This is a genomic window from Duganella sp. HH101 (assembly GCF_001758795.1).
GTDB classification, from domain to species: Bacteria; Pseudomonadota; Gammaproteobacteria; order Burkholderiales; family Burkholderiaceae_D; genus Rugamonas; species Rugamonas rivuli.
In genome coordinates, this window is record NZ_LRON01000005.1 from 1 (window position 1) to 55939 (window position 55939).

Sequence of the window (55939 nt, forward strand, 5' to 3'; positions counted from 1 at the left end):
TGACCGACATCATGCAGCAGATCGCCTCGGCCAGCGAACAGCAGATCGCCGGCATCGAGCTTGAACACGCTGACCACCTGCGCCTGGCTGGCCGCCTGGTCCTGCAGCGCTTCGGCGGCGTTCTGCTGGGTGACGGTGTCCATCTGGCTGATCGCTTGGTTGATCTGCTCGATGCCGGCGATCTGCTGTTCGCTGGCCGAGGCGATCTGCTGCATGATGTCGGTCACGCGCTTCACGCTGTCGACGATCTCGTTCATGGTGCTGCCGGCCTGCGCCACCAGCCTGCTGCCGGCGTCGACCTTGTCGACCGAGTCGCCGATCAGTTCCTTGATTTCCCTGGCCGCCGCCGCCGAGCGCTGCGCCAGGTTGCGCACCTCGGTGGCCACCACCGCGAAGCCGCGCCCCTGTTCGCCCGCGCGCGCCGCTTCCACCGCCGCGTTCAAGGCCAGGATGTTGGTCTGGAACGCGATGCCGTCGATCACGCCGATGATGTCGGCGATATTCTTCGACGCCGCGCTGATCGCGTTCATGGTGTCGACCACCTGCGCCACCACGGCGCCGCCCTTGGTCGCCACCGCGGACGCGGACGCGGCCAGCTCGTTGGCGTGGCGCGCGCTGTCGGCGTTCTGCTTGACGGTGCCGGTCAGTTCCTCCATCGACGACGCGGTTTCCTCCAGCGAGCTGGCCTGCTGCTCGGTGCGCGACGACAGGTCCTGGTTGCCGCGCGCGATCTCGGTGCTGGCGCTGGCGATGGTGGTGGTGCCGCGCCGCACCTCGCCGACGATGTTGACCAGGCTCTGGTTCATGTCGCCCAGCGCCTGCAGCATCTGGCCGGTCTCGTCGCGCGAGTTGGCCTCGAAGCGGGTGCTGAGATCGCCGGCGGCGACGGTGCGGGCGATGCGCACGGCGCGCGCCAGCGGCCGCACGATGCTGCGGCTGAGCACCCACGCCAGCGTGGCGGCCAGCGCGATGGTCAGCAGGCCGCCGAACACCAGCGTGTTGGCGGTCAGCGCCTGCAGCGAATCGGCGTCGGCGGCGCGCTGCACCAGCAGCACTTCCTCGGCGTCGCTGATTTGCTTGAGCAGCGCGCGCATCGCATCCATGCCCTGGCGCCCGCGCCCCTCGCGCTCGAGCGCCAGCACCGGGTCGATGCTGGCGCCGTCGTTGGCCTTGCGCCGCAGATCGAGCACCGGCTGCACCGCCTGGGTGAACCATGCCTGCTGGGCTTGCACGAGTTTTTGCAGCCGTTCCTGCTGGGCGGGATTGTCGGCGGTCAGCTGGCGCGCCTGGTCGACGTGGGCGCGGAACGCTTCCTGGCCGGCCTTGAGCGGCGCCAGCGCAGCGTCGTCGCCGGTCAGCGCGAAGCCGCGTTCGCCGGTCTCCATATTGAGCAGGCTTTCCAGGATGTTCTGGGCTTGCGCCATCACCGCGTGGGTGTGGTTGTTCCAGCCGTTGGCCTGGGCCAGGCGCGAGAAATTGGTGTAGGCCGCGCCCAGCAGCACGGCCAGGATCAGCACGACCGCGCCGAATCCCAGATACAGTTTGCGGCTGATGCCGAAGTCTGAAAATCGCATATTGTAACCCTCCCGAATTGCATGGTGAAAGGCCGTGACCAGGAACCGGCAGTCGATTACTCTAGCACCTTTCGGGAGGCGGCCGCACAGCGGCCAGCGCTTTATTTGCGCACGAAGGCGGTCAACTCCCAGCTGTCGCGGTTGAAGATGCGGCCGTTCCAGTCGGTGTCCCGGTAGTCGAGCTTGACGAAGTTGTTCACCGCCGGCGCGAACCACAGCGTCTCGGTCAGCTGGCCGCTGCCGCCGGGGCTGTTGGGCTCCTCGCCGTTGTACAGCGCCTGCACCTCGACCTTCAGCGCCTCGAACTCGCCGGCCGCCACCGTGATCTTTTCCCAGTTCAGCACCTTGCCCTTGATGCGGTAGCGCCAGTGCTTGCCGGACTTGGGATTGTCGGCGGTGGCGTCGGTGGTCCATTCCTTGCCGGGCTCCAGCGGGAAGGCGTAGCGCGCGAACGACGGCGCGAAATGCATGGCGCCGCGGTCGATGGGATTCATCTCGGCGCTGAACAGCTGCCTGGTCAGCAGCGCGCCGCTGGCCGCGCGCTTGATGTCGACATGCACGCCGGTGGCGTCGACGCCGGTCACTTCCATGCGGTTGAGGTTGCCCTTGGCGCCTTTCCACACATCGGTGTATTGATAGGTCCACGAATCGCCGACGGCGGGCGCGGGCGCCGCCACCGGACTGTGGCCGTCCGCCAGCGCGCACGGCGCCGCCAATATCAATCCGAGTACCGCCAGGTAGTGCCGTGCAGCCATGTCGCCTCCGTGTGCGTTGAATATTATAATTATGCTATCACGACACAAGGGGCGCGCGGCCGGAATCCGCCGCCCTGTGGCGGCGGCAAGACAGCGGCGGGCGGTCAGCGCATGCCGGCGTCCAGCGTGGCCAGGATGCCGGCCAGGACATCGGTGTCGGCCGCCGTCAACGGCTGCAGCGGCGCGCGCGGCACGCCGGCGTCGAAGCCGCGCAGGCGCAGTCCGGCCTTGATGGTGGTCGGCAAGCCGCACTTGACGATGAACTGCAGCAGCGGCAACTGGCGGTAGAACAGCGCGCGCGCCGTCGCCAGGTCGCCGGCCGCCACCGCCTCGTACAGCGCCAGCGGCAGCTGCGCCTGCAGGTTGGGCGCGGCGGTGCACCAGCCGCTGGCGCCGGCCGCCAGCGCCGCCAGCGCCAGCGGATTGCTGCCGTTGAAGAAAGGCACGCTGCCCTCGGTCAATTGCGCCAGGCGGTGCATGCGCTGGATGTCGCCGGTGCTTTCCTTCACCATCGTCACCGCCGGCACCTCGCGGCATATGCGGGCGATCAGTTCCGGCGCCAGGTCGATGCCGCTGGTGGCGGGATTGTTGTACAACATGATGGGGATATCGACGGCGTCGCCGATGGTGGCGTAGTGCCTGACGATTTCATCCGGCGTCAGCTTCCAGTACGACACCGGCAGCACCATCAGCGCGTCGGCGCCGGCTTGGCTGGCGTAGCGTGCGCGCCGGACCGCGCCGCGCGTGGTCAGGTCGGAAATGCTGACCACGGTGGGCAGGCGCCGGTTCACCGCCTGCAGCGAGGCGTGCGCCACCGCGTCCCATTCCTTGTCGTCGAGGTAGGCGCTTTCGCCGGTGCTGCCCAGCGGCGCGATGCCGTGCACGCCTTGTCCGACCAGGTCGTCGATCAGGCGCGCCAGCGTCGGCAGGTCGACGCGGTCGTCCCGGGTGAACGGCGTGACGGGATAGGCGATGACGCCTTTGAATGCAGTGGTCATGGAGAGCTCCTGTAAGGGTTAGGTCAGACAGTCTTGATGGGTGCGCAATGCGCGGCGGGCGTAGTAGGCGAACGTCACCTGGTCGCGCCTGGCGCTGGAAATCCAGTCGTGCGCCTCGGCCGCCAGCCGGGGCGGCAGCGGCTGGATGGCGCCGGCGGCCATGGCCAGCAGCTGCAGCCGCGCGGCGCGCTCGATCAGGATGGCCAGCATGCAGGCTTCCTCGATGGTCGCGCCGACCACCAGCTGGCCGTGGTGGGCCAGCAGGATGGCGCGCTTGGCGCCCAGCGCGCCGGCGATGATTTCACCTTCCTCGTTGCCGACCGGGACGCCCGGCCAGTGCGCCAGGAAGGCGCAGTCGTCGAACAGCGGGCAGGTGTCCATGTGCGAGATCTGCAGCGGCGTTTCCAGCATCGACAGCGCGGCCACATGCAGCGGGTGGGTGTGGATGATGCAGTTCACGTCCGGGCGCTGGCGGTAGATCCAGGTGTGGAAGCGGTTGGCCGGATTGGGGATGCCCTGGCCGTTCACCACCTGCAGGTCCTGGTCGACTTCGATCAGGCTGGCGGCGCTGATCTCGTCGAAGCCATAGCCCAGCTGCTGGGTGTAAAAGCGGCCCGGCTGGCCGGTGCGGCAAGTGATCTGTCCGGCCAGGCCGGAATCGTGGCCGCCGTCGTACAGGATGCGGCAAGTCAGCGCCAGTTTCTGGCGTTCGCTCCATGCGCCGGGCTGGACCTCGCGCTCCAGCCGCTGCTGCGCCAGCGTAATCAAATCCGCCTTGGACATTTCCAGGGTATTCATCGTGTGGCCTCCTTGGTGAGTAAATGACACTAAGTGAATTATAGGACACAAAGTGTCATGCGGTACAATTATTTTTATCCATGAACCGAGCGCCTATGACTATTCGCCTGAAACTACTGAGAAAACAAAAAGGATGGACGCTGGAGTTCCTGGCGGAGCAGACCGGGCTGACCAAGAGTTATCTGTCGAAGATAGAGCGCGGCATCAGCGTGCCGTCGATCGCGGTGGCCTTGAAGCTGGCCAAGGCCCTGCAGGTGAGCGTGGAAGAGCTGGTGTCCGACCGCCGCAACCAGGAGTTGGTCAGCATCACCCGTGCCGCCGAACGGGCGCCGATGGATGGCGGCGGGCGGGCGGTGGAAAGCATCGCGGCCAATCTGGCGCCGAAGCAGATGTTGCCCTTCATGCTGCGGCCGCCGCTGGATTTCGTGGCGTCGGCGTTCAAGGAGCACGAAGGGGAGGAACTGCTGTTCGTCCACCAGGGCCGGATTGAAATCGAATTCCCCGATCAGCTGGTGCAGCTGGAGGCCGGCGATTCGCTCTACTTCAACGCCGTCCTCCCGCACCGCATCCGCAGCCTGGACGGCAGCGAGGCGCAGGTGCTGGTTGTGGTCAGCGATCGCGACAGCGCAGCCTGATCGCCGATTGGCCGCTGGGGTCAGTCTGCAAAGGCACACTGCCACGGCGGACGGTGCTAGCATGAGGTCATGGCTGCACTCAAGCTCAGAGACCTATGAACCTCACACGGATTTTCTCCAGTATGACGCTGTTCGGCGCGCTGTCGTCGGCGCATGGCGATGACGCGGTGGCCAGGCTGCGCGCGCTGAACGACGCCGAGTTGCGCGGCGTCTCGACGCCGATCCCGGCGCCGGCGATGCGCCCGCCGCCACGCCCGCTGCATCGCGGCCTGTTCCCTTTGCACGGCCTGTTCGGCGGCCTGGGCGGCGCCGACGCCAAATCCGCCGAGATGGGCACGGCGCTGTTTCCGCTACTGGGCGTATTGAACGCCGACGTGACGGCGCGCGACGTGGTGTACGGGCCGAACGGCAGCGCGCCGCGCATGAACGCGGACGGCTCGGTCAACCTGGCGCTGCCGGCGTCGATAGGCGAGCTCGATTTGCAGAATATCCGCACCGGCGTCAACGACAGCGCCAACTTCGGCTCGGTGCAGATCCGCGGCATCGACCTGAGCCGCACCGTCATCACCGTCGCGCCGATCCGGTAGCCGCGCCGCAGGCCTTAAAGATACTGTGAAAAAGCCAGCACGGTAGCGCTGGCTTTTTGTGAGTCTGTATTACTTTGTAGTTCGAGATTTGGAAACCGTACCCGCAAGCACGCCGGCAAATTCCCCACGAGTCTGATGGGTTAGTTTTACCCGCTCTTTGAATGCTTCCCGGGTTTGGGTCAAATACTGATCCATGCGAGCCACGTTTACCGAATACACACGGCCAGTCTTACTCTCAACTACTTTCTTGACTCTAACTTTATTGTCCTTCATTAGTCGTCCTCCTGCTCAATTTGCAACAAGTCACTGTCCGGTTCAACCGTAGGCATTTGTTTGCTGAGCGCCTTCACGACGTGCATTTTTATAGTATTCGTCTTCCCACTTCCAACCTGGTTCTCGATTTTGTATTGCGGGAGCAATGTATTTTTTACGCCAAGCTTTGGCCACGTCCAGTGCATGTTTGTCGATGGATGCAAGCCGCACATTTTCACTAATGTCGGCATGGACCTCAGGTTGGACTCGCGATCTCGCGAAGTCACAAACCTGAGCAATAGTAAGTTCGGTCACGCCACCGTTGATCGGGGTGGCGTTTAACGCAGAGCCGTTTATCATTTTTAATTTGCAAATATCGGTAAGACTCGTTACTCACTTACTTCCCCGCTGTATTGATGTTCACATCAGGATGACGTCGTACTGTTCCTGGTGATACGCGGTTTCCACCTGCAGCGAGATTTTCTTGCCGATGAAATCGCCCAGCATCGCCAGGTGCTGCGATTCCTCTTCGAGGAACATGTCCACCACCTCCTGCGAGGCGAGGATGCGGAACTCGCGCGGGTTGAACTGCTTGGCTTCGCGCAGCAGTTCGCGCAGGATTTCGTAGCAGATGGTGCGCGAGGTCTTGACCTGGCCCTTGCCGGCGCAGGCCGGGCAAGGTTCGCACAAAATGTGCGCCAGCGATTCGCGGGTGCGCTTGCGCGTCATCTCCACCAGCCCCAGCGCCGAGAAGCCCGACACCGACACCTTGGTGCGGTCGCGCGACAGCGTCTTCTTCAACTCCTGCAGCACGGCGTTGCGGTGCTCGGTGTTTTCCATGTCGATGAAGTCGAGGATGATGATGCCGCCCAGGTTGCGCAGCCGCAGCTGGCGGGCGATGGCGTGCGCCGCCTCCAGGTTGGTCTTGAAGATGGTGTCGGCGAAGTTGCGACCGCCGACGAAACCGCCGGTGTTGACGTCGATGGTGGTCATCGCCTCGGTCTGGTCGACGATCAGGTAGCCGCCGGATTTCAAGTCGACGCGGCGGCCCAGCGCGCGCAGGATTTCCTCTTCCACGCCGTACAGGTCGAACAACGGCCGCTCGCCCGTGTAGTGCTGCAGGCGCGGCAGCACGCCCGGCGTGTAGGCCAGGCCGAATTCCTGCAGGTTCACATAGTTCTCGCGCGAGTCGACCTGGATGGTGGCGGTGTCGTCGTGCACGAAGTCGCGCAGCACGCGCTGGGCCAGGCTCAAGTCCTGGTGCAGCAGCGTGGTGGCCGGCTTGGTCTTGGCGCCGTGCAGGATCGCGCCCCAGGTCTTGCGCAGGTATTCGACGTCGGCGGCGATGTCGGAATCGGAAGCCTCTTCCGCTTGCGTGCGCACGATGTAGCCGCCTTTTTCCTCGGCCGGCAGCAGGCTTTGCAGCCGCACGCGCAGCGCTTCGCGTTCCGATTCCTTTTCGATCTTTTGCGAGATGCCGATGTGGGTGTCCTGCGGCAGGTAGACCAGCATGCGGCCGGCGATCGAGATCTGCGTCGACAGGCGCGCACCCTTGGTGCCGATCGGATCCTTGATCACCTGTACCGTCAGCACCTGGCCGTCGAACAGGATTTTTTCAATGGGCGTCGGCGCCGCGTTCTGGCCGCCGTCGTGCGGACGGGCTTCCCAGATGTCGGCCACGTGCAGGAAGGCCGCGCGTTCGAGGCCGATGTCGATGAAAGCGGACTGCATGCCCGGCAGCACCCGCACCACCTTGCCCGAATAGACGTTGCCGGCCAGGCCGCGCGTGAGCGTGCGTTCGATGTGCAGCTCCTGCACGGCGCCCTGCAGGATGAGGGCGACCCGGGTTTCTTGCGGGGTGATGTTGATCAGGATGTCTTCGTTCATTTGTCTCAGGGGCCGCTGGTTTTTGAAAACTGCGGCTTCTGTAATCGCTGTGGCTGAACGACGATCATACACGCCGCTCAGGGCAGCGGCAAACCCGCCTGCCGCAGCAGCTGTGCGGTCTCGTACAGCGGCAGGCCCATGATGCCCGAATGGCTGCCGGTGATGTGTTCGATAAACTGCGCGGCCGGACCCTGGATGCCGTAACCGCCGGCCTTGTCATAGGGTTCCGAGGTGGCGCAGTAGGCGGCGATGGCGGCCGGCGACAGCACGCCGAAGCGCACGTCCGACACCTGCGTGACCTGGCCGGCGAAATCGGCCGAGTGCACGGCGATCGCGGTCAGCACCTGGTGTGTGCGGCCGGACAGCTGCTGCAGCATGGCGATGGCTTCGTTGGGCGTGGCCGGCTTGCCGAGGATGGCGCCGTCGATGGTGACGGTGGTGTCGGCCGCCAGCACGGCGCGCGGCGCCATGCGGCGCTTGACCACCAGGTCGGCCGCGAACGCGGCTTTCTCACGCGCCACGCGGGACACATAGTCCAGCGGCGCTTCGCCCGGCAGCACCTCTTCGGTGACGTCGGGGCCGCGCGGGCCGTCGCTGCGCAGCAGCAGCAGTTCGAAATCGATGCCCACCTGGCGCAGCAGTTCGCGCCGGCGCGGGCTTTTTGAAGCGAGGTAAATCTTTTTGTCGACCGGTTTCATGTGATGTTGTTTTAAACGCGGTGATACGGGTGGTTCTGGGTAATCGACCAGGCACGGTACAGCTGTTCCGCCAGCATGACCCGCACCATACCATGCGGCAGCGTCATGCTGGAAATGCGTATCAAGCCTTCGGCCCGGGCCTTGAGCTCCGGATCGAGGCCGTCGGCGCCGCCGATCAGGAAGGCCGTGTCGCGGCCATCCTGCTGCCAGGCTTCGAGCTGCTGCGACAGACCGACCGAAGTCAGGTCCTTGCCGCGCTCGTCGAGGGCGATGATGCGGACGGATTTGGGCAGCGCCGCCTCGATGCGCTCGCGTTCGAGCGCCATCGCGGTGGCGGCGGTCTTGCTGCCCGAACGGTCGACCGGCTTGATTTCCTTCAGCACGATCTTCAGTTCAGGCGGCATGCGCTTCGCGTATTCGGCGAAACCCGTTTCTATCCAGGCCGGCATTTTATGGCCGACCGCAGCGATGATCAGCTGCATCCCCGATTACTCTTCGACTTTTTTGATACGCTTGATGACGGTCTTGACCGGCGCTTCGTCGGCCTTAGGCTTGGCGACCTTGCGCTTAGGCGGCAGGGACTTCAGCACTTCAGCGGCGGCGACGGCGGACTTGGTCTTGCCGACCTTGATGGTTTTACCGGCTGGCACAGCGGCCTTCTTGGCGGCTGGCTTCTTGGCGGCGCTGGCGGCGGCCGGCTTGGCGGCTGCGGCCTTGCGTGCCGGGGCTTTCTTCTCGATGACCGGGGAAGCGTCGACGGCCTTCTTGCCGGCGGCCAGGTGGCTGCTGACTTTCTTCGGTGCGTCGGCTTCTTCGCCTTCCTTGGTCGACTTGCGCTTGGCGGCGCCCAGCTTGACCGGCTTGTCGCCCCAGATTTCTTCCAGGCGGTAGTAGGCGCGGATCGGCGCCTGCATGATGTGGACGATCATGTCGCCCAGGTCGACCAGCACCCATTCACCGGTGTCCTCGCCTTCCATGCCGTAGACGTCGCCGCCGGCGGCCTTGACCTTGTCGCGCACCGAGGCGGCCAGCGCCTTGGTCTGGCGGTTGGAGGTGCCGGACGCGATGGCGATCCGGTCGAACAGGCTGGTCAGGTGGGTGGTATCGAACAGGGCGATATCTTGGGCCTTGACGTCTTCGAGGGCGTCAACGACGAGGGATTGCAGTTTTTTGATGTCCATTTAGCTTTTGTATAGATTATGTTGTTCAATATAGTCTAGCACTAGCGGCGGGATAAGCGAGTTTGCGCTATCCCCCCGTTGTAATGCCGCACGTATTTCGGTGGCGGAGATATCCACCGCGAAGTCTTGTGCCAGATAAGTCAGACCGTGCGGCGTGTTGCGGATTTGTTCAGGCGTTCCCAAACGGCGGGAAAACGCCTCGGCCACTGCCGGCGGAAGGCCGGCGGCGGCCAGGTTAAAGCCAGGGCGGGCGGCTACGCAGATATGGGCGTAGTCGAACAGCGCCTGCCATTCATGCCAGGTGTCGAGCCGCTGCAGCTGGTCGGCGCCCATCAGGAAAGCGATGGAGGCCGACGGGCCCAGTTCGGCGCGCACCTGGCGCAGCGTGTCTATCGTGTAGGTGGCCAGACCCTGTTCGGCGCGTTCGATCTCCTGCAGATCGACCACGACGTCGTAGTCGGCGCCGGCAAACGCCAGCGCCGCCATCTCGGCGCGCTGCTGGGGCGTCGCCTTCAGGTTGGACTTCTGCCATGGCAGGCCGGCGGGGATCACGCGCAACTGGTCGACCTGCAGCAGGTGCGCAAAATGCGCGCCCAACGCGACATGACCATGGTGCACCGGATCGTAGCTGCCTCCCAGCAGTGCGACGCGGTAAGCCATCGTCACGCGGCGAGCCAGTCGCGGTGCGGCAGGAAGTCGCTGTACAGCGCCGCTTCCGGGCTGCCCGCTTCGGGCTCCCAGCGATAGCGCCATTTGACGATGGGCGGCATCGACATCAGGATCGCCTCGGTGCGGCCGCCCGATTGCAGGCCGAACAGCGTGCCGCGGTCGAACACCAGGTTGAACTCGACGTAACGTCCGCGGCGGTAAGCCTGGAAGTCGCGTTCGCGTTCGCCGTACGGCGTGTCCTTGCGGCGTTCCAGGATGGGCTGGTAGGCCTTGAGGAAAGCGTCGCCGGCGCTGCGCATCATGGCGAAGCTCTGGTCGAAACCCGCCTCGTTGTAGTCGTCGAAGAAAATGCCGCCGACGCCGCGCGCTTCCTGGCGGTGTTTCAGGTAAAAATATTCGTCGCACCACTTCTTGAAGCGCGGATGCAGCTCGTCGCCGAACGGCGCCAGCGCATCATGGCACACCTGGTGGAAGTGCTTCACGTCCTGCTGGTTGCCGTAGTAGGGCGTCAGGTCCATGCCGCCGCCGAACCACCACGCCGGTTCGCCGTCGGCGGTGGTCGTGGTGAAGAAGCGCACGTTCATGTGCACCGTCGGCGCATACGGATTACGCGGATGGATCACCAGCGACACGCCCATCGCTTCCCAGGGCTGGCCGCCCAGGTCAGGACGGTGCGCCGACGCCGATGGCGGCAGTTTCGCGCCCATCACATGCGAGAAGTTGACGCCGCCGCGCTCGATGACATTGCCTTCTTCGATCAGGCGCGAAATGCCGCCGCCGCCTTCGGGCCGGTCCCACGCGTCGCGCAGGAAAGGCTGGCCGTCGACGGATTCCAGCGCCTGCACGATGCGCTCTTGCAGATCGAGCAGGTAGGCCTTGACGGCTGCGGGATGCGGAACGGACGCCATCTTATCCTAATGCTTCAGGCCGCGCCAGCCGATATCGCGGCGGCACTGCATGCCGTCGAACGAAATCTGGTCGACCGTTTCGTAAGCCTGCTTCTGCGCCAGCTTGACGCTGTCGCCCAGGCCGACCACGCACAGCACGCGGCCGCCCGTGACCTGCAGCTGGCCGCCCACTTCGGCGGTGCCGGCGTGGAAGGTCACGGATTCCGGCGTTTCTGCCGGGATGCCTTCGATCACGGCGCCCTTGAGCGGCGCGTCCGGATAGCCGGCGGCGGCCAGCACCACGCCAACGGCGGTGCGGCGGTCCCATTCCAGCTCGACCTGGTCCAGCGTGCCGTTGACGGCGTGTTCCATCACCGCCACCAGGTCGGTCTTCAGGCGCGACATGATAGGCTGCGTTTCGGGATCGCCCATGCGGCAGTTGAATTCCAGCGTGCGCGGATTGCCCTGGGCGTCGATCATCAGGCCGGCGTACAGGAAGCCGGTGAAGACGATGCCGTCCTTCGCCATGCCGGCGATGGTGGGGTTGATGATCTCGCGCATCACGCGGGCGTGCATGGCCGGCGTGACGATAGGGGCGGGGGAGTAGGCGCCCATGCCGCCGGTGTTCGGGCCTTCGTCGTTGTCCTTCAGGCGCTTGTGGTCCTGGCTGGTGGCCAGCGGCAGGATGTTCTTGCCGTCGCACATGACGATGAAGCTCGCTTCTTCGCCGGCCAGGAATTCCTCGATGACGATGCGGGCGCCGGCGTCGCCGAAGCGGTTATCGGCCAGCATGTCGTCGACCGCCTGGTGCGCTTCTTCCAGCGACATCGCCACCACCACGCCCTTGCCGGCGGCCAGGCCGTCGGCCTTGATGACGATCGGCGCGCCGTTGGCGGCTATGTAGGCGTGCGCTTGCGCGACGTCCGAGAAGGTCTGGTACTTGGCGGTCGGGATGCCGTGGCGCTGCATGAAGGCCTTGGCGAAGTCTTTCGACGACTCCAGCTGGGCCGCTTCCTTGGTCGGGCCGAACACCTTCAGGCCGCGCGCGCGGAACAGGTTGACGATGCCGCCGGCCAGCGGCGTCTCAGGGCCGACCACGGTCAGGCTGATGTGCTCTTGCTCGACGAAGTTCGCCAGTTCATGCAGGTCCGTGATGTTGACGTTGACCAGGCGCGCATCACGCGCCGTGCCGCCGTTGCCCGGAGCGACATACACCATCTGGATGCGTTCCGATTGCGCCAGTTTCCAAGCCAGCGCATGTTCACGGCCGCCGGAGCCGACTACCAATATTTTCATAATTCCTCAGTCTTCGATCAGCGTGTTGGAATAGACTTCCTGGACATCGTCCAGGGCTTCCAACGCGTCCAGCAGTTTTTGCATCTTGACGGCGTTATCGCCGGTGAACACGGTTTCGGTGGCCGGCTTCATGATGATCTCGGCCACTTCGGCCTTGAAGCCGGCGGCGTCCAGCGCATCCTTGACGGCGGCGAAGTCGTGCGGGCCGCACAGTACTTCGAAGCCGCCTTCTTCATCGGCCACCACGTCTTCGGCGCCGGCTTCCAGCGCCACTTCCATCAGCGCGTCCTCGTTGGTGCCGGGCGCGAACAGGAACTGGCCGCAGTGCTTGAACATGAAGGCGACCGAGCCTTCGTTGCCCATGTTGCCGCCGTTTTTGTTGAAGGCGTTGCGGACTTCGGCCACCGTGCGCACACGGTTGTCGGTCATGCAGTCGACGATGACGGCCGCGCCGCCCACGCCGTAGCCTTCGTAGCGTACTTCCTCGTAGGCCGCGCCGTCCTCGCCGCCGGTGCCGCGGGTGATCGCGCGCTGCACGTTATCCTTGGGCATATTGGCGTCGGCCGCCTTGTCCACGGCCAGGCGCAGGCGCGGGTTGGAGGTCAGGTCGCCGCCGCCCATGCGCGCAGCAACGGTGATCTCCTTGATCAGGCGCGTCCAGATCTTGCCGCGTTTCGCGTCAGTTGCTGCTTTTTTGTGCTTGATGTTGGCCCATTTGCTGTGTCCAGCCATGTTCGATCTTCCTTCGGCGGTAAGTCATTGGTGTGCGGTGAGGGCGGTATTCTATCATAGGGGCCAACTCAAAACCTTTTCCATCACCTCTGGCAGCTCGATTTTCGTCACCCACGCGTCCATTTCCTTGACCAGGATGACGGCGCTGTTTTGTTGATCGATAGGCACCCATTCCGGGTTGTTCTGACGCATCAGGGCGATCACCGGCACGTGCACGGCGTTCGCCAGGTGCATCACGGCGGTTTCGACGGTGATGATCAGGTTGCACAGGGCGAGCACGGCCGGCAGCTGGAAGAAGCTCTCTTCCGCCGAGAACAGGTGGGTGTCGGGCGGCGCGGCGCTGGCATGCAGCGCGCGCGCGGCTTGCAGTGCTTCCGGAACAACGTTGACAACAAAGCCAGCCTCGCGCCATTGCGGGTGCTTGCGCATCTCCCTGATCAGCTCGAATCCGCGCTCCAGCGGCCAGCAGCGCTCCTCGCCCTTGGAGTAGACATTGATGAAGACCACCTTTGATGGCAGCCCCCAGGCGGCGAACTGTGCGCGCGCGTAGGTGGTCCACTGCTCGGGGATGTGGATGGTCGGGTAGCGGTCGGCCTTGGGAATGTCGAGGCCGAAGGCGTGCGTGAACCATTGCGCGTAGATGTCGCTCACGTGCGGCACATTGCGTTCCTGCGACTCGTACAGCGGTATGGTGGCGTTGAATTTGAGGATGCTGAGCTTCTTGGACAATTCGAAGAAACGGTATTTCTGTTTTTTCAGGCCGACGATGAAGCCGCGCGGGCTGATCTCCCGCGTCAGCCGCGCATAGCGGTGGCAAGCCATGTGCGTCAGCGACACGACCAGCGGGTAGTCCTCGCGCTGGGCCTTGGCGATCGATTGCGCGTGCAGGGCGGGGCTGTAGTTCTGGGCGTAGACCTCGTCGATGTAGGGGCTGGCGGCGAGCCAGTCGTACAGCGAGTAGTTCTTCAAATGCGGCCAGTCCGCCGGGTTGGCCGAGCGCCGGCGCTCATCGACCCACAGGTGGATTTCCAGATGAGGATGGGCGCGCTTCAAGGCCTTGAAACACATTTGCATGTAAGTGAAGTCGCCGATCGCCATATGCGTGACGACCAGGATTTTTTTGGCTTTTGCAAGCAGCGGAGCTGGGATCAGTTGGTTCAAAATTGAGAGTGCAATGCAGAAGTAGAAATTAAACTAAGTTAACAGTTTAGCGTAAAGTCCACACTAGAGGCCTTCCTCCACTTTTTGTAGGGCCCCTGTCATATCCTCCTGCTACGATTTATCTTTTAACATCACTGGTATTGCGGAGCAGACATGGACAGAAGGCAGTTTCTCAAGTACGGCAGCTTTATCACGGTATCGGTGGCCTCGGGCGCCGGACTGACAGCCTGTGGCGGCAGCTCCGCATCCGCCGATGGCAGCGCCACCGATCTGCCGCTGGCCAGCGGCGCCTGGAAGTTCCCGCAGAGCGTAGCCTCCGGCGACCCGCGCAACGACAGCATCATGCTGTGGACCCGCGCCGTGCCGGCGGCGGCCGACGGCGTGGCCCCCGCGCCGACCGCATCGGACAGCGCGATCCGCCTGGTGATGACCGCCGCCGACAACGGCGCGGCCCTGGGCAGCAGCGCGGCGCTGACCGGCGCCACCGTGGTCGACATCAAGCTGCCGTTGCAGTCGCAGTTCGACAACACCGTGCGCCACAAGGTCACGGGCCTGAACCCCAACACCGTCTACTACTACCAGTTCGTCGCCGGCGACACGCGTTCCAACGTCGGCCGCTGCAAGACCGCGCCTGCCGCCGATGCCGACGTCTCGCAACTGCAGTTCGCCTACATGACCTGCCAGGACTGGAGCGTCAACCACTGGGGCGCGATGAGCAGCATCGCCGGCGAGAACCTCGACTTCATCGTCCACCTGGGCGACTACATCTACGAAACCGTGGGCGAGGACTTCCAGCTGGGCGCGGTGGAATCGCGCCACGACGCGCTCAAGCTGCCGGACGGCGCCTTCAAGAGCGGCACCTCGGGCGCCAAGTACGCCACCACGCTGGCCGACTACCGCTACCTGTACAAGAAGTACCGCACCGATACCCGCCTGCAGGCGCTGCATGAGCGCTTCGCCTTCATCGCCATCTGGGACGACCATGAGTTCTCGGACGATGCCTGGGGCGACGCCCAGACCTACGACGGCACCTTCAATGCCGACGGCTCGGACCTGCACCAGACCGGCCGCCGCCGCAACGCCAACCAGGCGTGGTTCGAATACATGCCGGCCGACGTCAACCTCGACAGCGCCACCACCAGCTTCCAGAACATCAAGATCTACCGCGACTTCCAGTTCGGTAAGCTGATGCAGCTGGTGATGACCGACGAGCGCCTGTACCGCAACGACCACGTGATTCCGGAATCGGCGGTCAATCCGGCCACCGGCCTGCCGCTGGGCCGCATCGGCTCGCGCTACCTGGTGCCGCAGGACGTGTACAACACCGTGGAAGCGCAGAAGATGGCCGGCGCCACCACCATCGGCCTGGCCTCGCCGCTGGACACCGTGTCGATCCTGGGCTCTACCCAGCGCCAGTGGTGGATGGACAAGATGAAGACCGCCACCGCGACCTGGAAACTGTGGGGCAACGAAGTATCGCTGCTGCGCATGGGCCTGAGCGGCGTCGACGCCATCGCCACGCTGCTGGCGCTGAACGCGGTGCCGACCATCGCCGCATCGATCGGCAGCACCATCGCCGCGACCGGGGGCAACATCCCGCTGGCCGGCGCCATTGTCGCCGCGGCGACCGCGGGCGCCACGCCGGCGGTGGCGCAAGCCGGCGCGGTAGCGGCCTTCACCAGCTACTCGACCGGCGGCAACGCGGCGGCGCAGGGCGCGGCCGCAGTGGCGGCGGGCCTGGGCGCGGCGCAAGCCGGCATCGCCGTCGCCACCATGAACGCGATCATCGACGCCAATCGCGGCATCGTTGCCGCCACGCCGGCGCAGCTGGCGGCGGCCGGCGCGCAGACCATCGCCTTCGGCTACATCAAGCAGGACATCCAGGCCAAGAAGGCTGATTCGGCCTTCGTCGCCGCGTCGGGCAAGAAGGCGCAGCTGGCGCCGTTCTTCGCGCGCTTCCTGCTCAACTGCGACCAGTGGGACGGCTACAACAGCGAGCGCAAGGCGCTGATGGCGCACCTGAAGACCAACAGCATCGGCAACGTGGTGGCGATCACCGGCGACATCCACGCCTTCTTCGCCGGCACCGTCAGCGACGACTTCGACGCCACCGGCGGCGGCACGCCGGTGATGGTGGACCTGGTCTCGGCCGGCATCAGTTCGGACTCGTTCTTCAGCTACCTGCGCGACGCCGCGACGGCGCTGGGCGACATCGCCGCGCTGGTGTCCTACCCGCTGGCGATCCCGGTCACGGGCCTGGGCACGCTGAGCATCTCGATCAACCTGCTGGACTACACCATGGGCAAGGCCGCGCCGACCTTGGCCAGCCTGCTGGAGCAGGTGCGGGTGCAGGTGCGCGGCGCGCTGGGCGCCAAGGGCTTGCCGGAAGCGCAGCTGGATCCGACCACCAGCGCGGTGCTGGCCGGCTTGCAGGCCAACAGCGATTTCAACACCTCGCTGCTGGCGCTGGCGCAGCAGTTGTCCGGCCTGGGCAACAACCCGTGGATCAAGCATCTGAACACCGATGCGCAGGGCTTCACGCTGGTGACGCTGACCCCGGGCAAGCTGGTGGCGCAGTTCAAGCAGGTCAACAAGCTGGTCGGCGGCAACGCGCCGGCCAGCGTGGTAGCCCGCGTGACCACCGCCACCGTGACGGCTGGCGCGGCGGCAGTCGCTATCAGCTGAGGCCGGTCTTCATCCGGACTGCGGGGGGCTGGACTGGCTGAGTCAATTGAATAAGCTGGTGACTCCCCCGCAGGTGCAGGTGCGCGTCTCGGAAAACCAGGCGCTGCGCGGCCGCTCGGCGCCATGGGTCGAGCAGTAGTAGGCGGCGCATCGGTCGCAGCGGTGCCATTTGTGGCTGTTGTCGACCACGCCGCGCTTGACGGCGTTGCAACGGCAGCAGCGCGGAGTAAAGGTATAAACGACGCGCGCATTGTTGTGTGCGTTGGTGTAGTAGTTACCGTACTGCATGCGACTATAAAAGGTCTGGTCCTGCATCATGGTGGCCCGTTGCTGGTAGCTCGTGTCGCGCCGGAGTATCTGTTCGTCAGTGACCTGGTTCCTGTAGTATTTATCCATCGCGCGCTGTATCAGCTGTCGCGCCGTGAGTGCGCACAAGGGGAATATCGAAGGCCCCTTGCCGGGCTTGCAGTAAATGACGTCGCCTTGATAGGGCGCGTGGCGGTGATGGCTGTCGGTCCAGAGCACGGCGTCGGCATGCTCGTACCACGAATCGACGATGATGACGCTGGGGTCGGACGCCCGCAACGCGTAGTCGCCGATGGTGCAAAAGAAATGCGTGATGCCCGACTCGAAGATATAGCTGATGTGGCGGTCCGGTCCCAGGTATTCGCGCAGCAGCGCGTAGGTGAGGGCCGCATAGTCCTGGCACATCCCCACCGCCAGATTGCCTAGCGCCGCCATGACGACTTTCGGCCGATGAAATGGATTGCCTGCCTGGTAGGCCGCCCGCACCATGCCGGCCCGGCCGGCGTTGGGATCGGCATGGCCATATTTTGCCTGGCGATGGACGTCGCTCATTTCATGCGTCAACTCCCGGTTGGACCAGACCAGCGCAAAGCGGTTGATGTCGTCCACGTTATTGATCGCCAGGCCGCCGCGCACATTGAGCGGTACTCGCCCCAGTACTTCTTTTACCACGGCAATGATCCGGTTTGCCAATTGGATCTCGTCGTACAGTCTCTCGTCGCTAATTTCAGGCATGGCTTCCTTCAATTGTCGGTGACGCTGCAAGCAGAGGTTTTGTTGGTATAGTATTATCAAATAAAAAAAAGTGTCAATATGAAAATGGAGGCTGCGGCGGCCTGCCCAGCGGCGTTGCCCGTTTGCCCGTACAATTCCGGCATGGACAAAAGCATCACGGACAGCGCGCCGGCGCGCGCCGCCTATCTGGGCGGCCTGGGTATCGCCATCGGCGGGGCGGTTCTGTTTTCGACCAAGGCGGTGGTGGCCAAGCTGCTGTACCGCTACCAGATCGACGCCGTCACCCTGATCGCCTTCCGCATGATCTTCTCGCTGCCGGTGTTCGCCGCCGTCGCGCTGTGGAAGATGCGCACCGAAGCGCCGCTCTCCAGCGCCGACCGCTGGCGCATCGTCGGCCTCGGACTGGTCGGCTACTACCTCTCCAGCTTCCTCGACTTCCTCGGCCTGCAATACATCTCGGTCGGCCTGGAACGATTGATCCTGTTCCTGACGCCCACCTTCGTGCTGCTGATCTCCTCCACGCTGCTCAAGCACCACATCAGCCGCAAGCAGTGGCTGGCGCTGCTGACCTCCTACTGCGGCATCGTCTTCGTCTTCCTGCACGACCTTAACAGCGGCAGCCGCAACGTGATGCTGGGCGCCACGCTGGTGACAGGTTCGGCCGCCGCCTACGCCGTCTACCTGCTGCTGTCGGGCGAGATGGTCAAGCGGCTCGGCGCGCTGCGGCTGGTGTCGTATGCGATGTGCGTCTCCAGCGTGGCCTGCATCGGCCAGTTCTTCCTGCTGCGGCCCGCGTCCGGCCTGGTCCAGCCGTTGCCGGTGTACGGCCTGTCGCTGGTCAACGGCATCCTGTGCACGGTGATGCCGGTGTTTATGACCATGGCCGCCGTCGAACGCATCGGCCCCGGCACCGCCTCGCAGGCTGGTATGATCGGCCCCGTTTCAACACTGTTTCTGGGTGCGCTGTTGCTGGGCGAACCTGTCACCTCCTGGCAGTTGGGAGGCACCGTGCTGGTGCTGGCCGGGATATATCTGCTGTCAAAAAAATAGGATCAGAACATGAAAACCCGCATCGCCCTGATTGCCCACGACAAGAAAAAAGACGACATGATCGCGCTGGCCGGCGAATACAAGGCCTTCCTCTCGACCTGCACGCTGACCGCCACCGGCACCACCGGCGGCCGCCTGGCCAATGAGCTGGGCCTGACGGTGGACCGCAAGCATTCGGGCCCGTTCGGCGGCGACCTGCAGATCGGCTCCATGCTGGTCGAAGGCGAGATCGATTGCGTGATCTTCCTGCGCGACCCGATGACGCCGCAGCCGCACGAACCGGACATCAACGCCCTGGTGCGCGCCTGCGACGTGCACAACACGCCGTGCGCCACCAACGTCTCGTCGGCGCACCTGGTGCTGTCGCAATTGCAGCAGCGCGCCGCGGCGGCTTGACCGGCGCTACACTCTTCGCACAGCGAATTCAGCACACCGCACACTGGAGGCAGACATGACCAAGGCAATCCGCATCAACCGCGTAGGCGGCCCGGAAGTGATGGAACTGGTGGACGTGGAACTGGGCCCGCCCGGTCCCGGCGAAGCGCAGGTACGCCATGAGGCGATAGGCCTGAACTTCATCGACGTCTACTTCCGCACCGGCCTGTATCCGCAGCCGCTGCCCGGTGGCCTGGGCATGGAAGGCGCGGGCGTGGTCGAGGCGGTGGGCGAGGGCGTGACCGAAGTGCAGGTGGGCGACCGCGTGGCCTACGCCGGCCGGCCTATCGGCGCCTATGCCGAGGCGCGCAATATGCCGGCTGCGCAGCTGCTGGTGCTGCCGGAAAAAATCGGCTTCGACACGGCGGCCGCGATGATGCTGCAAGGACTGACGGTGCAGTACCTGTTCCACCGCACGATGCCGCTGAAGGCCGGCGACACCATCCTGTTCCACGCGGCGGCCGGTGGCGTCGGGCTGATCGCCTGCCAGTGGGCCAAGGTGATGGGCGTGACGCTGATCGGCACCGTGGGCTCGGAAGAGAAGGCGGCGCTGGCCACCGAGAACGGCGCGCACCACGTCATCAACTACAACAAGGAAAACTTCACCGAACGGGTGAAGGAGATCACCGGCGGCAAGGGCGTGTCGGCGGTGTACGACTCGATCGGGAAGGACACCTTCATGGGTTCGCTGGACTGCTTGCAGCCGCTGGGCACGATGGTCAGCTTCGGCAATGCATCGGGGCCGGTGCCGCCGTTCAGCCTGAGTGAGCTGGCCAACCGCGGCTCGCTGTTCATCACGCGGCCATCGCTGATGTCCTACATGGCCAAGCGCGAAGACCTGGAAGCGGCGGCGAAATCGCTGTTCGGCGTGGTCGCCAGCGGCGAGGTCAAGATCGACATCCGCCAGCGCTATGCATTGGCCGACGTGGCCCAGGCCCACACCGAGCTGGAAGCGCGCAAGACCACCGGCTCGTCGATCCTGCTGCCATGAGCGTAGACCTCGCCGAGCCAGGGAGTGAGCAGGACGACGGCGATTTTTCCGACATGCTGAGCGAGATGCGTATCCTGCTGCCGGGGGCGCAGATGCTGTCGGCCTTCCTGATCATCCTGCCGTTCAATGGCGGCTTCGCCCAGATCGTGCACGCGGAAAAGCTGTTGTTCCTGGCGACCTTCTTCCTGTCGTTGACCAGCCTGGTGCTGTTGAGCGCGCCCGCGATCCAGCATCGCCTGATGCGGCCGCTGAGGGACCGCGCGCGCTTCAAGCGCATGGCGACGCGGCAGATCGTCGCCGGCGCGCTGGCGCTGGCTGTCGCGCTGGTGCTCGGCACCGACCTGGTGATATCGGAAGTGTTCGGCGCCACGGTGGGGGCGGTGATGGCAGCCATTATGGCGTTGTTGATCGTTGGCGCCTGGTGGGTGTTGCCGATGCTGTGGAAGCGGAGCGCGGGCATATAGGCGGCGTGGGCTTTATGTACGCAAGCGTACGGAGACAAACGAGGCGGGCCGCTATGCTGTTCTCCATGCCCAAGCTATTTCAGTTCGGGCCCCTACCGGAGCTACATCATGAACAAAGACCAAGTTGAAGGCAAACTGAAAGATATCGGCGGCAAAATCCAGGAGCAAGTTGGCGATCTGATCGACAGCCCTGAACAGGAAGCCAAGGGTCTGCAAAAGCAGGCTGAAGGCAAGCTGCAAGAGAAAGTCGGCGACCTGAAGGAAGCCGTGCATATCGCCACCAAGTAATTGGCGGGGTAAAAAGAAAATGCGCCGGTTTTTCCGGCGCATTTTTTTTTGCGGTAGCGTATCCTTAACCGGCTTTAGGCGGTGCCTGGGCAGCGTCCGTCTTCGGATCGATCGTCAGGTCGACCCTGCGCGGCACGCCGCTCTGGCCGGGGAAGCCGGTGAAGGCGCTCTGCACCAGCGCCGGCATCACGTGCGGCGTGGCTTGCACGCGGCTGGTGTTCTGCACCGTCACGTCGTACAGCTTGCGGCCGTCGGCGCCGTTGATGGTCACGCGCAGCTGGCGCTGGTATTCATGCTTGATGCGCTCTTCCACCACCAGCGGGCCGCCGTAGTAGCGGAACGGATCGTAGAAGTACGGGCGATAACCCCAGCGCGTATAGCCCCAGCCGCCCCAGCCGTAACGGCCGTAGCCCGGACCCCAATATGGGCCCATGAAGGGATCGTCCGCCTCCAGCACCCGCACCGGATGGTCGATGGTGCTGAATTTCATGCTAACGAGTAACTTCGGCTGTTGGCCGTCGCCGGCCTGGCGGAAGCCCAGCTTGCCCAGTTCGTTACTGACCAGCACTTGATAACTACGGTATTCCAGCGTGTCGTCCGCGCCCTGCGGGGCTTCGAACGCATAGGATTTGTCCTGGATGTCGGCCGGCCAGGCGTTGAAGGCGGTGACGTCGCTGTGGATGGTGGTGGCGCAGCCGCTCAGCAGTACCACGGCGGCGGTCGCCAGTATGGCAAGATATTTCATGATGTTGACCCTCTCGGTTCAGACGGTGTTTTCCAGTACTAAGTTTACGACGCTAGCCCCGGCCCTGCACGATTATTACAGATTGTTACGGCAAGGTGGAAACCAGCAACTTATCCGCGCCGATCTACGCCCCTCGCAGGCAATTCGCCCGTCCTAGTGTGGCAGGTATTGGTAAAATAGGCTTTTGCCTACGTCACCAGAGTCCACCAATGCGCACAGACAGCAGTCCACAGACGATATACCGCAAAGATTACACCGCTCCCGCCTATCTGGTAGAAACCGTTGAACTCGGCTTCGACCTCGACCCGGACCGCACCGTGGTCGCCAACCGCGTCACGCTGCGACAGAACCCGGCCAGCAAGAGCCACGACATCGTACTGCACGGCGAGGAGATCGAACTGGTGGCGCTGCGCATGAACGGCAAGCCGCTGGCGCCGACCGAGTATCGCGTGGACGGCAGCACGCTGACCATCCGCAAGGCCCCGGCCAAGGTGGTGCTGGAAATCGAAACCCTGTGCGCGCCGGTGCAGAACACCACGCTGTCTGGCCTGTACGTCTCGAACGGCAATTTCTACACCCAGTGCGAGGCCGAAGGCTTCCGCCGCATCACCTATTTCCCCGACCGTCCGGACGTGATGGCCAAGTACACCGTGATGCTGCGTGCCGACAAGGCCGCCTATCCGGTGCTGCTGTCGAACGGCAACCTGATCGAGGAGGGCGAGCTCGGCGACGGCCGCCACTACGCCAAGTGGGAAGACCCGTTCAAGAAGCCGTCCTACCTGTTCGCGCTGGTGGCCGCGCGCCTGGTGTGCCAGGAAGAGCGCTACACGCTGCAGTCCGGCCGCGAAGTGCTGCTGCAAGTGTGGGTGGAAGAGGGCAACCTCGACAAGACCGACTACGCCATGCAGTCGCTGAAGAACTCGATCCGCTGGGACGAGGAACGCTTCGGCCTGGAGCTGGACCTGGACCGCTTCATGATCGTCGCCGTCGGCGACTTCAACATGGGCGCGATGGAGAACAAGGGCCTGAACATCTTCAACACCAAGTTCGTGCTGGCCAACCCGCGCACCGCGACCGACATCGACTACGCCGGCATCGAAGCGGTGGTCGGCCACGAATACTTCCACAACTGGACCGGCAACCGCGTGACCTGCCGCGACTGGTTCCAGCTGTCGTTGAAGGAAGGCCTGACCGTGTTCCGCGACCAGGAGTTTTCCGCCGACATGATAGGCACTGACAGCGGCCGCGCCGTCACCCGCATCGACCAGGTGCGCACGCTGCGCCAGGCCCAGTTCCCTGAGGATGCAGGCCCGATGTCGCACCCGGTGCGTCCCGACTCCTTCGTCGAGATCAACAACTTCTACACCGTCACCGTGTACGAAAAGGGCGCCGAAGTGGTGCGCATGTACCAGACCCTGGTGGGCCGCGACGGCTTCCGCAAAGGCATGGACCTGTACTTCAAGCGCCACGACGGCCAGGCCGTCGAATGCGACGACTTCCGCGCCGCCATGGCCGACGCCAACGGCCGCGACCTGCGCCAGTTCGAACGCTGGTACTCGCAGGCCGGCACGCCCATCGTCACCGCGCGCACGCGCTACGACGCCGTCAAGCGCCACTTCGACATCATCCTCAGCCAGCGCTGTCCGGCCTCCGCCGGCCAGGCCGACAAGCTGCCCTTCCACATTCCGGTGGCGGTCGGCCTGCTGAGCGCCAGCGGCAAGGATCTGCCATTGGTGCTGGAAGGCGGCAAGCACGCCAAGGGCGCCACCACGGTGGTGCTGGAGTTGACCGAGCAGGAGCAGATCTTCCGCTTCCGCCAAGTCGATGAACGGCCGACGCCATCGATCCTGCGCGACTTCTCGGCGCCGGTGATACTCGAATACGACTACACCGACGACGAACTGCTGCACCTGTTCAGCCATGACAGCGACCCGGTCAACCGCTGGGAGGCTGGCCAGCGGCTGGCGATGGAACGCCTGCTGAAGCTGACCGCGCAAGTGGCGGCGGCCGGCGGCAGCGACGCCAACCTGAAACTGGACGCCACCTTCATCAACGCCCAGCGCGCCGTGCTGACCGACGAGACGCTCGACCCGGCCTTCCGCGAACTGGCGCTGATACTGCCATCGGAAATCATCATCGCCGAGCAGATGGACGTGGTCGATCCGCAAGCGATCCATACTGCACGCCAGTTCATGCGCCGCACCATCGGCGCCGCGCTGAAGACTGAGCTGCTGGCGCAGTACCACGCCAACCAGACGCCCGGCGCCTACAGCCCGGATGCACTGTCGGCCGGCAAGCGCGCGTTGAAGAACCTGTGCCTGTCCTACCTGATGGTGGCGCCGGACATGGCGGAGCTGAAGCTCGCGCAGCAGCAGTTCGAAAAGGCCGGCAACATGACCGACCGTTCGGCCGCGCTGGTATCGATGATCCACAGCGGCGCCGAAGCGGGCCCGTACCTGAAGAACTTCTACGAAGACTTCGAAAGCGAAGCGCTGGTGATCGACAAATGGTTCGCCATGCAGGCCGCCGCGCCGACCACCGACGTCGCCGCCGTGCGCAAGCTGATGCAGCATCCGGCCTTCACGCTGAAGAATCCGAATCGCGCGCGCAGCTTGATCTTCAACTTCACCAGCAACAACCCGTCGCAGTTCCACGCGGCCGATGGCAGCGCGTATGAATTCTGGGCCGAGTTCGTGATCAAGCTCGACGCGATCAACCCGCAGGTGGCGGCACGTCTGGCGCGCGGCATGGACCGCTGGCGCCGTTACGCGCCGGCGCTGCAGGCGAAGATGAAAAAGGCGCTGGAAAAAGTCGCCGGCCGCGCCAAGCTGTCGAACGACGTGCTGGAAGTGGTAACAAAAGCGCTGGAAAATTAATTAAAACAACCCAAGGGAAATCATGAAACGCATCAGCCTCACACAATATCTGGTGGAAGAACAGCGTCAGAACAACTCGATCCCGGCCGAACTGCGCCTGCTGATCGAAGTGGTCGCGCGCGCCTGCAAAACCATCAGCCACTCGGTAGGTAAGGGCGCGCTGGGCGAAGTGCTCGGCACCGCCGACACCGAAAACATCCAGGGCGAAGTGCAGAAGAAGCTGGACATCATCTCCAACGAAATCCTGCTGGAAGCGAACGAATGGGGCGGCCACCTGGCGGCGATGGCGTCGGAAGAGATGGAATCCATCCACCCGATTCCGAACCGTTATCCAAAAGGCGAATACATGCTGTTGTTCGACCCATTGGATGGCTCGTCGAACATCGACGTCAACGTCTCCATCGGCACCATCTTCTCCGTGCTGAAGGCGCCGGATGGCATGGGCCAGCCGACCGAAGCGGACTTCATGCAGGCAGGCAGCAAGCAGGTGGCCGCAGGCTACGCCGTGTACGGCCCGCAGACCATGCTGGTGCTCACCACGGGCAATGGCGTCAACTGCTTTACGCTGGACCGCGAGATGGGTTCTTGGGTACTTACGCAGCGCAACATGCAGATCCCGGCCAAGACCAAGGAATTCGCGATCAACATGTCGAACCAGCGCCACTGGCATCCGCCGGTGCAGCGCTACATCAGCGAACTGCTGGCCGGCGACACCGGCCCGCGCGGCACCAACTTCAACATGCGCTGGATCGCATCGATGGTAGCCGACGTGCACCGCATCCTGAACCGCGGCGGCATCTTCATGTACCCGGCCGACACGCGCGACACGTCGATGCCAGGCAAGCTGCGTTTGATGTATGAGGCGAATCCGATGGCCTTCATCGTCGAACAGGCAGGCGGCGCAGCCACCGACGGCCAGACCCGCATCATGGACATCCAGCCGCACAAGCTGCACCAGCGCGTGCCGGTGTTCCTGGGTTCGCGCGATGAAGTGGCGGTGGTGACGGGCTACCACGCAGGCTGAGAAGCTTCAAAATCGTACAAAGCAATGACATTTTTGCAGCATGGCTAAAATTTATCGTGTTGGGACTAGCGTGTAGCAAGAAATATTTGTTAGAATGTGCGACTTCGCCGCTTTAGCTCAGTTGGTAGAGCAGTTCATTCGTAATGAAAAGGTCGCCAGTTCGATTCCGGCAAGCGGCACCAGAACACAGCAGTAAGAAGTACCAAGAAGTCCCAAAACCCGCTTCCTCCATAGGAGAAGCGGGTTTTTTGTTGTCCTTGAAAATCCGAGGAGTTAACATAAAATCAAGTACGTATGCCGACACTTTTGACGGTATCTCGTTGCTGAGTTCGATTCTGTATACCGACAGAGTGAGGCTCCCATGGCACTCACCGACACCTTTGTTCGTTTCGCCAAGGCAAGCAAGCCGAGCGGCGACAAGTATTACGATGCCGTCGGCCTCTACATTCACGTCAAGCCTAGGGCAAGTACTGGCGGCTGGGCGCAGAAGATCGGTAAGGACAACGTCATCGGTGCGCGTCAACGGCAGCTACCGACATCGACAAGCGCACCTTTGTGACCTACATCTTCACAGCCAAGTTGCTTAATGATGCGCGTCTTGCGAAGACAGATGTCTATACGGCCATGTCCCTGTGGTTGCGGTCCGCGTTTGGTTTGCGGCGGGAGGAGAACATCAAGATCGTTCCCGCGTGGGTCGATGCCCACGATGGACTGAATCTCAAGGACAGGTGGACTAAGGTCGGCAAGTATCGCGAAATCGCCATTCGCGCGCCTGGACAATGCACCCTGCTCAATGAAGCCAGCGGCTTGCCGCTGGCGGTAGTCTTATTCCGTCGAACCTGAGCTACCACGATTAGCTCCAGCGTTTTCGAACACCGTGCAACAAATCAGGCATTCTTGGCATTCATGGTGTCCATGGACTGCGGCACCGTTACGCACGGGACCGCTACCACTAGCTTACGGGATGGCAAAGCCCCGTCAGAGGTGGTCCTCGTCGCCTCAACTCAGTCAGGAACAAAAGCAGAAGAGGTTTATCAGCGCGTTTGTTGCTGTCGGAAGAGTTGGGACATGGCCGAGAACAAATCACAGCAGTCTATCTGGGACGTTAGTGCACGAGGCTGCCGGCGTTCGGTTGTCTGGGGCACCCAATGTGACAAAGCAAAAGACAGGAAGCCGGGGAAGGGGGGGCTGTCGATTCAGCTCACCACGCGAAGCAGCTCTGTGGGCAGGTATTTCGGTTTGTGGCGCCCTTGACTCGCTCGAACGCGATATTACGCCTGATCTACGTGGCGCTCTGTCCGCGCCGGCAAAGTCCAACAATGCATACATAGCTGCCCATTGTTACATCGTTAGTTCTCTGGGTGAAATCGGCAACGCATCATATGCGCATGTTCGCTACTAATGAATTTATTTTCCCACAATCATAGTAAATTTTTTTTAATTCTGCTAAATTGCATATATGAAATATAGCCAATATTATAAAATCTCTAGTAATTGCCCACGTTGTACTAAGAATGTCGATGGGGCGTTGCCATTTTGCAAGCAATGTTTTTTCGATTTGAGATTTGGGACAACAAAAAAAACAAGCACAGGAAATTGTATATATTGTGAAGCGACAGATATTACTAGCGAACACGTTTTTGGGGATTGGATAGCTAGGCGATTTCCCGATACGACAAAAGGTTTTTGGAGTTGGAACTTATTGAGGCCAGGTGGTGATGATTCGACCAAGGAAAAGATATACAAATCTCTAGGTGTTATCGGCCGACCTTATGAGCAAAAAGTTCTCAATGTTTGTACCGCTTGCAATAATATCTGGATGAGTCAGCTGCACGCGCAGGCAAAAGAACTCGTAATTACTCTTACGAATGGAAACTGGCGGGACTTAACAGAAAAGGAAAGGACTATATTAACACGCTGGGCAATAATGATTGTGTTCAATATACAATCGTTTGCTAGAACAGTATTTTCTCCAAGGTCTCATTTGTCAATCCTCATGCATGGCGGAATTCCTCCAGGCTTTAGGCTACATATTGGTCGCATGACTGAGCTGAGGTGGGCCGGGTTGCACGATCACAAACCCAGGATGTTTATTGGTCGTGAAGTTGGTGGCGATCAGGAGTTTTTATGCAGCACATACTTTGTGATTGAAAATGTCGCTTTTCATTTAATCTATGGATATGATAATGAGAGACTGAGCTTAGCTTTGAGTCAACCAAAATTTCCTGTGCGGATATTTGATGAGCGCATGATTTGGCCAAGCCAGATTAACGCCAAAAATTCTAATATTATGTACACTTGGGATGATATTAATGCGTTAAACTCAATTTTCTTACCGCTGGCTCCGCCAATCGAAACGTTTGTTGATAATCGCTATAAGAAAGAGGTTGTAAAAATATCTCGTGGTGCAGAACGCAACGGAAAATTAAATGCTCTGGATCCTGATAAAACTTAATTTCTCTTTCCAATAAGGGGAATTAATTATTTTAATTGTGAAAGAGATGAAATAAATAAATGCTTTCATCTTGAAGTAAAAACTGCATAGCCAGTAAATTTTCAGTTGTTCTTGGTGTGGTGTAATTGTCATCAAAATATAAAGCGAGTTATAATGGATTATATTGTCTCGGTGCAAGATTATCTATACTCAATTAAAAATGATAAGAATGAATATCAATGTATTGATGCGATTCTATTTGAATGTGAGGAGTTAATTAAGTTTCTTAAGGATTGCTATACAGTTCAATTATCTGAAATAGTGCTTCTTGTTAATATATCTCGGAAAATTTTTGCGAAAGCAAGGCAGCAGCGAAATGAAATAGTACTAAGCAGGGGGATTATAGATTTCGGCGTGTTTTCTTACTTTGGTGCAAACACTGATGCCTACGATGAGTTTTTGAAATCAGATCGTACTAGCCGACTAGAACGCATGGGCTGCGTTCTGTGGTGTGTCGCTCACGAGTTCATTCATATCGCACGGCAACACGGGAAAATAACAAATGATAATTATCTTATTCAGCAAGCGTTAGAATTTGATGCAGACAATTATGCGATAGCAGGCTTATATCGATATCTTAAAAAAACGTCTGAAGATAAAATTACTAGGATAGACATTAAGAAAATCATACTTCGATCGTACTATTATCCGATTCGAGACTTAATTGGTTCTGGTATTGTGAAGCCCAATGCAGAGGGGAAAACTCATCCTGATTGGTATATTCGAATTTGGTATACTTTTAATAAGCTTGCCGGAATGGAGGTTCCGCACGTTAACTTCGGTATGACTGAACTCTTAAGGATAGAGGTCGAAGAGCTCGCTAAGGAGCAGGTGCGTTGTGAGCAGAGGTATATGGCCAGAAGTGAAAGCGACATTCGGGAGAGTGAGTTTTTTGTGGCCTCTCATCTAGAGCTAATTAATCCAGATAACTATATTCGCCAGCTTTGCGTGGAGTGGCCAAAGATAGAGCCGTTGGTAATTCGAAATTCTTTACTTCTTGAAGATATAATTGCTTCAGGAAAAAAGGTTGCGATATACTACGGTAAAGGAAATAAGATTATTCATCTTCTAGATTGGATATATAAAAAGGACCGAGTGGAGGGGAATTTTCTACCTGCTTTTCATGCAAGGCTTGATGTGCGGCGGAATTATTATGGAAATGATTATATTATTCCTAATGCATATTGGCGCCGTATCCCTACAATGTTGGCAAGGACGTGATAATTTATTTAAGGAAACGCTAAAAAATTAATGATTTCAAGTTTGCCATTGTTTCCAGTACGATTTTTTTTGTTTCTTTAAATCCTAGTGGAGCGCCAGGAAATCCGTGAACTAAGGACAAGATGATGTCAAGTCCATAATTTTGAGGTTTGAGTGTTTGCTGGCGGGCTTGACCCGATCGGATTGGTGTGTACTATCAATAACGGATACTTCTTTCAAACAGTCAAGAAATTTGGTTGGCTGTTGAATCGGAAATCGGGCTCATATTGATATCACTATAATTACTTACAATATTAAGGCTATCATGCCCAATGAATCCGGAACCTGTGTACTTTGTGGAGAGCGTAGACTGCTTACGGGGGAGCACATTTTCGCTGCTTGGATTGGCAGGCTTTCAGCTCATGCGGAGCCGAATACCACAGCCCTTATATTTTCAAGAGGTGTGAGAAAGATTGAGGTAGTAGATTTATCTAAGCGTGGTGGGCATAAGAATAATACAGTAAACGTACTTTGTGAGTCCTGTAATAGCGAGTGGAGTAGCGATATTCAGCAGGCAACCAGAAATATTTTGAAACCAATCCTTGATCGGAAGGTATGGTTCATTTCTTTGTTGGAAAGGAAGGTCATTGCTGTATGGGCAAGCTTGTTCGTTGGAATTAGGCAGTATGCGCATGGAGCAATTCCAGTGATTTCGGCCGAAAAAATGAAGGTTTTTTACAACTCGAAAGCAAAAATCGATAAGTTAGAACCATTCAAAGGAATTAACGTGTGGATGGGTTCCTTCGATGGGGACCATGAGTTTTCAGCTAGATTTGCTGCGCTCCGCTTAGCTGAAGAGGTGCACTATGAGGATCAGCCCAATACTTATATTTGTACATTTGCGTTCGGGAATTTGATTTTCATAACTTGGGGTTCAGTCGAAAGCGCCAAAAATGACCAACTGATCCCAGGAACAATCCTTTTGCAACAATTCCTGCGTAGCATGGGCATGTGTGAAATTTGGCCGGGGAAGGTACCATTTCAGGAAAATCGTCCAGAAAGTCTAACTGATGATGATCTTATATCGTTGTTAGACGCCGCTGTGCGAGTTATCGAACACGCTGTCGCTGACTCCATACGATTACCTAACTGGTAAACAATTTCACGAATCTTGCATTGATAAGTTCTCCTATAGTCACTCTATAGGCAACGCCGAAAAATGGCTGATCAAGATTTAGTTAGAAAATTCAGGCTGACTTTAGCTTTTGAGGGGCGCTTAGGGGCCCCAAAAAATCTCGCCTTTTCTATTCTGCGACCGGCAATATTGATGCGATCAGGGTGCCCAAATAGACACCACCGAGCGGGGACGAGCGCCAGTGCCGCCCCCGCTCTTTGCATCAGAAAATAGGCGCCAGGTTGAAGTCGCCGCTGGTCTGGAAGGTTTCCACTTTCGAGAGCCCGTTGCCGAATTCGTGATGGAATCCCGTGAGGTAGTTCTCCATGAACTGGTTGGTGAAGCTGCGGTTGAACACAATCTGGCCGTAGTTAGGATCGAACATCGAGACATTCTTGTCCGACGCCACCAGGGCCACCAAATGGCTGGAGCCGTTGCTCAGCACCAGATGCAGCGCCAGCGACGTGTTGATGGTGCCGATTGCATCGGTCACTGCCTTGGAGGTGTTCTTGGTTTCGAACTTCAGCGAGGTGGTCTTCAGCCAGTTCACCTTTTGCGACGTGATGCCGACGCCTTTTTGCGCGAACACTTCCTTCCACCCCGATTCATAGAAGGCGTTCTGCGCGTTGATGGCTGCCAGCTTGTCCTTAAAGGTCGGAGGGAACGTTGTCTTCCCCTGGTTCAGCGACTTCAGCCAATACAGGCAATAGCCGGCACAGGCGCCCGCTCTGGTTTTGGGCGTGACGCCAATCAAGCCATCCGCCGATTGGTCCCAGGGGATGAAGCTCGACACATAGGTCTTGCCGAATTCCTTGGAGATTTCCTGAAATAGATTCATGACATTTTCCTTTGCGATATGAGTGAGTGCCAACAGCGGCACAACTTCATTGTCACAGTCAGGCAACTGTCATTGATGACCAAATCTGACAGCCCGATGCGCGGAATTCATCCTCTGTAACGCGCTTCTTCATTGCTTTGGAAGCGCGTTATCCGCGCGACTAGTCTTTCAACCATTGTGCCGAGCCAGGCAGCCGGTAGGTCTCGTCGCCCAGCAAGATCGTGCTTCCCTCGGCGCCTTCCGTTATATGGAGCGCCCCGTCATCGCCGTAATACCCCACGGTCAAGGTCTTTCGATGGCCGTGTGCCGGATCGCCGCCCATCGAATCGTTGTCGATGGTGATGGAGCGATTCGACTCCTTCACCATATGCTGAATGTGCGCGGTGACATCGTTGTATCGCTCGGCCAGGCCGTAGCGTGCCGATTGTATTTTGATGCTCATGAGTCTTACCTTTCTATCGTCGCGAATGGGAAAGCCCGATGCCGCCGCGACTTCGCAGGAACCGGACGTCGTGCAGGGTCCAACTTCGCATGTCTCATCTACGTTACAGCGCAGGCCAGACCTGGTTTTGAGTCAGATTCTCTATGGCCTCTTGCAGCGCAGCGGGACTGACGCTGAAGTCGCCGGAAAACGGATGGTCCACGGCGACGATGAAGAAGAAGACCAAGCCCATGGTGCAGGCCCAGCAGCCTATGAGGCAGATATAAAAAGGCCTAGGCGGTAGCACGTACAGCAATACAAACGACATGGCGCTGACTATCAGAATCACCGACCACAATGTCAGGGGCATGCAGACAACCAGTCCCTGCAGGCGTTGCTGGCGAAATTTGACCATTTCATTCATCCTGGCCATGACTTCAGACAGCAGGACGGTTTGCCGCGGCGTCGTGGGACTCAGCAGGCTGACCGATTCAAAAACCTTTTTGAAGCAGGCTTCCGTGCCCGGATCGGCACGTTGCTGTCGCTGCATGCTCGGCCATTCGGCTTCAACCACGCGCACCAGGTAAGTTCGTAAATCGAGATCGGCCGCGTTGGCGTCACGGCTGCCAAAGACCGATAAGTCCCGCGCCAGCTCGCTAGCGCTGATGGCTTCGGACGCGACCGTGCGATCGGCGTCGTTGTAGTTTCCCCATACGCTGATCGCCGCAAAGGCAACCAGCAGGGAGTTGATGGTGGTAATGATGGAGACCATCGTCAGTGCCAGGGCGCGCTGTTCCGCATCGACCTCCAGCCAGTGGAAATACTTGACGATGGCGTAGCCGAAGAAGACGCTGAATACCGTCGTGCCGACAATGATGAGGGCCATGTAAATACCGGGTATAGAGTATAAAAAGTTCAGCATGATTTACTCCCGGCAGTGGCTGGCGTGGATGCCGAATCTGCCGCGGTGTATATCGGCGGCAGCATCGACAAGGTCAGTTCGGCCAGTCGCTGGCGCAGCAATTCAGGACCGGTGTCGGTGTGGCAGGTCTGCTGCAGGGCGAGCAGTTGGGCGGCCAGCTCGTTCTTCGAATTGGCGCGGTCCGCAAGCATCTGGGCCTTGTACGTGTCCAGCGAGGACCGGTACTGCGCCGACGGATCGCCACGGACCAGGGCGTCGAGCGTTTCGATCAGGCGATGCAGGATGTGATAGACCGCCGTCGAGGAAAAACCGCCCAGGATGGCCAGCGCGGGCTTGCCGAAATTGCCCAGGGAATTACCCTCGAATAATTGGGCCGGCAGCATCTCGGACAGGATCAGGCCGGCGATCACGCCCAGGATCAGGCGGGCATAGTAGGAGGCGTCGTATTTCGGATCGTAGCTGGAGTTCGCGATATAGCGGTGGGCCTGGAACAGCGCCGCGAATGACGCGCCCAGGCCGGCGCAAAACAACAGGAACAACAGGTTCAACAGCAGGACGTCGCCGGCGGACTCCAGCAGGCCGAGCGTGATGTTCTTGCTCGACACCTCGCTGGATAATCCGGTCAACATCACGGCCATCAAAAAGACCATGGCGGTGACGGTCAGCATGCGTATCAGCGGCACCGGGCCCAGCCAGGCAAAGCGCTGGCCCGCAAGCCGCTGCGGGTCCAGCAGCATGATGCCCTGCGGCGTGGCCGGCGCCACAGCGGTGGTCAGCTTGCCGTGGATTTCGGCCAGCGCGAAGATCGCGGCCGGATCGCTCGCCTCATCCTCGTTCGCGGATGCAGTGGTTGCAGCGAGCAAGGTCGCCAGCCTCGCAACGAGCTCCGGGGCAATCGCCAGTCCCTGGTGCAAAATGTGGCTGGTCATCGCCTGGCATTCCAGCTGGATCTGGCTGATCAAGTCCTGGGCGTGCAGCGGATTCGGCGCGTCTTCGCCGAGCTGAAAAGTGTCGGTGTTCATATGGTCGACCTTCAGTTAAATTGTTAAAGGGGATGGCGGCCTGCCTAGCGCTCGATCACCAATGTGTCGTTGAAAGAAAATCCGCGCACCCTCACCGTGTGCAAGGGCAGCACTTGATGTGCCTCGTGTTCGACTTTCTTGCGCAAGCGAGTAACCAGCGTGTCAAGCCGATTCTGGTCATAGTTGAGATAGTTCTCGCCGAACTCCTGCACGATGCGTTTGCGCGAAACCGGCTCGCCAACCTCATGCAGCGCGAACAGCTTGATGAAGGTAAATTCCAGACTGGTGAGGGCAACGCTCACGCCGTTCGGCGCTTGCAACGACTGGCGGCGCATGCTCAGGCACCACCCCGTTTCCGCTGGCCGCTCCAGGTCCGCCAACAATCGCTGAAGTTTTTGCAGCTCCGCCGGCTCCTGCACCGCGCCATCGTCGTCCAGCAGATACTGGGAACAACTCGCCGCGCTACTGACTTCCGTGACGTGGTATCCGGCGTTGCTGAATAATTTCGTTAACTCTTGGTCAACTAGGTTGACTCTAAATAGTACTAAATTAATCATATGGTTCCCGACCCCAGGTTGACGATTTGTTACAATCTTAGGATCATGGATCGTTTGCAATCTGACAGTATCTGACAATCAACACTATCATTTTGACATCTACTAAAAATCACTATTTAGTGCCACGCGGAATGCCCCACCGGCCGTCAGGCGCCGGCCAATATTTTCTGCAGGCGCCGCCACAAATCGATGCGCGCCTGCAGGCCGTGATCGCCGCCGTTGATGATTTTGGTGATGCGGCCAAAGTCGGCGACCGCATCGCCGCCGGGCCGGGCATCCGCTAACTCATTCAATCCACGCGACTTCCAGAACCAGGCTGCCGAGCGTGATGCAGCGCTTGGCTGCAATAGCAAATCGGGTTGGGCGAGCAAGTCCTGCTGGAGGGCGAGGCCGCAGCGGGCATAGTTTTCGCGCCCGGTCAGCTGGATCAGGCCGCGTCCACGGAAGCGGTAGCCGTCGCCGCTGCGTTCGTCGCCGTTGCCCATGCGGCTGGCATAGACCAGGTTGGCCAGGCGTTCGGGATTGTTGGCAAACGGCGCCGCCGCCTCGGCGCTCTCGAAGCGCTTGGGCCAGACCATGCACAGGCGGGCGGCCGTATAGTTAAGGTTCTCGCCGAGCTGGTTGAACGATGCCGATTCATGGATGACTTGCGCCAGGAAGGCGGCCACGCGCGCGTCGGTATTGATCTCCCATTCCTCCATCGCCAGGCGCACGGGTTCGATCCACAACGCGGCCAGGTCTTGACGGTTTTTGTGTTCCAGCATCGCGGCTAATTGGTCTTTGGTAAGGTGTGACATGCTTGCTCCTCAAGTGGCGAAAAAAGCCATGCCGGCGCTAGCTCCGGCATGGCCGTGGGGACTTAGGCTTTGTCCTGGATCGCGGTTTGCAGAATGTCGATCACGCGCGACAGGCCTTCCGGCATGCCGGCGTCTTCAGCGAGCACTTGCACGTGGTACTTGGCCGAGTTGTCCGAGGTGCGCGTGTTTTCCTTATGCGAAGCCACCGAGCCTTCCATGTGGACCGAGGCGCTGAAGGGGCCCCAGCCCACCTTCATGTCGGCGCTGAACGAGGCGGAGGAGCTCGAACCTTCCTTGGCCACGAAGGACGACTTCACTTCCATGTCGAAGGTGATGTCGACCTTGGTGATCGCCAGGCTGGGCACCTTGACGATCGCCAGCAGCGGCACGTTCAGCGTGACGTCTTCGTCCACTTGCTTGCTCGGATCTGCAGGGTCCTGTTTTTTGCGCTGGAACTGGAACGTGGCGGTGCGCGTCACCGTCGGCGCATCGTTGGGGTTCGCCGGCGCCTCGAAGCCGATATATTTGATGAAGTCGGCAGTGGCGTTGGCCAGGCGCACCTGGGCGTCGCAAGCGGCGGTCAGCGGGGCTCCGATCAGGTCGGCCATCGGCAGACCGCGGAATTGTGAGGCGATATTGACAAGTTCAGTCATCATGTACTCCTTCAGTTAAATGACCCCGGAGGGTCGGGAAATCGCCGCGCTTGCACCATGCAGGCGTGGCGGGGCATCGCTGGGTGGCAGCGAATTCTGTGTGGTGCGGAATGAGGAAAACCGGGTGGGGATTGGCGCCCCCGGAATACAGCTTAAGAGCCGTACGGCGCTACTTCGTGACGCTTCCTGTCACCCGCCGCAGCCAGCGCAGCAGGCCCGCAAGCCAATGGCCGCCGCGCCGCCGCGCCGACGGTTCCAGGCGCAGCTCAGCCAGTTGTGCTTGCTGTTGCGGGCTGAGTTTCAGGCGCAGCGCGGCGCCGGACCGGCTTGCCATGGGCGCCCGTCCGGCGGCAGGATGGAAACGCAAGGTGCAGACGCCATCGGCAACGGCGAGATGGACTTCCAGCACCATGTGCGCACGCTGCCACCACGCGGGCGGGCGCGTGCTCAACATGGCCGACCTGGCAGCGGCCTTGCGCCTGACATAGCACGCGAGCATCAACTCGGCCGACTCCAGTTGCAGCCGCTGCCGCGAGTAAAACTGCTGCCAGGGAATCGGCCCGTCGCCGCTGTCGCTCCAGTCCGGTCCCCCTGCCATGGCGTCGCCGGGCAGGGGGATGTCGGCCAGCAGGCGATTGGCGCGGGCGTACGAGGCCTGCAGGGCGGCGCACAGCGCGTCCAGTGAAATGTCGGTCGGGGTCACGATGGCGCTCAGTCGAAGAACATGGGCTTGCGGTTGAAGCCGATGTTGTAGACCGCGTACTGCAGCACCACCTGGTGTTCGCCGATGGTGTAGAGGCCGAAGTTCTTTTCGATGCCGACGATATGGCCGCGCGGCGTGCCTTGCAGGCAGCGGTTGACCAAGGCCATGGCTTCTTCCACTTCGGCCTCGGTGCGCATATTGGTCGGATGGTCGTTGCCCACCACGATGCGCTTGATGAAGCGGACTTCGCTGAGATTGAATCGTTCGGTGCTCACGGCAGTCTCCTCGCGCGGCGCATCACAAGGCCGCCACGGGCGTGTAGCCCTGGCCCTTGACGACATCGTTGATCAGTCGTGCCAGCCCTTCCGATTTCTCGGCGGCCACCAGCTTGAGTTTGATGTGCGCAGCATTGCCGCTCTTCTTGGCCAGGCCGCCCGTTTCGGGGTTGACCATCAGGCTGGGCCTGGTGGACTGCTGGTCGAAGCCGTCCGGCGGCAGCGCGTCGGGATCGGCGGCGGCGGGGTCCGCTTCGGCCAGGGCGCCGAGTTCGACGTCCATCTCGATCTCCGCTTCGCCGATGATCAGCGCGCTGTGCGGCACCAGCGAAATCAGCGGCAGCCGGTACAGATAAAATTCATTGTCGGCGGCGCTGCTGTGGATGGCCGGCAGTTCCAGGTCGATGACCACCGGCCGGCGTTCGCGATCGAAGAAGGAACTGATGTTCGCCACCTGCGCCTTTTCCACCAAGTTCTGTGCATCCATGATCGAGCCCGCAATCGCCCGTACCACGTTTTCGAGATTCGCCATCATAGCCATGTAGCCCTCCGAGGTTAGTTTGAGGACTCAGCTTACGTGGCGGTTTTCCGTGCCACCTGACCGTTTCTGACGAAGCACGAGCAACGAGGCCGTTGCCGCGGCCCCGTCTTCAAGCGCTCTATTTGCAGCTGCCTTGGCTGACGATATTGATCTTCACGCCACGGCGCAGACTCTCGGCGAGGGTCGTGTTCAATGCGCGATGATAGTCCTTCAGCCACTTCTGGGCCACGTTGGACGGGCCGTGAACGGATGCATACACTGCGGACTTCTTGCTGGACTCGCTTGCCCGGCGTATGGTCCAGGTATCGCCGCCTTCGCGCGCCAGGACGACCCCGTCCTGGATGAATGGCAGGAGGCTGACCGCCACGATATCGTTGGGCGCCAACTTTTCAATCAGCTCCCTGCCATTCGCATCCTCGACCGGGGTCGGCTTGACGTATTCTTCGATCAGCCCGCCTTGTTTGGGGTAAAACTTGCAGGTGTCGTCATCGGCGACGGCCAGGTTGGCCGTCAGCGTTGCCAACAGGCCCAGCAAGATTCTTTGTTTCAGTAGCTTCTTCATCATGAGATCGCTCCGCATTAGTGTGAAAGGAAAAGAACGGGATGCCCGGCAAACAGGCCCAACGACTATAAGGCTCCGTTCGGCTCTTGGCTGGGATCCGGTCATAAACCGTCATGAAACGCCATGTCCGGTTTGTTTCTTTGCGGGATATTTTGAAGGCCCTACGCGGGCGAAGCAGGGGAGGGGATTTGGAGGAGGTTTCTGGATATTATATAAACGATATAAATCATACCAGCTTAAGCAGGCGTAGCTTGTGGATCAGCTGGACCACGTTGTGCACCTGCAGCTTGCGCATGACGTTTTCCCTGTGCTTGTCGACGGTCTTGGCCGACAGGTTCAGCTGGGCCGCGACATCGGTGCTGGCGTAGCCCTGGTAAATCAGTTGCACCGTCTGCAGCTCGCGCGCCGTCAACAGCTCGTTGCAGGTAGCGATCTGCTGCTGCACCGCGTCGCTGACCACCGTCTTGCCATCCATCACCTGCGCGATGCAGCGCAATAACTCCGGGCCGGAGCAATCCTTGAGCAGCACCGCATCCGCCCGGGCATCCCGCAACTGCTTGAGGACGATGCCCGAATGGGTGCCGGTCAGCGCGATCACTTTCAGCTCCGGGTAGCGCTGCTTGCAATATCCCAGCGTCGCCGACGATTCGCCCCCGGGCATGTGGTAGTCGAGTATCAGCAAATCGATCGCCTGTTGTTGCAGCGCCGGCTGCACCTGATCCAGGCTGGCGGCCTCGGCCACAACCCGCATGCCCTCCTGGCTGTCCAGCAGCAATTTCAGCCCCTGCCGGAATATGGTGTGGTCGTCTGCCAGCAGGATGTTCATAAAGATGACTATCGGAAACGGTGATAGAATAATGATAACATCTTCGGGGGCATCATTGTTTTCCAGATTCTTCACATCACGCCTGCCGGCGGTGCGCCTACGCGCTCTCTGGATGGCCTTGCTGTTGTGCTGCTGCGCCGCCCCCACGCCGGCCCAGGTGTGCGCCGAGCCCACCGGCGGGCAGACCGGCTTGCATGGATGCGTGCACGTCCTCGCGGATGCGCAGGCGGCCCAGGTCCTGACGGCGCTCGGCCTGCCCACGCTGGTTGGCGGCGAGTGGTACCGCATCGATTTATCCACCGTCGGCGGCAAGTATTTGCTCGACATCGGCATTCCGGATGCCTACCGCGTGCAGGTCTATCAGCAGCAGGGCGGGCAGGTGCGCAGCGTGCTGGCCCTCGGCGCCGCCAGCACCTATGCCGACCGGCCCGTCCAGCATCGCCGCCTGATGGCGCCGTTGTCGCTGGCGCCCGGCGCGGCCACGGTGTATGTGTATTACCACAGCCATGGCAAGATGTTGATGTCGGCACGCCTGTGGAATGCCGACCAGCTCAACGCCAGCGACACCGAGTCGCATCTGTTCAGCGGCCTGGTGGTTGGCATCATGCTGGCGATGGTGCCGGTTGCCGTGCTCGGTCTCGGCGGCCAGCGCGCGCTGGGCTACCGCATGTATGGCGCCATCGTGCTCACCAATATACTGTTCGTCGGCCAGGTCGAGGGATATAACTTCGCCTTCCTGTGGCCCGCCGCGCCAGCGTGGAATATGCTGGCTCCCGGAGCGCTGGGTGGACTGTCGCTGATGGCGCATATCGGCTTCGCCATGGATTTCATGCAGATGCGAACGCGCATGCCGCGGCTGCTCCGCTGGCACAGGGTGCTGCTCGCGGTATGCGCGCTGACGGTCGCCGCGCACCTGCTCTACGAACTCGATACGCTGCTGACGATACAAATGCTGGCCTACTCGGGATTTGGCTGCGTGGTCGCGTTCATCGGCGTGCGCCAGCGCATCGAAGCGGCGCGCTTTTATTTGCTGGGCACGTCGATCTTGATGCTCATCCCCCTGATCCTGTTTGTCTTCGTCGTTCTGGGCGTGCGGCTGGTGCCGTTGTTTTCCGTGCTGTCCTTCCCGAAATTCGGCGGCTTGGTCGAGACGCTGCTGTTCGGCGCGGCCGTCGTCAGCCAGTTCCAGAAGTTCAATGCGCGCCAGGCCGAGAGCCGCCTGCTGCGCCTGGCGGAGGCCGAGCAGCTGCTGCTGGCCGAACAAACCAAGCTGGCGGCCCTGGAGCAAGCCAACGAGCGCCTGCTGCGCCTGGCGACGGCCAGCCACGACATCGCCCAGCCGCTGGCCTCGCTGCGGCTGGCGTTCAGCGCGCTGGCGCCGCAGCAAGGCCCGATCGCCGAGCATATCGACACCACGCTGGCCTATGCGCAGTCCCTGCTCAAGGACCTCATTGAGCAGGCGCGGCAGGACCAGCGCCTGCCCGAGCCCATCGTGCTCACCTCCATGTTCGGGCAGCTGGGGCAAGCCTTCCAGGCGGAGGCCAGCGTCAAGGGCTTGCGCCTGTCGGTGCGCGCCAGCGACGTGCGGGTGACAGGCTCGTCGCTGCTGCTGTACCGCATCCTTGCCAACCTGCTGGCCAACGCCGTGCGCCACACGTCCAGCGGGCGCATCGTGCTCGGCACGCGGCGCCGTCCCGGCGGCGTCGAGATCCAGCTGTTCGACACCGGGCCTGGCATTCCCGCGCCGGCCCGCGAGCGGCTGTTGCAGCCGTTTGAGCAGGGCGGCCAGGGCGAGGGCTTCGGCCTCGGCCTGTTCATCGTCAAGAACCTCTGCCAGCAGTGCGGCTATGCGCTGCGCATCGCGTCCACGCCGGGACGCGGCAGTTGCTTCGCCGTTTTCATCCCCTCAACGTTGATGTGTTGACAAAAAATACGGTGATTTCCGTATTTCCCCGCTGACCGGCGGTGACTACAGTGGCTGGGCCGATGGCGAACACCGCCATCCCACATCAACCACCGGGGAAACCGTCATGCAATCTTCCATCAAACCCATGTTGTACGCGCTGGCCTTCGCCGCCGGCTGCGGCGCGCCGCCGGCATTCGCCGACACCATCACCTTCGACAACGCCGACCTGGCCAGTGTCGCCGTGCGGCCGACCATCTTCACCACCCAGGGCTTCGTCTTCACCGCGATAGACTACGAGCTGATCGGCGGCGGCGTCCAGCCGTATAGCAACGGCACCAATGTGCTGAAATTCGCGCCGCACGACATCGTCTCCCACACCGAGATCAACGCGGTCACGTTCCGCCGCCAGGACGCCGCGCTGTTCAACCTCAACAGCCTGGAATTTTCGCCGGGCGACTACGCCGGCAACGACGTCAAGATGGGCATCAAGGGCGTGTTTGCCGATGGCTCGACTGTTTCGGGCTTCGTGCAGGCGCACAACGGCGGGGGCTTGACGCCGGTCGACTTCGAAGGCTGGACCAATCTGGCGTCGGTCGTCCTCACCGGCAATCTGCTGAGCCAGAGCTACGTCCAGGTGGACAACATCAATGTGACGGCGGTGCCGGAGCCGGCCAGCTACGCGATGCTGTGCGCCGGCCTGGGCTTGCTCGGCATCGTCGGACGACGCGCCAAGCGCGCATGAAGTCATCACCGCGTACGCCCGGATTGGCGTCCTCATCTGCTGTTCCAACCTGGAGAATTTAAAATGAAGCACTACAAAAAACTGAGCACCATCGCTGCCGCGCTGGTCCTGGCCGCCACCGCCTTGCCAGCCATGGCCGGCACGCCCCTGGCCGGGCGCGACCAGTCCTTCCACGCGGTCTCGGCCAACGATGCGAACGCCGTCTACCTGTACGACGCCGATTACGACATCACCTGGCTGCGCACCACCACCGGCGCCAATGTGATGACCTTCACCCAGGCCAACAGTTGGGCCAGCCTCAACTGGGGCGGTTTAACCGGATGGCATCTGCCGTCCGCAGGCAGCGTGTACGATTCCGATTACTATCCCAGCACCGTCAAGGGCATAGGTTCCGATGCGGCGCACTTGTACTACGATATCCTGGGCAGCCAGCCTGCGTTCGATCATGACGGCAATCCGCAGACGGGCACGCATCTTCAAGGACCGTTCGGCGGCGCCGACGGCGTTCCCGCGATGGTCTGGTTGTCCGGCGCGCATGCGACACACGGCGACTACGCCTACGCCTTCAGCTTCTTCGCGGGCATCAATGCCGAAGGTCCGCAGACCGGGCTGATCGGCGCCATGGCGGTGCGCAACGGCGACGTGCTGGCGGTGCCGGAGCCTGAAACCTACGCCATGCTGCTCGGCGGCCTGGCGCTGGTAGGGTGCGTGGCGCGCAAACGCAAGGCGCATGCGCCCACGGCGGCCTGATCGTACTTGGTAAAGAAATCCGCTGTTCCTCATGGGAGCGGCGGATTTTTTTATCTTCGGCTGCGTTACTGTATCTGGCCAAATACTGACTTGGTTCGGATAGATTGCAGTTCGGTCTTGAGCCATGCGCTGCTGGGCATGGGCTGCGCCGTGCCGCATCTCACCAGGTAGTCCTTGCCGGTCATGCTGCTGGTGCTGGCAGCCAGCGCAATGAACTGTTCCGTTCCTTCGACCTTCTTCTTGTCGATGAGGTAGTTCAGCTTGCTCGTCAGATGCGCCTTGGCTTCGGCCGAGCTATACCAGCTGCCGTTGCGGTTGAACTGGCAGCCCGAGCTGCCCAGGCGGTTCAACAGCGCGTCGATTTCCGCACGTGATGCGGCCGGCAATTCGGCGGCCATGCTGGATGACATCGCTAACACCAGCAGCGGGATGGCGAAACGTAATTTCATACTTCACTCCTAGGCTACACAAGATCCCCAATAGTACGCGGATCAAACCATCTGCTCTCGCACATAACGCGCCGGCGGCAGGCCGACATGGCGGCTGAAGGCGACGCTGAACGCGCTGGCCGATCCGTAGCCGACGCGCTCGGCAACCTCGGCAATGCCTGCCTCTTGCTGCCGCAGCAGGTTCTTCGCCAGCGCCATGCGCCAAGTGAGCAGATACGCCATCGGCGCCACACCCATTGCGCGGCTGAAGCGCTCGAAGAAGGTCGAGCGCGACAGGGCTGCTTCCTTCGCCAGTTGCGCCACCGTCCACGGCATGGCCATGTCTTCGTGCATGCGTCGTATCGCGACGGCGAGGCGCTCGTCGGCCAGGCCGCGCAGCAGGCCCGGCGACGTGGCCGTCCCCGCTGCGGATCGCAGCGCTTCGATCAGCAGCACCTCCAGCAGCCGCGCCAGTATCACCTCGCGCGCCGGCCTTGCCGCCCGCGATTCGTCTCCCACCAACTGCACAATGGTGGACAGCCGCGGCTCGCCGCGCACATGCACCAGTTGCGGCAGCAGTGAAACCAGCAAGGCCGCATCGGGCGAGCCGAAGGTGCAGTAGCCCACCAGCAGTTGCGTGTCGGCCGGCGCGTCTTGCGGGCCGTGGCGGAACGCGCCGTTTGGCAACTGGACGGGCGGGGTATCCGGCTGCTTCGCTGGCGGCGGCTTCATGCTGGTCATCGTGAAGCCGTATGCCGACGGGATCAGCACGAAGTCGCCTTGTTGCAATGGGATCGGCTGCTGTCCATGGACCTTCAGGCGGCACGCACCTTCAAGGATCACGCAGTAGAAGGGCTGTCCGGATTCCGAACGCCGCACGCGCCAGGAACCCGCGGCGCTGACGACCTTGGAGAACCGGGCCTGCGGCTGCAGCAGCGCGACGACCTCGGCGAGCGGATCTATCATATCTGGACTATCGCTAATTAAATGTGGACTCCTGATTGTAGCAAGTCCGATGGGGGCGAACTATAGTTGGTCTACTGAAAACCACTCAACAGGAGTCGCCATGAAAACCGTCCTCATCACCGGATGCTCATCCGGTTTCGGCCTCGAAACCGCCCGCTACTTCCTCGACCGCGATTGGAAGGTCATCGCCACCATGCGTGCGCCACGCGAGGACGTGCTGCCGCGTTCCGAACACCTGCGCGTGATCGCGCTCGATGTCACCGATGCCGACAGCGTCCGCCGCGCGGTGGAGGCGGCGGGGCCGGTCGACGTGCTGGTCAACAATGCGGGGATAGGCGTGCTGGGCGCGCTGGAGGGCATCCCGATGGCCACCGCGCGCGCTGTCTTCGAAACGAACACGCTCGGCGCCATCGCGATGGCCCAGGCGGTGCTGCCGCAGTTCAGGCTGCGGCGGGCGGGTGTGGTCATCAACGTGACGTCGAGCGTGACCTTGATGCCGCTGCCTTTGTTGTCGGTGTACACGGCGAGCAAGGCTGCGGTGAATGCGTTCACCGAGTCGCTCGCGCTGGAGCTGCAGCAATTCAATGTGCGGGTGCACCTGGTGCTGCCGGGACGTGCGCCAAGCACGAGATTTGGCGAGAACGCTAAAGCGCGGATGGAGGATGCGATTCCCGAGGCCTACGCCGGCCTGGCGAAGAGCGTCTTCGAGGCGTGGGGTCTATCGGCGGAGGTCACGCACGCAGCGGACGTGGCGCAAGCGGTATGGCGCGCGGCGAACGATCCGTCCTGTCCGCTGCGCCAGGCGGCGGGCGCCGATGCCGTCGCGCTGCTTGCGCCGGATTGAATCGGCGCGGTCCGATATCAGGCCGCAGCCGACCCGGCAGCTTCCTCATCCTGCCGGTACTTGATGCACCAATCGACAAAGCTGCGCAACGCGGCCGACATGTGCTTGCGGCTTGGGTAGTACAAATAGAAGCCCGGCATGGCCGGGCACCAGTCCTCGAACAGGCGCACCAGTCTTCCCTGGCGAATATCCTCGTCCGCATAGGACTCATGCACGAAGGCCATGCCGACGCCATCCCTTGCCGCATCCAGCATGATCTCGTCATCGTCCAGCACCAGCGGGCCGTCGACGCTGACGGTCAGGTTCTTGCCGTCGCGTTCGAACTCCCACGAGTAGATCACGCCGCTCGGGAAGCGGCGGCCGATGCAGGGCAGGCCGCGCAAGTCGAGCGGGTTGGTGGGGCGTCCATGCACCTCCAGAAATTCCGGCGCCGCCACCACCGCGAAGCGTTGCGCCGCACCGATCGGCACGGCGATCATGTCCAACGCCAGGCTCTCGCCGAAGCGCACGCCGGCGTCGTAGCCCTGCGCCACGATGTCGACCAGCTGGTCGTCGGTGATGACTTCGATCTTCACGCCCGGATGCACCTTCAGGAAGCCGCTCAGCATCGGCGCCAGCAGCAGCCTGGCCGCAGGGCGCGGCACGTTCAGCCGCAGCGTGCCCTGGACCGTATCGCGGAAACCGTTGATTTCGTCGAGCGCCTGTTCCAGGTCTTGTATTACGCCGCTGACTCGTGCGAACAAGTGCTGACCCGCCTCGGTGGGCACGACGCTGCGCGTGGTGCGGTTCAGCAGGCGTATGCCCAGCCTGGCCTCCAGCGCGCGCATGGCGTGGCTCAGCGATGAGGCGGTGACGTTGCGTTCTTCGGCGGCTTTGCGGAAGCTGCGGTGGCGCGCGACGGCGACAAATATTTCCAACTCGTTGAGGTCGTGCCGCATAGGGTGTATTACTGAATTCCGTTCATTGGTTCAAGTGGTTTCCTGACGATTGTATAGATGATAGAGCAAACGTATCATTTTCACCATTGATCACGAACGGAGCAAAGAATGAAACAGCGGAAATTAGGTAGTGGTGGTTTGCAGGTATCGGCCATCGGCCTGGGTTGCATGGGCATGAGCTTCGCCTACGGCGGCGGCGACGATGCGGCATCCATCCGGACCATGGAACGCGCCGTTGACCTGGGCGTGACCTTCTTCGACACGGCCGAAGTCTACGGCCCTTACACCAACGAGGAACTGGTCGGCAAGGCGCTGCGCAGCGTGCGCAACAAGGTGCAGATCGCCACCAAGTTCGGCTTCCGCATCCTGCCGCACGGCCACGGCGTGCAGCGCATGGCCGGCGTCGACAGCCGCCCCGAACATATACGCGAAGCGGTGCACGGCTCGCTGCAGCGCCTCGGCATCGACACCATCGACCTGCTGTACCAGCACCGCCCCGATCCAGCGGTCCCGGTCGAGGACGTGGTCGGCGTGATGGCCGAGCTGGTTCGCGAAGGCAAGGTGCGCCACCTGGGCCTGTCCGAAGTGTCGGCCGCCACGGTGCGCCGCGCCCATGCCGTGCATCCGATCGCCGCCGTGCAAAGCGAATACTCGCTGTGGAGCCGCGACCCCGAGGGCAATGTGCTGCCGGTCTGCCGCGAGCTGGGTATCGGCTTCGTGCCATACAGCCCGCTGGGCCGCGGCTTCCTGACCGGCGCGATGACCTCCACCGAGGGCCTGGCGCAGGATGATTTCCGCCGTACGCTGCCGCGCTTCCAGGACGAGGCCATGCGCAGCAACCTGACGCTGATCGGCCAACTGCAGCAGCTGGGCGCAGGCCGCGGCATCACGCTGGCGCAACTGGCGCTGGCCTGGCTGCTGCAGCAGGACGAGCACATCGTGCCGATCCCGGGCGCACGCCAGATCCGCCACCTGGAGGAGAACGCCGCCGCCGCCGCAGTGACGCTGGGCGCGGCCGAGCTGGCCGTGCTCGACGCCATCTTCGTTGGCGACAGCGTGCACGGTGCGCGCTACGCCCAGGGCGATCTGGCCCTGCTCGAACGCTAAACCCGGCATCCGCCTTGCCCGCGAGCTGTGATTCCATACCAGAGGGCATGATGGCGACGCCGCGCGGATGGCGTCTGCTATCATCGCCCGATGAACAAGAAACTCCTCTCCGTTGCCGCCATCGCCGGCGTGCTGGGCTTGCTTAATCTGATGAGCCACGCCGAGCAGCGCGGCCAGGCGCCGTTCAAGGCGCTGGTCAGCCCGGCCACCTGCGCGCAACCGCAGTGGCCGGACGAGGCGCGTCGCTATGAGATCGAAGGCGTGACGACGATACGCTTCCGCATCGGCGAGGACGGCAAGGTCGTGCATCCGGAAGTGTCCAAAAGCAGCGGCTGGAAAATCCTCGACGATGCCGCCATCAACGGCATTTCGCGCTGCGTGTTCCAGCCCCGGCTGGACGAGGCCAGGGACGGCACGTCGTTCCCGATGCAGTACGTATGGCAGTTCAGCGACGGTCCGGTGATCCGCCCCATGCTGGTGGCCGGCAGCTGCCAGCCGTCCGAGCGCTTCCAGACATTCAGGGATGCCGACCGCCGGCCCAGCGGCAGCGACGGCATCCTGTTGCGCTTCCTGGTGAACAGCGACGGTGCGCCGATCCGCGTGGTCGCCGAGCCCAACGGCCAGGCGCCGGACGTGGTGGAGCAGGCGGCCGCCTATCTGCAGGGTTGCCGCTTCGCGATCGATCCCCGGCTGCCCGGCCAACATACGGATACGGCTTTCGGCCGCGTGCTGCTCAGGCTGTAATTGATGGTTGCATAACAATACTCTGTGCTATTCTTTGTGCATGATGCAATGTAGCCTGAGATGCAATTTTCTGAGCCTGCTAGCCGGCTGCGTGCTGGCTTGGTCCGCATGGGCGGCCCGCGCCGAACCCATGCGTGTCGCCTATCCTCAGCCGCAGATCGAGCTGGACCGGGGCTACTTCGTCAAGATGCTGGAACTGGCGATGAGCAAGTCCCGCGTCGACTACAAACTGCAGTCCTGGGATGTGAAGGCGATCAAGGGCCGCGCCGTGCACGAGCTGGCCTACGGCAGCAATGTCGACGTGATCTGGGCCATGACGACCCGCGAGCGCGAGCAGCAACTGCTGCCGGTGCGCATCCCGCTGGACATGGGCCTGGCCGGCTGGCGCATCGGCGCCATCAATGCGCAGGACCGCGCCAAATTCGAGGCCGTGCGCACGCTCGACCAGCTGCGGCAATTCAAGATCGGGCAAGGCTACGACTGGGCCGATACCACGGTGCTCAAGGCCAGCGGCCTGGACGTGGTGACGGGCGCCACCGCTGAGAACCTGCATGCCATGCTGGCCGTGAAGCGCTTCGATTATTTCCCTCGTTCGATACGTCAGGTCTGGGGCGAGGTGGAGCAGCATGCGGCGCAAGGGGAGGTGGTGGAGATGACGCTGGCGCTGCACTATCCGGCGGCGGTGTACTTCTTCGTCAACAAGAACAACCCGGCCTTGGCGGCCGCGCTGGAGGCGGGCTTGCGGCAGGCGCGCAAGGACGGCTCGTTCGACAAACTGTTCCGCTCATATAACACCGACTTCATCCGCCGCGCAGACCTGAGCCATCGCGTGGTGCTGGAACTGCCGAATCCCGACCTGCCCGCTGAAACGCCGTTGCAGCAAAAGGATTTGTGGTACTGGCCTTCGCACCGCTAGGGGGCGACTAGCGCAGGTCGGCGGCGCGGCGCTTGTCCGGTTCCGACAGCACGCGGGCGATCACCGGCAGCGGCACGCCTGCATCTTCGAGGAAAGTGGCAGCCGCCTCGCGGCCGGCGGTTTCCAGCAGGGCCAGGCCGGCGTTGACGGCGATGGCCTTGGCGCGGTCTGGACGCGAACGACGTTCTATTTGCATGGGCGACTCCCGTGACGATAAACAGTAGCGCCCAAGCGTAGCACAAAAGCCCGCCGTGTACTCAATTTGACAACGTTCAGGCCGTCTTCTGGTGGAAGCCGCCGCGCATGGCGCTGGCGCTGTGGATGGCGTTGAGTATCTCGTCGAGGCTGGATGGCTTGGTGATATGCTGGTCGAAGCCCACGCTGCGGGTGCGTGCCAGCGTGGCCGGATCGTCCCAGGCGGTGAAGGCGATCAGCGCCACGTCCTGGAACGCCGGCATCGCCCGCAATGCCGTCGCCACCTGGTAGCCGTCCATGCCGGGCATGCCCAGGTCCAGCAAGACCACATCGGGCATGAAAGCCATGGCCGTTTGCAAGCCTTCGGCGCCGGAGTAGGCCACCGCCGTCTTGTAGTTGTACAAACCGAGCAGCTCCGCTGCGATATCGGCCGCCGCGTCGTTATCGTCGACGATCAGGATGCGTGGGGGTATGGTGGGCTGGTCCATGATGTTGAACGAAAAAGTAAGCAACGATGACGGTTGCTGGTCGTTCGGCTGGGTCCGGGCCGGGGGGCTAAGGGTGCCGCGGTTTTGGGCACTTAGTTACGGAATGCAATTGGCAGTTCCTGCGATAAATTATAGCCCACTTGTGCGGCGATTGCGCGGCTTGAAGAAACGGCGAACGTCACTAAATTAACTGGATACACACAAAAGGATAGAACATGACGACTACTGAAAAAGCCATCCTGGCCGGCGGATGTTTCTGGGGCGTGCAGGACCTGGTGCGCAAATACCCGGGCGTGCTGGCAACGCGGGTGGGCTACAGCGGCGGCGATGTGCCCAACGCCACCTATCGCAACCACGGCACCCATGCCGAGGCGCTGGAAATCATCTTCGATCCGGCCGTCATCAGCTACCGCAAGATCCTGGAATTCTTCTTCCAGATCCACGATCCGAGCACCCGCAACCGGCAGGGTAACGACATCGGCACGAGTTATCGGTCGGCAATCTACTACACCAGCGAGCAACAGAAAGCGACGGCCGAGGACACCATCGCCGACGTCAACGCTTCCGGCCTGTGGCCGGGCAAAGTCGTCACCGAAGTGGTGCCGGCGGGGCCGTTCTGGGAAGCGGAACCGGAGCATCAGGACTATCTGCAGCGCATTCCCAACGGCTACACCTGCCATTTCATCCGGCCGGACTGGCAGTTGCCCAAGCGCTGAGCTCAAATAAATCTGCCATGTAAACAATAACTTATCAACCGGAAGGTATTCGGAAGGCAGGTTTTGCGACCTGCCGCTACAGTGGACTCATGTTTCATCTCTATTCGTTAGGACGTACCATGAGTCAATTATTTACAGCAGTGTATGAAGTCACCAGCGCGGGCGAAGGCCGTCCCACTTTGCGCCTGAACCTGGTCGTGAACGCCCACAACGACAGCGTGATCGGCCATGCGCGGGTGGCGTTCGACGGCGGCGAAAGCGCCGGCATTTCGGTGCGCGGGCACCACACCGAGATCGAGGGCGAGCATCCCTTGCAAGCCATCGTGCTGGCCGGCCTGCCGGCGATTTTCCCGACCGTGGAAGAAGAGCCGAGCGCGTTCCAGTTGTTGATGGTGTTGCCCACCGCCGCGCGGGATGGGCAGGTTTGCTACAAGATGAGTTTTGGCGCACAGCAACAAGCACGCATCGTCGAAGTCCGTGACGGCGTCGCGCGCGCGGTTTTACCGGAACTGGCCACCGGCACCTGACCCGTACCACTTCGCATCAGCCGAAAATTGGTATTCGTCAAATAACACAATGTTCAATTTGAGACATTCGAAAGTCCGGTCGCTGGGGGCCGGATTTTCTGCTTTTGCTGGTTAGTGTGTGCTCACTATCTCTTTCAAGTTCCATATCTATTCTTGCTGCAATTACTCTTCCTATTTTGAAACTGGTATGTGATTGGATGTAATAAAACAAAACCACTTGACTACCAATTTTTTAAGCTCCATCCTGAAAAAATAATAAAAGCATAGATTCACCAACCCAGGAGGAGAAAGCATGGAACGTGCAGTCAAGGGAAATGCGGCCGTACTCGGCCTTATCGCCAGCATGCTGGCGGCTTGCGGTGGAGGCAGCGACGGCTCCACCACCGCCACACCACAAATGAAACTGCTGGGCGGCGTACAAACCGCCGCCGCAGCCGCCGATTGCCCGGCATGGTCGTCCAGCGCGATCTACACCGTCGGCATGTGCGTGACCTACAACGGCAACACCTACAAAGCCAAATGGTGGACGCAAAATAACGTCCCAGGCACCGAGGAATGGGGACCATGGGCGCTGCAAGCCGTGACGCCTACCCCAACGCCTACACCGACGCCGACACCTACCCCAACGCCGACGCCTACCCCAACTCCGACGCCTACCCCAACTCCGACGCCAACGCCGACGCCAACGCCAACGCCAACGCCAACGCCAACGCCAACGCCAACGCCAACGCCGACCCCTACGCCAGTCGGCGGCCGCGAAATCGGCTCCTACTTCGCGCAGTGGGGCGTGTATGGCCGCAGCTACGAAGTGGCCGACATCCACACCACCAAGACCCCGGTCAATGGCGTGCAGACCAGCGTGGCCGACCAGCTCACCTTCATCAACTACGCCTTCGGCAACACCTATGCCAAGAACGGCGGCTATGAATGCGACATGGTCACGCGCGCCGAAGTGGGCAACGACACGCCGACCTCGCCGCAAGCCGGCACCGGCGGCGACGCCTACGCCGACTACCAACGCCAGCCTGTCCGCACCGTGGACGGCAAGACCGTGCCATGGGACGCTCCGCTGACCGGCAACTTCCTGCAACTGAAGCTGCTCAAAGCCGCGCACCCGAACCTGAAGGTGTTCATCTCGCTGGGCGGCTGGACCTGGTCGAAGAACTTCTCCGCTGCGGCCAAGACCGACGCGCTGCGCAAGCAGCTGGCCAAGTCCTGCGTGAAGATGTTTATCGCCGGCGACTTGCCGGTGCAGGATGGCCGTGGCGGCGCAGGCTCCGCCAAGGGCGTGTTTGACGGCATCGACATCGACTGGGAATACCCGGGCGGTGGCGGCCAGCCATACAACACGGTCGACGCGGTCAACGACAAGCATAACTTCACACTGCTGATGGCGGAGTTCCGCGCGCAACTGGATGCGCAGGGCGCCATCGACGGCAAGCGTTATGCGCTGACGGCCGCCATCGGCGCCGGCACCGAGAAGATCGCCCAGACCGAACCGGCCTTGTATTCGCAGTACATGGACTGGGTCAACCTGATGACCTACGACTTCCACGGCGGCTGGGAGAGCACCACCAACTTCCACTCGCCGCTGTACCACGATCCGGCCGATCCCGCGACCGGCGTCCTCGCCAAGTACAACACCAACGACGCTGTCACGGCGCTGGTGGCAGCCGGTATGCCGCGCAATAAGATCCTGCTCGGCGTGCCGTTCTACGGACGTGGATGGAAGGGCGTAGCCGCAGGACCGAACGCCAACGGCCTGTATCAAACCACCACCGGCGGCGCGGCCGGCACCTACGAAGCCGGCATCGACGACTACAAGGTATTGGTCAACAAGTCCGGCACGCGTTGGTACCATCCGCAGACCAAGCAGCTGTTCCTGTACACCGGCACCGGCGAATGGTGGAGCTACGACGATCCGACCGTGATCGCTACCAAGATGCAGTACATGAAGGACCAGGGCCTGCGCGGCGCCTTCTCGTGGGAGCTGGACGGCGACGCCAACGGCGCCCTGACCAGCGCCGTCTGGAAAGGACGCTAAGCCATGAAGCGCCATGCCGCTGTCCAAACCATCGGCGTCAGCGACGCATGGCGCAGCTGGATCGCCGAGAACCTGATCCTCGGCAGCCGGCCGGATACGCTGGCCGGCATCCTGATCCAGTCCGGCATCGGGGCGAGGGATGCGCACGCGGAGATCGCCTCCGCACTGCGCAGCCCTTACTTGCAGGGCGTATCGCGTCTGCATAACCGGCTGGCCAAGCGGGACTGGGTGCTGCGCATCCAGTCGCAATTGAACCGGCTGGCGCCGGCCGTGGTGCCGCGGCGGGAGCGCCTTTCCGCCGCGGAGTTCCTGGAGCAGCACTACCTGCGCAACCAGCCGGTGATCATCACCGGCATGCTGGAGGACTGCGCGGCCCGCAGCAAGTGGACGCTGGATTATCTCGGCAGCCAGTTGGGCGATCGCATGGTGGAAGTGCAGTTCGGCCGCAGCGCCGATCCGGACTACGAGATGAACAGCCTGTCCCACAAGCGCCGCATGCGTTTCGGCGAGTACGTGGCGCTGGTGCGCGACAGCGGCCATACCAACGATTTCTACATGACGGCCAATAACGACGGCCAGAATCGCGAGTCGCTGCAGGAGTTGATGGCCGACGCGCCACCGCTGACGGACTATCTGACGCCGGAAGGGCGGGGCTTTTTCTGGTTTGGTCCCGCCGGCACCATCACGCCGTTCCATCATGACCTGACCAACAACTTCATGATCCAGATCGCGGGACGCAAACGCGTGCGGCTGATCGCGCCTTGCGATACGCCCAAGTTGTACAACCAGCGTCACTGCTTTACTCCGGTCGATGGACGCAACATCGACCTGCAGCGTTTTCCGATGATGGCAGACGTGCCGGTCATCGACTGCGTGCTGGAACCGGGAGAAATCCTGTTCCTGCCCGTCGGTTGGTGGCACTTCGTCGAAGCGCTGGATATCACCATCACCATCTCTGCCACCCACTTCAAGTGGGACAACGATTTCTACAGCCATTACCCGAACAATCACGATTTCTAAAATACGGGAGACAAAATGCGACATAACCTTTTGATGCTGGCGCTGATCGGCAGCGCCGTTGCTGCCTGCGGCGGCGGTTCCGATCCCCAGAGCGCAACGCCTGCGCCTAAACTGCTGGGCGGCTTGCACACCGCAGCCGCAACCGCCGATTGCCCGGCATGGTCGTCCAGCGCGATCTACACTGCCGGCATGTGCGTGACCTATAGCGGCAATACCTACAAGGCCAAATGGTGGACCCAAAATAACGTGCCAGGCGCCGAGGAGTGGGGGCCATGGGCGCTGCAATCCGTGACGCCTACGCCTACCCCGACGCCAACGCCAACTCCAACGCCAACTCCAACGCCTACACCAACTCCAACTCCGACTCCGACTCCGACTCCGACTCCAACCCCGACGCCTACGCCGACACCAACTCCTACGCCGACGCCGGTCGCATGCCGGCCCGATGGCCTGACCTCGCCGGTGCCGAACGTGAACTACTGCGGCGTGTACGACGCCAACGGCCGCGAGAAACTGGCCAATGGCCTGAACCGCCGCATCGTCGGCTACTTCACCAGCTGGCGCACGGGCGCGAACAACACGCCGGCCTACCTGGTCAACAACATCCCGTGGGACAAAGTCACCCACATCAACTACGCCTTCGCCTCGGTGGACGCGAGCGCCAAGGTGCAACTGGGCACCGGCGCCAACAACCCCGACACCGGCCTGACCTGGCCGACCATCCCCGCCGCCGCGATGGATCCGTCGCTGCCGTACAAGGGCCACTTCAACCTGCTGGCGCAGTACAAGAAGCGCTACCCCGGCGTGAAAGTGATGCTGTCCGTAGGCGGCTGGGCAGGCAGCGGCGGCTTCTACACCGCCACCACCAACGCAGACGGCTCGCTCAACACCACCGGCATCAACACGCTGGCCGACTCGATGGTGGCCGTGCTCCGTCAATACACCTTCTTCGACGGCATCGACATCGACTACGAGCACCCGACCACCAACAACGAAGCAGGCAACCCGCTCGACTTCGGCCTCTCCAAGCCACGCCTGGCGGGCCTGATGAAGAGCTACAACGTGCTGCTGAAAACCGTGCGCCAGAAGCTCGACACCGCAGCCGTCGCCGACAACAAGTACTACATGCTGACCATCGCCGGCTCGGCATCGGGCTGGATACTGCGCGGCGAGGAAAACCTCTCCGGCCTGCAGTACCTCGACTACGCCAGCCTGATGTCCTATGACCTGCACGGCGGCTGGAACCAGTACGTCGGCCCGAACGCCGCGCTGTTCGATGATGGCAACGACGCCGAACTCCGCGCCGGCAACGCCTACTCGTACGGCGGCATCGGCTACCTGAACGTCGACTGGGCATACCGCTACTACCGTGGCGCACTGCAGGCCGGCCGCATCAACGTCGGCGTGCCGTACTACACGCGCGGCTGGAAGGATGTCACCGGCGGCACCAATGGCTTGTGGGGCACCACGCCGCTGGTGAACGACACCGTCACCTGCGCCGGCGTCAAAACCTGCGGCACCGGCGCGGTCGGCATCGACAACGTCTGGTATGACCTCGATACCAACGGCAAGCCTGTACCAGGCGGCGGCAATCCGCTGTGGCATGCGCTCAACCTGCAAAACGCCATCGTGCCGGACTACCTGGATGTCTATGGCGTCACCGAGAAAACCATCACCGGCACCTACACCGCCAACTACAGCGCCACCATGGCCGCGCCGTGGCTGTGGAACGCCACCCGCAAAGTCTTCATCTCCACCGAGACGGCGCAATCGATGGCAGCCAAGACCCAGTACGTGATCGACCAGGGCATCGGCGGCATCATGATCTGGGAACTGGCAGGCGACTACGCCTGGGACGCCAGCAAGAACGGCGGCAAAGGCGAGTACTTCATGGGCTACACGCTGACGACCAACATCTACAACGCCTTCAAGACCGCCAGCCCTTACGGCGCGTTGCGTGCGGAATCGCCGATCCCGGCCAGCAGCGCCAAGGTGTCCATCACTCTGGGCGGCTGGAAGCTCGGCGACAGCAACTACCCGATCAACCCTGTGATGACGCTGACAAACAACACCACCGTCACCATCCCGGGCGGCTCGGTGGTGGAGTTCGACTATCCGGTATCGGCGCCCGCCAACATGAGCGACCAATCGGGTTACGGCCTGACCGTCACCAAGGCCGGCTACACGGGGCCGAACAACATCGGCGGCTTCAAGGCCAACTTCAACCACGCCAAGTTCACCATCCCGACGTGGCAGTCGCTGGCGCCTGGCGCATCGGTGTCGCTGACGCTGAACTACTCGCTGCCGATTTCCGGGCCGTCCGCCTACGTGATCACCGTGAGCGGCGTGCGCTACGCCTTGAGCGACGAGTATCCCGGCCTGCCGGTCGCGTTGAAATAAGGGGATGCGATGAAATCAGTTCACAGCATCGCTGTGCTGAGCGCTTTGCTGCTGTCCGCCTGTGGCGGCGGCAGTGGCGGCGATCAGGCCAGCAGCACCGCGCCACGCGTGCTCTCCGGCGGCATCTCCACCGCCGCCGCCAGCGCATGCCCGGCATGGACCGCCACTGCGGTCTACACCACCGGCATGTGCGCGATCTACCAGGGCAAGCAGTACGAGGCCAAATGGTGGGTGCAGGGCACCGCGCCCAATCCGACCGATACCTGGGGGCCGTGGAAGTACATCGGCGAGGCCACCGATCCGCAACCGCCTGATCCAGGCACGCCGCAACCCGGCGGCGTGCCGACCAAGGCCCAGGCGGAGGCGCGCGAAGCGCAGCTGACCAACAACGACTTCTTCCGCACGGTGAAGGCGTCGATACGCACGCTGGACAACGCAGCGGTGGACGCGGTATCGCCCGGCGCTGCGGCCAACCCGGCCAACGTCAAGCGGGTGGAGCGCTTGCTGACGTCGG

61 protein-coding genes and 1 tRNA gene (1 of these 62 cut by a window edge) are annotated in these 55939 nt (G+C 61.6%); 29 read left to right on the forward strand and 33 right to left on the reverse strand.

Annotation, left to right across the window (positions count from 1 at the left end; translation table 11 throughout):
• The 4 genes from DUGA2_RS09600 to DUGA2_RS09615 form a co-directional block, all read right to left on the reverse strand.
• Positions 1-1574: methyl-accepting chemotaxis protein (locus tag DUGA2_RS09600; protein WP_070269096.1), on the reverse strand; the 1574-nt coding region annotated here is incomplete at its 3' end.
• 101 nt (positions 1575-1675) lie between these two features.
• A complete protein-coding gene (locus DUGA2_RS09605) occupies positions 1676-2329 on the reverse strand; it encodes a hypothetical protein (RefSeq protein ID WP_070269097.1) in 654 nt (217 codons plus the stop codon).
• A gap of 104 nt (positions 2330-2433) precedes the next feature.
• Complete coding sequence (locus tag DUGA2_RS09610) at positions 2434-3327, reverse strand: dihydrodipicolinate synthase family protein (RefSeq protein ID WP_070269098.1); 894 nt, start codon at positions 3325-3327, stop codon at positions 2434-2436.
• Between the two features lie 18 nt (positions 3328-3345).
• Positions 3346-4125 (reverse strand): aldolase, encoded by a 780-nt coding sequence (locus DUGA2_RS09615; protein WP_070269099.1) that lies wholly within the window; start codon positions 4123-4125, stop codon positions 3346-3348.
• A 95-nt stretch (positions 4126-4220) separates the two neighbouring features.
• Between DUGA2_RS09615 and DUGA2_RS09620 the strand changes: the two genes are divergently transcribed.
• Both DUGA2_RS09620 and DUGA2_RS09625 read left to right on the forward strand, forming a co-directional pair.
• The gene (locus DUGA2_RS09620; protein ID WP_070269100.1) at positions 4221-4760 is read left to right on the forward strand and encodes a helix-turn-helix domain-containing protein; all 540 of its coding nucleotides are present in this window, start codon (positions 4221-4223) and stop codon (positions 4758-4760) included.
• Positions 4761-4855: 95 nt separating this feature from the next.
• Entirely contained in the window at positions 4856-5347 is a 492-nt protein-coding gene (locus tag DUGA2_RS09625) for a hypothetical protein (protein ID WP_070269101.1), read from the forward strand.
• 315 nt (positions 5348-5662) lie between these two features.
• Here DUGA2_RS09625 and DUGA2_RS33385 read toward each other — a convergent pair whose 3' ends face one another.
• The 10 genes from DUGA2_RS33385 to DUGA2_RS09675 form a co-directional block, all read right to left on the reverse strand.
• Positions 5663-5959 (reverse strand): hypothetical protein, encoded by a 297-nt coding sequence (locus DUGA2_RS33385; RefSeq protein WP_141753221.1) that lies wholly within the window; start codon positions 5957-5959, stop codon positions 5663-5665.
• 60 nt (positions 5960-6019) lie between these two features.
• Positions 6020-7486, reverse strand: a complete 1467-nt coding sequence (gene rng / locus DUGA2_RS09635; protein WP_070269103.1) for a ribonuclease G — start codon at positions 7484-7486, stop codon at positions 6020-6022.
• A 77-nt stretch (positions 7487-7563) separates the two neighbouring features.
• On the reverse strand, positions 7564-8184 hold the full coding sequence (locus DUGA2_RS09640; RefSeq protein ID WP_070269104.1) for a nucleoside triphosphate pyrophosphatase: 621 nt from the start codon (positions 8182-8184) through the stop codon (positions 7564-7566).
• Between the two features lie 11 nt (positions 8185-8195).
• Entirely contained in the window at positions 8196-8666 is a 471-nt protein-coding gene (gene rlmH / locus DUGA2_RS09645) for a 23S rRNA (pseudouridine(1915)-N(3))-methyltransferase RlmH (RefSeq protein WP_008451768.1), read from the reverse strand.
• A gap of 6 nt (positions 8667-8672) precedes the next feature.
• Entirely contained in the window at positions 8673-9365 is a 693-nt protein-coding gene (gene rsfS / locus DUGA2_RS09650) for a ribosome silencing factor (protein ID WP_070269105.1), read from the reverse strand.
• Positions 9366-10025, reverse strand: coding sequence for a nicotinate-nucleotide adenylyltransferase (locus tag DUGA2_RS09655; RefSeq protein ID WP_070269106.1), 660 nt, complete (start codon positions 10023-10025; stop codon positions 9366-9368). It abuts the gene before it with no gap.
• 2 nt (positions 10026-10027) lie between these two features.
• A complete protein-coding gene (hemF, locus tag DUGA2_RS09660; RefSeq protein ID WP_070269107.1) occupies positions 10028-10942 on the reverse strand; it encodes an oxygen-dependent coproporphyrinogen oxidase in 915 nt (304 codons plus the stop codon).
• Positions 10943-10948: 6 nt separating this feature from the next.
• The gene (purD, locus tag DUGA2_RS09665) at positions 10949-12217 is read right to left on the reverse strand and encodes a phosphoribosylamine--glycine ligase (RefSeq protein ID WP_070269108.1); all 1269 of its coding nucleotides are present in this window, start codon (positions 12215-12217) and stop codon (positions 10949-10951) included.
• A gap of 6 nt (positions 12218-12223) precedes the next feature.
• A complete protein-coding gene (locus DUGA2_RS09670) occupies positions 12224-12949 on the reverse strand; it encodes a YebC/PmpR family DNA-binding transcriptional regulator (RefSeq protein WP_008451763.1) in 726 nt (241 codons plus the stop codon).
• A 54-nt stretch (positions 12950-13003) separates the two neighbouring features.
• A complete protein-coding gene (locus DUGA2_RS09675) occupies positions 13004-14110 on the reverse strand; it encodes a glycosyltransferase family 9 protein (RefSeq protein WP_229214652.1) in 1107 nt (368 codons plus the stop codon).
• 153 nt (positions 14111-14263) lie between these two features.
• On the opposite strand from DUGA2_RS09675, the gene DUGA2_RS09680 reads away from it, so the two are divergent.
• On the forward strand, positions 14264-16795 hold the full coding sequence (locus tag DUGA2_RS09680; protein ID WP_070269110.1) for an alkaline phosphatase: 2532 nt from the start codon (positions 14264-14266) through the stop codon (positions 16793-16795).
• A gap of 42 nt (positions 16796-16837) precedes the next feature.
• On the opposite strand, the gene DUGA2_RS09685 is transcribed toward DUGA2_RS09680, so the two are convergent.
• On the reverse strand, positions 16838-17773 hold the full coding sequence (locus DUGA2_RS09685) for a hypothetical protein (protein ID WP_168167774.1): 936 nt from the start codon (positions 17771-17773) through the stop codon (positions 16838-16840).
• Positions 17774-17977: 204 nt separating this feature from the next.
• Between DUGA2_RS09685 and DUGA2_RS09690 the strand changes: the two genes are divergently transcribed.
• From DUGA2_RS09690 to DUGA2_RS09710, 5 genes are all read left to right on the forward strand, one after another.
• Positions 17978-18886: a DMT family transporter gene (locus tag DUGA2_RS09690; protein WP_070269112.1), complete on the forward strand. Its 909-nt coding sequence runs from the start codon at positions 17978-17980 to the stop codon at positions 18884-18886.
• 9 nt (positions 18887-18895) lie between these two features.
• The gene (locus DUGA2_RS09695; protein WP_008451757.1) at positions 18896-19282 is read left to right on the forward strand and encodes a methylglyoxal synthase; all 387 of its coding nucleotides are present in this window, start codon (positions 18896-18898) and stop codon (positions 19280-19282) included.
• A gap of 55 nt (positions 19283-19337) precedes the next feature.
• Positions 19338-20312: a quinone oxidoreductase gene (locus DUGA2_RS09700; RefSeq protein ID WP_070269113.1), complete on the forward strand. Its 975-nt coding sequence runs from the start codon at positions 19338-19340 to the stop codon at positions 20310-20312.
• Positions 20309-20776, forward strand: a complete 468-nt coding sequence (locus DUGA2_RS09705; RefSeq protein WP_070269114.1) for a DUF6328 family protein — start codon at positions 20309-20311, stop codon at positions 20774-20776. The genes DUGA2_RS09700 and DUGA2_RS09705 overlap by 4 nt, the downstream gene beginning before the upstream one ends.
• 108 nt (positions 20777-20884) lie before the next feature.
• Complete coding sequence (locus tag DUGA2_RS09710; protein WP_008451747.1) at positions 20885-21064, forward strand: CsbD family protein; 180 nt, start codon at positions 20885-20887, stop codon at positions 21062-21064.
• A gap of 64 nt (positions 21065-21128) precedes the next feature.
• On the opposite strand, the gene DUGA2_RS09715 is transcribed toward DUGA2_RS09710, so the two are convergent.
• Positions 21129-21809, reverse strand: a complete 681-nt coding sequence (locus DUGA2_RS09715; protein WP_070269115.1) for a DUF4136 domain-containing protein — start codon at positions 21807-21809, stop codon at positions 21129-21131.
• A 209-nt stretch (positions 21810-22018) separates the two neighbouring features.
• Between DUGA2_RS09715 and pepN the strand changes: the two genes are divergently transcribed.
• From pepN to DUGA2_RS33400, 8 genes are all read left to right on the forward strand, one after another.
• Positions 22019-24685, forward strand: a complete 2667-nt coding sequence (gene pepN, locus DUGA2_RS09720; protein ID WP_070269116.1) for an aminopeptidase N — start codon at positions 22019-22021, stop codon at positions 24683-24685.
• Positions 24686-24707: 22 nt separating this feature from the next.
• Positions 24708-25709, forward strand: a complete 1002-nt coding sequence (locus tag DUGA2_RS09725; RefSeq protein ID WP_008451744.1) for a class 1 fructose-bisphosphatase — start codon at positions 24708-24710, stop codon at positions 25707-25709.
• 106 nt (positions 25710-25815) lie between these two features.
• Positions 25816-25891, forward strand: a tRNA-Thr gene (locus tag DUGA2_RS09730).
• 179 nt (positions 25892-26070) lie between these two features.
• The gene (locus tag DUGA2_RS34425; RefSeq protein WP_070269117.1) at positions 26071-26268 is read left to right on the forward strand and encodes an Arm DNA-binding domain-containing protein; all 198 of its coding nucleotides are present in this window, start codon (positions 26071-26073) and stop codon (positions 26266-26268) included.
• Positions 26265-26552 carry an integrase domain-containing protein gene (locus DUGA2_RS34430; RefSeq protein WP_070269118.1) on the forward strand — a complete coding sequence of 96 codons (288 nt, stop codon included), beginning with the start codon at positions 26265-26267 and terminating at the stop codon, positions 26550-26552. The genes DUGA2_RS34425 and DUGA2_RS34430 overlap by 4 nt, the downstream gene beginning before the upstream one ends.
• A gap of 616 nt (positions 26553-27168) precedes the next feature.
• Positions 27169-28164 carry a hypothetical protein gene (locus tag DUGA2_RS33390; protein WP_141753223.1) on the forward strand — a complete coding sequence of 332 codons (996 nt, stop codon included), beginning with the start codon at positions 27169-27171 and terminating at the stop codon, positions 28162-28164.
• A 153-nt stretch (positions 28165-28317) separates the two neighbouring features.
• Complete coding sequence (locus DUGA2_RS33395; RefSeq protein ID WP_141753224.1) at positions 28318-29424, forward strand: hypothetical protein; 1107 nt, start codon at positions 28318-28320, stop codon at positions 29422-29424.
• A gap of 304 nt (positions 29425-29728) precedes the next feature.
• Complete coding sequence (locus DUGA2_RS33400) at positions 29729-30559, forward strand: hypothetical protein (RefSeq protein WP_141753225.1); 831 nt, start codon at positions 29729-29731, stop codon at positions 30557-30559.
• Between the two features lie 241 nt (positions 30560-30800).
• Here the strand turns inward: DUGA2_RS33400 and DUGA2_RS09745 are convergent, their stop codons facing one another.
• The 12 genes from DUGA2_RS09745 to DUGA2_RS33995 form a co-directional block, all read right to left on the reverse strand.
• Complete coding sequence (locus DUGA2_RS09745) at positions 30801-31415, reverse strand: YopT-type cysteine protease domain-containing protein (protein ID WP_070269119.1); 615 nt, start codon at positions 31413-31415, stop codon at positions 30801-30803.
• 160 nt (positions 31416-31575) lie between these two features.
• Entirely contained in the window at positions 31576-31857 is a 282-nt protein-coding gene (locus DUGA2_RS09750; protein ID WP_070269120.1) for a hypothetical protein, read from the reverse strand.
• A gap of 103 nt (positions 31858-31960) precedes the next feature.
• The gene (locus tag DUGA2_RS09755; RefSeq protein WP_229214653.1) at positions 31961-32758 is read right to left on the reverse strand and encodes a DUF4239 domain-containing protein; all 798 of its coding nucleotides are present in this window, start codon (positions 32756-32758) and stop codon (positions 31961-31963) included.
• Positions 32752-33780, reverse strand: coding sequence for a hypothetical protein (locus DUGA2_RS09760; protein ID WP_070269121.1), 1029 nt, complete (start codon positions 33778-33780; stop codon positions 32752-32754). The genes DUGA2_RS09755 and DUGA2_RS09760 overlap by 7 nt, the downstream gene beginning before the upstream one ends.
• Before the next feature lie 44 nt (positions 33781-33824).
• Positions 33825-34337, reverse strand: coding sequence for a helix-turn-helix domain-containing protein (locus tag DUGA2_RS09765; RefSeq protein ID WP_070269122.1), 513 nt, complete (start codon positions 34335-34337; stop codon positions 33825-33827).
• Between the two features lie 146 nt (positions 34338-34483).
• Positions 34484-35134 carry a glycoside hydrolase family 19 protein gene (locus DUGA2_RS09770; RefSeq protein WP_070269123.1) on the reverse strand — a complete coding sequence of 217 codons (651 nt, stop codon included), beginning with the start codon at positions 35132-35134 and terminating at the stop codon, positions 34484-34486.
• A 62-nt stretch (positions 35135-35196) separates the two neighbouring features.
• Positions 35197-35790: a DUF2589 domain-containing protein gene (locus tag DUGA2_RS09775; protein WP_070269124.1), complete on the reverse strand. Its 594-nt coding sequence runs from the start codon at positions 35788-35790 to the stop codon at positions 35197-35199.
• Positions 35791-35956: 166 nt separating this feature from the next.
• Positions 35957-36490 (reverse strand): hypothetical protein, encoded by a 534-nt coding sequence (locus DUGA2_RS09780; protein WP_070269125.1) that lies wholly within the window; start codon positions 36488-36490, stop codon positions 35957-35959.
• Positions 36491-36498: 8 nt separating this feature from the next.
• Positions 36499-36765, reverse strand: coding sequence for a hypothetical protein (locus tag DUGA2_RS09785; RefSeq protein WP_070269126.1), 267 nt, complete (start codon positions 36763-36765; stop codon positions 36499-36501).
• A gap of 22 nt (positions 36766-36787) precedes the next feature.
• On the reverse strand, positions 36788-37306 hold the full coding sequence (locus tag DUGA2_RS09790) for a DUF2589 domain-containing protein (RefSeq protein WP_070269127.1): 519 nt from the start codon (positions 37304-37306) through the stop codon (positions 36788-36790).
• A gap of 118 nt (positions 37307-37424) precedes the next feature.
• A complete protein-coding gene (locus DUGA2_RS09795) occupies positions 37425-37871 on the reverse strand; it encodes a hypothetical protein (protein ID WP_141753226.1) in 447 nt (148 codons plus the stop codon).
• Between the two features lie 223 nt (positions 37872-38094).
• Entirely contained in the window at positions 38095-38694 is a 600-nt protein-coding gene (locus DUGA2_RS33995; RefSeq protein WP_070269129.1) for a response regulator transcription factor, read from the reverse strand.
• Positions 38695-38806: 112 nt separating this feature from the next.
• On the opposite strand from DUGA2_RS33995, the gene DUGA2_RS09805 reads away from it, so the two are divergent.
• The 3 genes from DUGA2_RS09805 to DUGA2_RS34435 all read left to right on the forward strand — a co-directional run bounded on the left by DUGA2_RS09805 (position 38807) and on the right by DUGA2_RS34435 (position 42092).
• The gene (locus tag DUGA2_RS09805) at positions 38807-40618 is read left to right on the forward strand and encodes an ATP-binding protein (protein WP_070269130.1); all 1812 of its coding nucleotides are present in this window, start codon (positions 38807-38809) and stop codon (positions 40616-40618) included.
• A 106-nt stretch (positions 40619-40724) separates the two neighbouring features.
• Positions 40725-41342, forward strand: a complete 618-nt coding sequence (locus DUGA2_RS09810) for a PEP-CTERM sorting domain-containing protein (protein WP_070269131.1) — start codon at positions 40725-40727, stop codon at positions 41340-41342.
• A gap of 63 nt (positions 41343-41405) precedes the next feature.
• Positions 41406-42092, forward strand: coding sequence for a PEP-CTERM sorting domain-containing protein (locus DUGA2_RS34435; protein ID WP_070269132.1), 687 nt, complete (start codon positions 41406-41408; stop codon positions 42090-42092).
• Between the two features lie 65 nt (positions 42093-42157).
• Here the strand turns inward: DUGA2_RS34435 and DUGA2_RS09820 are convergent, their stop codons facing one another.
• Entirely contained in the window at positions 42158-42541 is a 384-nt protein-coding gene (locus DUGA2_RS09820) for a DUF5329 domain-containing protein (RefSeq protein WP_070269133.1), read from the reverse strand.
• Between the two features lie 42 nt (positions 42542-42583).
• Entirely contained in the window at positions 42584-43486 is a 903-nt protein-coding gene (locus DUGA2_RS09825; RefSeq protein ID WP_070269134.1) for an AraC family transcriptional regulator, read from the reverse strand.
• Between the two features lie 100 nt (positions 43487-43586).
• Here DUGA2_RS09825 and DUGA2_RS09830 point away from each other — a divergent pair, with 100 nt between their 5' ends.
• Positions 43587-44330 carry an SDR family oxidoreductase gene (locus DUGA2_RS09830; RefSeq protein ID WP_070269135.1) on the forward strand — a complete coding sequence of 248 codons (744 nt, stop codon included), beginning with the start codon at positions 43587-43589 and terminating at the stop codon, positions 44328-44330.
• A 17-nt stretch (positions 44331-44347) separates the two neighbouring features.
• Here DUGA2_RS09830 and DUGA2_RS09835 read toward each other — a convergent pair whose 3' ends face one another.
• Positions 44348-45268 (reverse strand): LysR family transcriptional regulator, encoded by a 921-nt coding sequence (locus tag DUGA2_RS09835; protein ID WP_070269136.1) that lies wholly within the window; start codon positions 45266-45268, stop codon positions 44348-44350.
• 108 nt (positions 45269-45376) lie between these two features.
• Here DUGA2_RS09835 and DUGA2_RS09840 point away from each other — a divergent pair, with 108 nt between their 5' ends.
• From DUGA2_RS09840 to DUGA2_RS09850, 3 genes are all read left to right on the forward strand, one after another.
• Positions 45377-46375 carry an aldo/keto reductase gene (locus DUGA2_RS09840; protein ID WP_070269137.1) on the forward strand — a complete coding sequence of 333 codons (999 nt, stop codon included), beginning with the start codon at positions 45377-45379 and terminating at the stop codon, positions 46373-46375.
• A gap of 90 nt (positions 46376-46465) precedes the next feature.
• Entirely contained in the window at positions 46466-47119 is a 654-nt protein-coding gene (locus DUGA2_RS09845; RefSeq protein WP_070269138.1) for an energy transducer TonB, read from the forward strand.
• A 130-nt stretch (positions 47120-47249) separates the two neighbouring features.
• The gene (locus DUGA2_RS09850; RefSeq protein WP_168167487.1) at positions 47250-48035 is read left to right on the forward strand and encodes a transporter substrate-binding domain-containing protein; all 786 of its coding nucleotides are present in this window, start codon (positions 47250-47252) and stop codon (positions 48033-48035) included.
• Between the two features lie 7 nt (positions 48036-48042).
• Here the strand turns inward: DUGA2_RS09850 and DUGA2_RS09855 are convergent, their stop codons facing one another.
• A complete protein-coding gene (locus DUGA2_RS09855) occupies positions 48043-48231 on the reverse strand; it encodes a hypothetical protein (RefSeq protein WP_008451721.1) in 189 nt (62 codons plus the stop codon).
• Positions 48232-48307: 76 nt separating this feature from the next.
• Positions 48308-48718, reverse strand: a complete 411-nt coding sequence (locus DUGA2_RS09860; RefSeq protein ID WP_070269139.1) for a response regulator — start codon at positions 48716-48718, stop codon at positions 48308-48310.
• 215 nt (positions 48719-48933) lie between these two features.
• Here DUGA2_RS09860 and msrA point away from each other — a divergent pair, with 215 nt between their 5' ends.
• The 6 genes from msrA to DUGA2_RS09890 form a co-directional block, all read left to right on the forward strand.
• Positions 48934-49434: a peptide-methionine (S)-S-oxide reductase MsrA gene (gene msrA / locus DUGA2_RS09865; RefSeq protein WP_070269140.1), complete on the forward strand. Its 501-nt coding sequence runs from the start codon at positions 48934-48936 to the stop codon at positions 49432-49434.
• Between the two features lie 119 nt (positions 49435-49553).
• Positions 49554-49961, forward strand: a complete 408-nt coding sequence (locus DUGA2_RS09870; RefSeq protein ID WP_070269141.1) for a DUF1842 domain-containing protein — start codon at positions 49554-49556, stop codon at positions 49959-49961.
• Between the two features lie 292 nt (positions 49962-50253).
• Entirely contained in the window at positions 50254-52005 is a 1752-nt protein-coding gene (locus tag DUGA2_RS09875) for a glycosyl hydrolase family 18 protein (protein ID WP_071658891.1), read from the forward strand.
• 3 nt (positions 52006-52008) lie between these two features.
• Positions 52009-53025 (forward strand): cupin-like domain-containing protein, encoded by a 1017-nt coding sequence (locus tag DUGA2_RS09880; RefSeq protein ID WP_008451715.1) that lies wholly within the window; start codon positions 52009-52011, stop codon positions 53023-53025.
• 15 nt (positions 53026-53040) lie between these two features.
• Positions 53041-55425 carry a chitinase C-terminal domain-containing protein gene (locus tag DUGA2_RS09885; protein WP_071658892.1) on the forward strand — a complete coding sequence of 795 codons (2385 nt, stop codon included), beginning with the start codon at positions 53041-53043 and terminating at the stop codon, positions 55423-55425.
• A 9-nt stretch (positions 55426-55434) separates the two neighbouring features.
• Positions 55435-55939 carry the 5' end (the start) of a glycoside hydrolase family 19 protein gene (locus tag DUGA2_RS09890; protein ID WP_070269143.1) on the forward strand. 917 nt of this gene lie beyond the right edge of the window, so only the first 505 of its 1422 coding nucleotides appear in the window; the start codon lies at positions 55435-55437; the stop codon falls past the right edge of the window.

Coding starts and splice junctions, on each gene's coding strand:
- DUGA2_RS09605 (WP_070269097.1), bottom strand. CDS start 2,329: ATGGCTGCACGGCACTACCTGGCGGTACTCGGATTGATATTGGCGGCG.
- DUGA2_RS09610 (WP_070269098.1), bottom strand. CDS start 3,327: ATGACCACTGCATTCAAAGGCGTCATCGCCTATCCCGTCACGCCGTTC.
- DUGA2_RS09615 (WP_070269099.1), bottom strand. CDS start 4,125: ATGAATACCCTGGAAATGTCCAAGGCGGATTTGATTACGCTGGCGCAG.
- DUGA2_RS09620 (WP_070269100.1), top strand. CDS start 4,221: ATGACTATTCGCCTGAAACTACTGAGAAAACAAAAAGGATGGACGCTG.
- DUGA2_RS09625 (WP_070269101.1), top strand. CDS start 4,856: ATGAACCTCACACGGATTTTCTCCAGTATGACGCTGTTCGGCGCGCTG.
- DUGA2_RS33385 (WP_141753221.1), bottom strand. CDS start 5,959: ATGATAAACGGCTCTGCGTTAAACGCCACCCCGATCAACGGTGGCGTG.
- rng (WP_070269103.1), bottom strand. CDS start 7,486: ATGAACGAAGACATCCTGATCAACATCACCCCGCAAGAAACCCGGGTC.
- DUGA2_RS09640 (WP_070269104.1), bottom strand. CDS start 8,184: ATGAAACCGGTCGACAAAAAGATTTACCTCGCTTCAAAAAGCCCGCGC.
- rlmH (WP_008451768.1), bottom strand. CDS start 8,666: ATGCAGCTGATCATCGCTGCGGTCGGCCATAAAATGCCGGCCTGGATA.
- rsfS (WP_070269105.1), bottom strand. CDS start 9,365: ATGGACATCAAAAAACTGCAATCCCTCGTCGTTGACGCCCTCGAAGAC.
- DUGA2_RS09655 (WP_070269106.1), bottom strand. CDS start 10,025: ATGGCTTACCGCGTCGCACTGCTGGGAGGCAGCTACGATCCGGTGCAC.
- hemF (WP_070269107.1), bottom strand. CDS start 10,942: ATGGCGTCCGTTCCGCATCCCGCAGCCGTCAAGGCCTACCTGCTCGAT.
- purD (WP_070269108.1), bottom strand. CDS start 12,217: ATGAAAATATTGGTAGTCGGCTCCGGCGGCCGTGAACATGCGCTGGCT.
- DUGA2_RS09670 (WP_008451763.1), bottom strand. CDS start 12,949: ATGGCTGGACACAGCAAATGGGCCAACATCAAGCACAAAAAAGCAGCA.
- DUGA2_RS09680 (WP_070269110.1), top strand. CDS start 14,264: ATGGACAGAAGGCAGTTTCTCAAGTACGGCAGCTTTATCACGGTATCG.
- DUGA2_RS09690 (WP_070269112.1), top strand. CDS start 17,978: ATGGACAAAAGCATCACGGACAGCGCGCCGGCGCGCGCCGCCTATCTG.
- DUGA2_RS09695 (WP_008451757.1), top strand. CDS start 18,896: ATGAAAACCCGCATCGCCCTGATTGCCCACGACAAGAAAAAAGACGAC.
- DUGA2_RS09700 (WP_070269113.1), top strand. CDS start 19,338: ATGACCAAGGCAATCCGCATCAACCGCGTAGGCGGCCCGGAAGTGATG.
- DUGA2_RS09705 (WP_070269114.1), top strand. CDS start 20,309: ATGAGCGTAGACCTCGCCGAGCCAGGGAGTGAGCAGGACGACGGCGAT.
- DUGA2_RS09710 (WP_008451747.1), top strand. CDS start 20,885: ATGAACAAAGACCAAGTTGAAGGCAAACTGAAAGATATCGGCGGCAAA.
- DUGA2_RS09715 (WP_070269115.1), bottom strand. CDS start 21,809: ATGAAATATCTTGCCATACTGGCGACCGCCGCCGTGGTACTGCTGAGC.
- pepN (WP_070269116.1), top strand. CDS start 22,019: ATGCGCACAGACAGCAGTCCACAGACGATATACCGCAAAGATTACACC.
- DUGA2_RS09725 (WP_008451744.1), top strand. CDS start 24,708: ATGAAACGCATCAGCCTCACACAATATCTGGTGGAAGAACAGCGTCAG.
- DUGA2_RS34425 (WP_070269117.1), top strand. CDS start 26,071: ATGGCACTCACCGACACCTTTGTTCGTTTCGCCAAGGCAAGCAAGCCG.
- DUGA2_RS33390 (WP_141753223.1), top strand. CDS start 27,169: ATGAAATATAGCCAATATTATAAAATCTCTAGTAATTGCCCACGTTGT.
- DUGA2_RS33395 (WP_141753224.1), top strand. CDS start 28,318: ATGGATTATATTGTCTCGGTGCAAGATTATCTATACTCAATTAAAAAT.
- DUGA2_RS33400 (WP_141753225.1), top strand. CDS start 29,729: ATGCCCAATGAATCCGGAACCTGTGTACTTTGTGGAGAGCGTAGACTG.
- DUGA2_RS09745 (WP_070269119.1), bottom strand. CDS start 31,415: ATGAATCTATTTCAGGAAATCTCCAAGGAATTCGGCAAGACCTATGTG.
- DUGA2_RS09750 (WP_070269120.1), bottom strand. CDS start 31,857: ATGAGCATCAAAATACAATCGGCACGCTACGGCCTGGCCGAGCGATAC.
- DUGA2_RS09755 (WP_229214653.1), bottom strand. CDS start 32,758: ATGCTGAACTTTTTATACTCTATACCCGGTATTTACATGGCCCTCATC.
- DUGA2_RS09760 (WP_070269121.1), bottom strand. CDS start 33,780: ATGAACACCGACACTTTTCAGCTCGGCGAAGACGCGCCGAATCCGCTG.
- DUGA2_RS09765 (WP_070269122.1), bottom strand. CDS start 34,337: ATGATTAATTTAGTACTATTTAGAGTCAACCTAGTTGACCAAGAGTTA.
- DUGA2_RS09770 (WP_070269123.1), bottom strand. CDS start 35,134: ATGTCACACCTTACCAAAGACCAATTAGCCGCGATGCTGGAACACAAA.
- DUGA2_RS09775 (WP_070269124.1), bottom strand. CDS start 35,790: ATGATGACTGAACTTGTCAATATCGCCTCACAATTCCGCGGTCTGCCG.
- DUGA2_RS09790 (WP_070269127.1), bottom strand. CDS start 37,306: ATGGCTATGATGGCGAATCTCGAAAACGTGGTACGGGCGATTGCGGGC.
- DUGA2_RS09795 (WP_141753226.1), bottom strand. CDS start 37,871: ATGATGAAGAAGCTACTGAAACAAAGAATCTTGCTGGGCCTGTTGGCA.
- DUGA2_RS33995 (WP_070269129.1), bottom strand. CDS start 38,694: ATGAACATCCTGCTGGCAGACGACCACACCATATTCCGGCAGGGGCTG.
- DUGA2_RS09805 (WP_070269130.1), top strand. CDS start 38,807: ATGGCCTTGCTGTTGTGCTGCTGCGCCGCCCCCACGCCGGCCCAGGTG.
- DUGA2_RS09810 (WP_070269131.1), top strand. CDS start 40,725: ATGCAATCTTCCATCAAACCCATGTTGTACGCGCTGGCCTTCGCCGCC.
- DUGA2_RS34435 (WP_070269132.1), top strand. CDS start 41,406: ATGAAGCACTACAAAAAACTGAGCACCATCGCTGCCGCGCTGGTCCTG.
- DUGA2_RS09820 (WP_070269133.1), bottom strand. CDS start 42,541: ATGAAATTACGTTTCGCCATCCCGCTGCTGGTGTTAGCGATGTCATCC.
- DUGA2_RS09825 (WP_070269134.1), bottom strand. CDS start 43,486: ATGATAGATCCGCTCGCCGAGGTCGTCGCGCTGCTGCAGCCGCAGGCC.
- DUGA2_RS09830 (WP_070269135.1), top strand. CDS start 43,587: ATGAAAACCGTCCTCATCACCGGATGCTCATCCGGTTTCGGCCTCGAA.
- DUGA2_RS09835 (WP_070269136.1), bottom strand. CDS start 45,268: ATGCGGCACGACCTCAACGAGTTGGAAATATTTGTCGCCGTCGCGCGC.
- DUGA2_RS09840 (WP_070269137.1), top strand. CDS start 45,377: ATGAAACAGCGGAAATTAGGTAGTGGTGGTTTGCAGGTATCGGCCATC.
- DUGA2_RS09845 (WP_070269138.1), top strand. CDS start 46,466: ATGAACAAGAAACTCCTCTCCGTTGCCGCCATCGCCGGCGTGCTGGGC.
- DUGA2_RS09850 (WP_168167487.1), top strand. CDS start 47,250: ATGCGTGTCGCCTATCCTCAGCCGCAGATCGAGCTGGACCGGGGCTAC.
- DUGA2_RS09855 (WP_008451721.1), bottom strand. CDS start 48,231: ATGCAAATAGAACGTCGTTCGCGTCCAGACCGCGCCAAGGCCATCGCC.
- DUGA2_RS09860 (WP_070269139.1), bottom strand. CDS start 48,718: ATGGACCAGCCCACCATACCCCCACGCATCCTGATCGTCGACGATAAC.
- msrA (WP_070269140.1), top strand. CDS start 48,934: ATGACGACTACTGAAAAAGCCATCCTGGCCGGCGGATGTTTCTGGGGC.
- DUGA2_RS09870 (WP_070269141.1), top strand. CDS start 49,554: ATGAGTCAATTATTTACAGCAGTGTATGAAGTCACCAGCGCGGGCGAA.
- DUGA2_RS09875 (WP_071658891.1), top strand. CDS start 50,254: ATGGAACGTGCAGTCAAGGGAAATGCGGCCGTACTCGGCCTTATCGCC.
- DUGA2_RS09880 (WP_008451715.1), top strand. CDS start 52,009: ATGAAGCGCCATGCCGCTGTCCAAACCATCGGCGTCAGCGACGCATGG.
- DUGA2_RS09885 (WP_071658892.1), top strand. CDS start 53,041: ATGCGACATAACCTTTTGATGCTGGCGCTGATCGGCAGCGCCGTTGCT.